51 protein-coding genes and 1 pseudogene (2 of these 52 cut by a window edge) are annotated in these 56,468 nt (G+C 70.7%); 32 read left to right on the top strand and 20 right to left on the bottom strand.

Annotated features, from left to right (window positions below):
- Positions 1 to 8 carry the final stretch of a hypothetical protein gene (locus ACZ60B_RS09410; protein ID WP_469385420.1) on the top strand. Its footprint begins 1,189 nt before the window's first position, so 8 of the gene's 1,197 nt are visible here — the last part of the coding sequence; its start codon lies beyond the left edge, outside the window; its stop codon occupies positions 6 to 8.
- 168 nt (positions 9 to 176) lie between these two features.
- Here the strand turns inward: ACZ60B_RS09410 and ACZ60B_RS09405 are convergent, their stop codons facing one another.
- The 5 genes from ACZ60B_RS09405 to ACZ60B_RS09385 form a co-directional block, all read right to left on the bottom strand.
- Positions 177 to 737, bottom strand: a complete 561-nt coding sequence (locus tag ACZ60B_RS09405) for a hypothetical protein (RefSeq protein WP_469385419.1) — start codon at positions 735 to 737, stop codon at positions 177 to 179.
- 445 nt (positions 738 to 1,182) lie between these two features.
- Positions 1,183 to 2,016, bottom strand: a complete 834-nt coding sequence (locus tag ACZ60B_RS09400) for a PIG-L family deacetylase (protein ID WP_469385418.1) — start codon at positions 2,014 to 2,016, stop codon at positions 1,183 to 1,185.
- Between the two features lie 456 nt (positions 2,017 to 2,472).
- Positions 2,473 to 3,339, bottom strand: a complete 867-nt coding sequence (locus ACZ60B_RS09395; RefSeq protein WP_469385417.1) for a fumarylacetoacetate hydrolase family protein — start codon at positions 3,337 to 3,339, stop codon at positions 2,473 to 2,475.
- Positions 3,340 to 3,349: 10 nt separating this feature from the next.
- Positions 3,350 to 4,231 (bottom strand): fumarylacetoacetate hydrolase family protein, encoded by an 882-nt coding sequence (locus ACZ60B_RS09390; RefSeq protein ID WP_469385416.1) that lies wholly within the window; start codon positions 4,229 to 4,231, stop codon positions 3,350 to 3,352.
- Entirely contained in the window at positions 4,228 to 4,803 is a 576-nt protein-coding gene (locus ACZ60B_RS09385) for a carboxymuconolactone decarboxylase family protein (RefSeq protein WP_469385415.1), read from the bottom strand. Before ACZ60B_RS09385 ends, ACZ60B_RS09390 begins: the two co-directional genes overlap by 4 nt.
- 129 nt (positions 4,804 to 4,932) lie before the next feature.
- On the opposite strand from ACZ60B_RS09385, the gene ACZ60B_RS09380 reads away from it, so the two are divergent.
- Genes ACZ60B_RS09380 through ACZ60B_RS09350 form a run of 7 tightly spaced genes read left to right on the top strand, consistent with a single transcriptional unit; the run spans position 4,933 to position 13,660 of the window.
- Positions 4,933 to 5,691, top strand: a complete 759-nt coding sequence (locus ACZ60B_RS09380; protein WP_469385414.1) for an SDR family NAD(P)-dependent oxidoreductase — start codon at positions 4,933 to 4,935, stop codon at positions 5,689 to 5,691.
- Positions 5,692 to 5,706: 15 nt separating this feature from the next.
- Positions 5,707 to 6,486 carry an SDR family NAD(P)-dependent oxidoreductase gene (locus ACZ60B_RS09375; RefSeq protein WP_469385413.1) on the top strand — a complete coding sequence of 260 codons (780 nt, stop codon included), beginning with the start codon at positions 5,707 to 5,709 and terminating at the stop codon, positions 6,484 to 6,486.
- Between the two features lies 1 nt (position 6,487).
- Positions 6,488 to 7,771 carry an amidohydrolase family protein gene (locus ACZ60B_RS09370; protein WP_469385412.1) on the top strand — a complete coding sequence of 428 codons (1,284 nt, stop codon included), beginning with the start codon at positions 6,488 to 6,490 and terminating at the stop codon, positions 7,769 to 7,771.
- Complete coding sequence (locus tag ACZ60B_RS09365) at positions 7,768 to 8,559, top strand: alpha/beta hydrolase fold domain-containing protein (protein WP_469385411.1); 792 nt, start codon at positions 7,768 to 7,770, stop codon at positions 8,557 to 8,559. The genes ACZ60B_RS09370 and ACZ60B_RS09365 overlap by 4 nt, the downstream gene beginning before the upstream one ends.
- On the top strand, positions 8,556 to 10,025 hold the full coding sequence (locus ACZ60B_RS09360; protein WP_469385410.1) for a glycoside hydrolase family 43 protein: 1,470 nt from the start codon (positions 8,556 to 8,558) through the stop codon (positions 10,023 to 10,025). Before ACZ60B_RS09365 ends, ACZ60B_RS09360 begins: the two co-directional genes overlap by 4 nt.
- Positions 10,026 to 10,085: 60 nt before the next feature.
- On the top strand, positions 10,086 to 11,048 hold the full coding sequence (locus ACZ60B_RS09355) for an alpha/beta hydrolase (RefSeq protein WP_469385409.1): 963 nt from the start codon (positions 10,086 to 10,088) through the stop codon (positions 11,046 to 11,048).
- Positions 11,045 to 13,660 (top strand): family 78 glycoside hydrolase catalytic domain, encoded by a 2,616-nt coding sequence (locus tag ACZ60B_RS09350; protein WP_469385408.1) that lies wholly within the window; start codon positions 11,045 to 11,047, stop codon positions 13,658 to 13,660. The genes ACZ60B_RS09355 and ACZ60B_RS09350 overlap by 4 nt, the downstream gene beginning before the upstream one ends.
- Before the next feature lie 9 nt (positions 13,661 to 13,669).
- On the opposite strand, the gene ACZ60B_RS09345 is transcribed toward ACZ60B_RS09350, so the two are convergent.
- Positions 13,670 to 14,470, bottom strand: a complete 801-nt coding sequence (locus tag ACZ60B_RS09345; protein ID WP_338017453.1) for an IclR family transcriptional regulator — start codon at positions 14,468 to 14,470, stop codon at positions 13,670 to 13,672.
- 122 nt (positions 14,471 to 14,592) lie between these two features.
- On the opposite strand from ACZ60B_RS09345, the gene ACZ60B_RS09340 reads away from it, so the two are divergent.
- From ACZ60B_RS09340 to ACZ60B_RS09305, 8 genes are all read left to right on the top strand, one after another.
- Complete coding sequence (locus ACZ60B_RS09340; RefSeq protein ID WP_469385407.1) at positions 14,593 to 16,134, top strand: ABC transporter substrate-binding protein; 1,542 nt, start codon at positions 14,593 to 14,595, stop codon at positions 16,132 to 16,134.
- Positions 16,135 to 16,237: 103 nt separating this feature from the next.
- Positions 16,238 to 17,179, top strand: coding sequence for an ABC transporter permease (locus ACZ60B_RS09335; RefSeq protein ID WP_469385406.1), 942 nt, complete (start codon positions 16,238 to 16,240; stop codon positions 17,177 to 17,179).
- Positions 17,176 to 19,125 (top strand): dipeptide/oligopeptide/nickel ABC transporter permease/ATP-binding protein, encoded by a 1,950-nt coding sequence (locus ACZ60B_RS09330; protein ID WP_469385405.1) that lies wholly within the window; start codon positions 17,176 to 17,178, stop codon positions 19,123 to 19,125. Before ACZ60B_RS09335 ends, ACZ60B_RS09330 begins: the two co-directional genes overlap by 4 nt.
- Positions 19,122 to 20,105, top strand: a complete 984-nt coding sequence (locus tag ACZ60B_RS09325) for an oligopeptide/dipeptide ABC transporter ATP-binding protein (RefSeq protein ID WP_469385404.1) — start codon at positions 19,122 to 19,124, stop codon at positions 20,103 to 20,105. The genes ACZ60B_RS09330 and ACZ60B_RS09325 overlap by 4 nt, the downstream gene beginning before the upstream one ends.
- A 36-nt stretch (positions 20,106 to 20,141) precedes the next feature.
- Entirely contained in the window at positions 20,142 to 21,377 is a 1,236-nt protein-coding gene (locus tag ACZ60B_RS09320) for a family 1 glycosylhydrolase (protein ID WP_469385403.1), read from the top strand.
- Positions 21,370 to 23,931: a glycoside hydrolase family 78 protein gene (locus ACZ60B_RS09315; protein WP_469385402.1), complete on the top strand. Its 2,562-nt coding sequence runs from the start codon at positions 21,370 to 21,372 to the stop codon at positions 23,929 to 23,931. Before ACZ60B_RS09320 ends, ACZ60B_RS09315 begins: the two co-directional genes overlap by 8 nt.
- Positions 23,932 to 24,051: 120 nt before the next feature.
- On the top strand, positions 24,052 to 24,345 hold the full coding sequence (locus ACZ60B_RS09310; RefSeq protein WP_469385401.1) for an ArsR/SmtB family transcription factor: 294 nt from the start codon (positions 24,052 to 24,054) through the stop codon (positions 24,343 to 24,345).
- On the top strand, positions 24,342 to 24,728 hold the full coding sequence (locus tag ACZ60B_RS09305; RefSeq protein WP_469385400.1) for a VOC family protein: 387 nt from the start codon (positions 24,342 to 24,344) through the stop codon (positions 24,726 to 24,728). The genes ACZ60B_RS09310 and ACZ60B_RS09305 overlap by 4 nt, the downstream gene beginning before the upstream one ends.
- Before the next feature lie 82 nt (positions 24,729 to 24,810).
- On the opposite strand, the gene ACZ60B_RS09300 is transcribed toward ACZ60B_RS09305, so the two are convergent.
- On the bottom strand, positions 24,811 to 26,031 hold the full coding sequence (locus tag ACZ60B_RS09300; protein WP_469385399.1) for an acyl-CoA dehydrogenase family protein: 1,221 nt from the start codon (positions 26,029 to 26,031) through the stop codon (positions 24,811 to 24,813).
- Between the two features lie 90 nt (positions 26,032 to 26,121).
- Here ACZ60B_RS09300 and ACZ60B_RS09295 point away from each other — a divergent pair, with 90 nt between their 5' ends.
- Entirely contained in the window at positions 26,122 to 27,375 is a 1,254-nt protein-coding gene (locus tag ACZ60B_RS09295) for a CaiB/BaiF CoA transferase family protein (protein WP_469385398.1), read from the top strand.
- Positions 27,376 to 27,438: 63 nt separating this feature from the next.
- Complete coding sequence (locus tag ACZ60B_RS09290) at positions 27,439 to 28,104, top strand: GntR family transcriptional regulator (protein ID WP_469385397.1); 666 nt, start codon at positions 27,439 to 27,441, stop codon at positions 28,102 to 28,104.
- Positions 28,105 to 28,216: 112 nt separating this feature from the next.
- On the opposite strand, the gene ACZ60B_RS09285 is transcribed toward ACZ60B_RS09290, so the two are convergent.
- The gene (locus ACZ60B_RS09285; RefSeq protein ID WP_469385396.1) at positions 28,217 to 29,710 is read right to left on the bottom strand and encodes a PucR family transcriptional regulator; all 1,494 of its coding nucleotides are present in this window, start codon (positions 29,708 to 29,710) and stop codon (positions 28,217 to 28,219) included.
- Between the two features lie 184 nt (positions 29,711 to 29,894).
- On the opposite strand from ACZ60B_RS09285, the gene ACZ60B_RS09280 reads away from it, so the two are divergent.
- Positions 29,895 to 31,385 carry an APC family permease gene (locus ACZ60B_RS09280; protein WP_469385395.1) on the top strand — a complete coding sequence of 497 codons (1,491 nt, stop codon included), beginning with the start codon at positions 29,895 to 29,897 and terminating at the stop codon, positions 31,383 to 31,385.
- Between the two features lie 158 nt (positions 31,386 to 31,543).
- On the opposite strand, the gene ACZ60B_RS09275 is transcribed toward ACZ60B_RS09280, so the two are convergent.
- Together ACZ60B_RS09275 and ACZ60B_RS09270 are read right to left on the bottom strand one after the other, a co-directional pair.
- Positions 31,544 to 32,107, bottom strand: a complete 564-nt coding sequence (locus ACZ60B_RS09275; protein WP_469385394.1) for a Dps family protein — start codon at positions 32,105 to 32,107, stop codon at positions 31,544 to 31,546.
- Positions 32,108 to 32,227: 120 nt separating this feature from the next.
- Positions 32,228 to 32,557 (bottom strand): helix-turn-helix transcriptional regulator, encoded by a 330-nt coding sequence (locus tag ACZ60B_RS09270; protein ID WP_469385393.1) that lies wholly within the window; start codon positions 32,555 to 32,557, stop codon positions 32,228 to 32,230.
- Between the two features lie 107 nt (positions 32,558 to 32,664).
- On the opposite strand from ACZ60B_RS09270, the gene ACZ60B_RS09265 reads away from it, so the two are divergent.
- Positions 32,665 to 33,072: an STAS domain-containing protein gene (locus ACZ60B_RS09265; protein ID WP_469385392.1), complete on the top strand. Its 408-nt coding sequence runs from the start codon at positions 32,665 to 32,667 to the stop codon at positions 33,070 to 33,072.
- Positions 33,073 to 33,127: 55 nt separating this feature from the next.
- Here ACZ60B_RS09265 and ACZ60B_RS09260 read toward each other — a convergent pair whose 3' ends face one another.
- The gene (locus ACZ60B_RS09260) at positions 33,128 to 34,057 is read right to left on the bottom strand and encodes an LLM class F420-dependent oxidoreductase (RefSeq protein WP_469385391.1); all 930 of its coding nucleotides are present in this window, start codon (positions 34,055 to 34,057) and stop codon (positions 33,128 to 33,130) included.
- A gap of 834 nt (positions 34,058 to 34,891) precedes the next feature.
- On the opposite strand from ACZ60B_RS09260, the gene ACZ60B_RS09255 reads away from it, so the two are divergent.
- Positions 34,892 to 36,322: a selenium-binding protein SBP56-related protein gene (locus ACZ60B_RS09255; RefSeq protein ID WP_469385390.1), complete on the top strand. Its 1,431-nt coding sequence runs from the start codon at positions 34,892 to 34,894 to the stop codon at positions 36,320 to 36,322.
- Positions 36,323 to 36,510: 188 nt separating this feature from the next.
- Positions 36,511 to 37,278, top strand: a complete 768-nt coding sequence (locus ACZ60B_RS09250; RefSeq protein ID WP_469385389.1) for a ZIP family metal transporter — start codon at positions 36,511 to 36,513, stop codon at positions 37,276 to 37,278.
- Positions 37,279 to 37,438: 160 nt separating this feature from the next.
- Here the strand turns inward: ACZ60B_RS09250 and ACZ60B_RS09245 are convergent, their stop codons facing one another.
- Positions 37,439 to 38,224 (bottom strand): hypothetical protein, encoded by a 786-nt coding sequence (locus ACZ60B_RS09245; RefSeq protein WP_469385388.1) that lies wholly within the window; start codon positions 38,222 to 38,224, stop codon positions 37,439 to 37,441.
- 784 nt (positions 38,225 to 39,008) lie between these two features.
- On the opposite strand from ACZ60B_RS09245, the gene ACZ60B_RS09240 reads away from it, so the two are divergent.
- From ACZ60B_RS09240 to ACZ60B_RS09220, 5 genes are all read left to right on the top strand, one after another.
- On the top strand, positions 39,009 to 39,500 hold the full coding sequence (locus ACZ60B_RS09240) for an RICIN domain-containing protein (protein ID WP_469385387.1): 492 nt from the start codon (positions 39,009 to 39,011) through the stop codon (positions 39,498 to 39,500).
- 49 nt (positions 39,501 to 39,549) lie between these two features.
- Positions 39,550 to 40,047, top strand: a complete 498-nt coding sequence (locus ACZ60B_RS09235; RefSeq protein WP_469385386.1) for an RICIN domain-containing protein — start codon at positions 39,550 to 39,552, stop codon at positions 40,045 to 40,047.
- Between the two features lie 293 nt (positions 40,048 to 40,340).
- Positions 40,341 to 41,375, top strand: coding sequence for a S1 family peptidase (locus tag ACZ60B_RS09230; RefSeq protein ID WP_469385385.1), 1,035 nt, complete (start codon positions 40,341 to 40,343; stop codon positions 41,373 to 41,375).
- Positions 41,376 to 41,557: 182 nt separating this feature from the next.
- Complete coding sequence (locus ACZ60B_RS09225) at positions 41,558 to 41,977, top strand: hypothetical protein (protein ID WP_469385384.1); 420 nt, start codon at positions 41,558 to 41,560, stop codon at positions 41,975 to 41,977.
- Between the two features lie 110 nt (positions 41,978 to 42,087).
- Positions 42,088 to 42,576, top strand: a complete 489-nt coding sequence (locus tag ACZ60B_RS09220; protein ID WP_469385383.1) for an RICIN domain-containing protein — start codon at positions 42,088 to 42,090, stop codon at positions 42,574 to 42,576.
- Positions 42,577 to 43,285: 709 nt separating this feature from the next.
- Here ACZ60B_RS09220 and ACZ60B_RS09215 read toward each other — a convergent pair.
- The gene (locus tag ACZ60B_RS09215) at positions 43,286 to 44,026 is read right to left on the bottom strand and encodes an anti-sigma factor antagonist (RefSeq protein WP_469385382.1); all 741 of its coding nucleotides are present in this window, start codon (positions 44,024 to 44,026) and stop codon (positions 43,286 to 43,288) included.
- A 120-nt stretch (positions 44,027 to 44,146) separates the two neighbouring features.
- Between ACZ60B_RS09215 and ACZ60B_RS09210 the strand changes: the two genes are divergently transcribed.
- The gene (locus tag ACZ60B_RS09210) at positions 44,147 to 44,494 is read left to right on the top strand and encodes a helix-turn-helix transcriptional regulator (protein ID WP_469385381.1); all 348 of its coding nucleotides are present in this window, start codon (positions 44,147 to 44,149) and stop codon (positions 44,492 to 44,494) included.
- A gap of 685 nt (positions 44,495 to 45,179) precedes the next feature.
- Positions 45,180 to 46,376, top strand: coding sequence for a PP2C family protein-serine/threonine phosphatase (locus ACZ60B_RS09205; protein WP_469385380.1), 1,197 nt, complete (start codon positions 45,180 to 45,182; stop codon positions 46,374 to 46,376).
- Positions 46,377 to 47,037: 661 nt separating this feature from the next.
- Here ACZ60B_RS09205 and ACZ60B_RS09200 read toward each other — a convergent pair.
- From ACZ60B_RS09200 to ACZ60B_RS09190, 3 genes are all read right to left on the bottom strand, one after another.
- Positions 47,038 to 47,937 (bottom strand): SDR family oxidoreductase, encoded by a 900-nt coding sequence (locus ACZ60B_RS09200; RefSeq protein WP_469385379.1) that lies wholly within the window; start codon positions 47,935 to 47,937, stop codon positions 47,038 to 47,040.
- A gap of 290 nt (positions 47,938 to 48,227) precedes the next feature.
- On the bottom strand, positions 48,228 to 49,847 hold the full coding sequence (locus ACZ60B_RS09195) for a phytoene desaturase family protein (protein WP_469385378.1): 1,620 nt from the start codon (positions 49,845 to 49,847) through the stop codon (positions 48,228 to 48,230).
- The gene (locus tag ACZ60B_RS09190) at positions 49,840 to 50,328 is read right to left on the bottom strand and encodes an SRPBCC family protein (RefSeq protein ID WP_469385377.1); all 489 of its coding nucleotides are present in this window, start codon (positions 50,326 to 50,328) and stop codon (positions 49,840 to 49,842) included. The genes ACZ60B_RS09195 and ACZ60B_RS09190 overlap by 8 nt, the downstream gene beginning before the upstream one ends.
- 874 nt (positions 50,329 to 51,202) lie before the next feature.
- Here ACZ60B_RS09190 and ACZ60B_RS09185 point away from each other — a divergent pair.
- The gene (locus tag ACZ60B_RS09185) at positions 51,203 to 51,853 is read left to right on the top strand and encodes an NAD(P)-dependent oxidoreductase (protein WP_469385376.1); all 651 of its coding nucleotides are present in this window, start codon (positions 51,203 to 51,205) and stop codon (positions 51,851 to 51,853) included.
- A gap of 679 nt (positions 51,854 to 52,532) precedes the next feature.
- Here ACZ60B_RS09185 and ACZ60B_RS09180 read toward each other — a convergent pair.
- Entirely contained in the window at positions 52,533 to 53,180 is a 648-nt protein-coding gene (locus tag ACZ60B_RS09180; protein ID WP_469385375.1) for a TetR/AcrR family transcriptional regulator, read from the bottom strand.
- 74 nt (positions 53,181 to 53,254) lie between these two features.
- On the opposite strand from ACZ60B_RS09180, the gene ACZ60B_RS09175 reads away from it, so the two are divergent.
- On the top strand, positions 53,255 to 53,641 hold the full coding sequence (locus tag ACZ60B_RS09175) for a nuclear transport factor 2 family protein (RefSeq protein ID WP_469385374.1): 387 nt from the start codon (positions 53,255 to 53,257) through the stop codon (positions 53,639 to 53,641).
- A gap of 43 nt (positions 53,642 to 53,684) precedes the next feature.
- Entirely contained in the window at positions 53,685 to 54,998 is a 1,314-nt protein-coding gene (locus ACZ60B_RS09170) for an aminotransferase class I/II-fold pyridoxal phosphate-dependent enzyme (RefSeq protein ID WP_469385373.1), read from the top strand.
- Between the two features lie 85 nt (positions 54,999 to 55,083).
- Here ACZ60B_RS09170 and ACZ60B_RS09165 read toward each other — a convergent pair.
- The 3 genes and pseudogenes from ACZ60B_RS09165 to ACZ60B_RS09155 form a co-directional block, all read right to left on the bottom strand.
- A pseudogene (locus ACZ60B_RS09165) lies at positions 55,084 to 55,271 on the bottom strand (IS256 family transposase); the annotation flags it as partial.
- A 291-nt stretch (positions 55,272 to 55,562) separates the two neighbouring features.
- Positions 55,563 to 55,928, bottom strand: a complete 366-nt coding sequence (locus ACZ60B_RS09160) for a hypothetical protein (RefSeq protein ID WP_469385372.1) — start codon at positions 55,926 to 55,928, stop codon at positions 55,563 to 55,565.
- 119 nt (positions 55,929 to 56,047) lie between these two features.
- Positions 56,048 to 56,468, bottom strand: partial view of a hypothetical protein gene (locus tag ACZ60B_RS09155; RefSeq protein ID WP_469385371.1) — the 3' portion only. It continues 293 nt past the right edge of the window; only the last 421 of its 714 coding nucleotides appear in the window; its start codon lies off the right edge, out of view; its stop codon occupies positions 56,048 to 56,050.

Genomic DNA, 56,468 nt, shown 5'->3' with positions numbered 1-56,468 from the left:
GGGCCTGACCCCGGACGCAGCCCGGGCACCTCCCGCCCAGCAGGACGGGAGGTGCCTCTGCTCGGCGGGAAGCGGATTCATCCCACGCCTGCCCCCGGCACCGGCGTCCCCTCCCGTGCTCCGAGGTCACACAGGAACTGCCCGTTCGAGGCCGGCACCCGAGTGGAGCAGGACCGTCAACCGCTCCTCCAGGGGACATCCGGCGTGAGCATCTCGTGGGTGCAGCGGCGCAGTCCGTCGATGTGGTCGACCGGGGGAATCCAGGGCACCCGCTGGAACAGCTCGCCGAGCTGGTCGGCACCGGGGTCGGTGAGGAGGACGCGAAGTTCGTCGGGGACGGGGTCGTCGACCAGGCACAGCCAGGCGAGGGCGGCGCCGACGCGCGTCCCGAGCAGCTGGGCGGCGTCCGACCACAGGGCCCGGGCCCACTCGGGAGCGTCCTCGTCCCGGTCCTCGCGCGCGAGTTGGGCGATCGCAAAGATCGGACTCACCCGGACCGCGGGATCTTCTTCCGCGGCCAGCCTGCTGTGCAGGGCGCTGGAGATGCGCGGTGTCCCGCCGGTCGCCGTCGCCACGACGAAGGCGGTGGCGGAGCGGACCTCGGGATCAGGATCGGGGAGGAGAGGGGGGATCTCCTCGCCCGGGCCGTGGAAGTGCGGGAACCGCCGCCAAGGGATCTCGTCGTACCTGAACCCGTCCTTGACCTCCCGCGGGATCGCACCCACGACCGTCCGCATGTCGTTATCCGTGCCCACCCACGCTTCCGGACACCTGGCCCAGCGGTCATCCTCCACGGCCTGGCCTTCCGGCGGACGGGACCTGGCGAATGCTGCTGTCGAAGGTGCAGGCCGCCGAGGACGCCGCCGGCCGGGACGGACGCGACGGCGGCGATCGCCCGTGCCGGCTCGCCCGCGTCGATCGCCGCCCTCGCCGGTCACGACGACGGTCCGGCCCGCGGGGGAGAGAGCCGCCGGGCCGGGTTCCCGGCGGCGAAGGTCCCGGCGTACCAGGCGCCGAGTACGACGATGCGGTGCTTCATGGCGTTGCTCCTGTCTCGTTCGGGTGTTCCTCGGACGAGACGGCGCCCCGATTGCCGACAGAAGCCGAATGCGACGCCGGTCGCCGGACGCGGAGCAGCGGCTGAGCCTCCCGCAGGCGCTCGGGCCCCGGCGGGCGGACGGGTCAGCGCAGCCCGGCGAAGAGGTCGTTCTCGGGCACGGCCGCGCCGGTGGTGTCCTGGACGCGTACGAAGGTCTCGACACCCATCAGCTCGGTGAACCTCTCCCGGCCCATCTTGAGGAAGAAGATGTTCTCGCCCTGGCTGGCGTGCGCGGCCAGCGCGTCGAACTTCTGAGCGCCGAAAGCGGAGGTGTCCACCCAGGTGGTGATCTCCTCGTCGGGGAGCCCGATCTCGGCCATCGCGGCGGCCTCGGCGGGATCCGGCTCCTGCCGGTCCGCACCGAACTCGCGCATGGTCTCCCCGAACCGCTGCATCATCGAGCGGGGCGCGGTCGTCCAGTACACCTTCGGTGTCGGCGCGGTCATCGCGAGCGCCGCCATCGTGACACGGTTGGCCTGGATGTGGTCGGGGTGGCCGTAGAAGCCGTTCTCGTCGTAGGTGACGACCACATCGGGCCGATAGCGCCGCAGCAGTTCCGCGAGTCGGGCGGCGCCCTCCTCGACGGGCGTACGCCAGAAGGATCCTGGGGCGTCGTTGTTCGGCCAGCCCATCATCCCGGAGTCGGCGTAGTCCAGTGTCTCCAGGTGAGTGACCTTCAGGACTTCGCAGCTCGCCTCGAGTTCGCGACGCCGCATCGAGGCGACGGCCGCCGGATCGTGCCCGGGCTCGCCCGGCTTGACGCCCCCCGGTCCGTCGCCGCAACCGCCGTCGGTACAGGTCACGAGGACCGTGCGGATGCCCTCCGCCGCGTAGCGGGCGAGGACGCCTCCCGTCCCCGTGGCCTCGTCGTCGGGATGAGCGTGTACCGCCATGAGCGTCAAGGGCCGGTCGTTCATGAAAAAGTCCTCCGGTGTGAAAAGGCTGCTGTCCGAACTCGGGGCGGACAGACGGGTGGCCGCCCCGGTATCGGGTGGCCGGACGTACCCGGCCCGAGGAACCGGGACCGCCTGCGGCGCACGACCTTCCGGTATCCCTGTGCTCCGCCCGCGCGGCCCCGTCCCTCGACCGGTGCAACAGCGCCGGACGGACCGGCTGTTCCCGCCGTGCCCGAGAAGATCTCTGGACGGTCGAGTCCGACGATGCCGGAGATCCGGCTGACACGCTCGGGGACGGCGGCCGGGGCGATGCCGGCGTGGGCCTGGCCGGCGACGGTGCGGCAGGCGATCAGGACGGTGAGAGCGCCGGAGTCGCAGCAGGTGATGCCGCCGAGGTCGACGACGGCACGCCGGGCCCGCCGTCGGCCGGCCGGGCGCACGCCGGTGGTTGTCACCCTCGTGCGCCCGGCGGTGACTTCATGCCGGAGCAGGCCGCAAAGCCTCCGGATCCGAGCGGAAGGTCTGGCGCAGCTCGCCCAGACCTCGGATTCGGCTGACCAGGACGTCGTCGGGGCCGAGGAAGCGCTGCGGCACCCGACGGTTGCCGACGCCCGAAGGCGTTCCCGTGAAGATGAGGTCGCCCGGGTGGAGCGGGCAGACCGCGCTGATGAACTCGATCAGCCGGGGAACCGAGAAGATCATCTCGCTGGTCCGGGCGGCCTGGACGCTCTCGCCGTTGAGCAGGCACTCGATGGCCAGATCGTCACGGTCGGCGAGCTCGTCCGGGGTGACCAGGGCAGGTCCGGTCGGGCCGAAGCCGGGATAGGACTTGCCCAAGGAGAACTGGGCAGGCTTGCCGGTCAGTTGCAGCCGCCGTTCGGACAGGTCCTGGCCCACGGTCAGGCCGGCGACGACCTCCCATGCCTCGGCGGCCGGGACACGGTGGCAGGCTCGGCCGATCACGGCCACCATCTCCAGCTCCCAGTCGACGTTGCCGTCGGGCAGTTCGACCTCGGCGTGGGGGCCCGTTATGCACGAGGGGAACTTGGTGAAGAGCAGCGGGATCTCGGGAGCGACGTAGCCCGCCTCGGCCGCGTGCGGCCGGTAGTTCAACGCGACGGCGAACACCTGCCGGGGACGGGGAACGGGCGCGTCGAGGTCGGTTTCGCGGTAGGGCGTCGCGGCGGGCAGTTCTGCCTGCCCGGCCCAGGCGACGAACTCGTCCCACTCGGTGAGGAGTCGCATCGGGTCGGAGCCGAAGCGGCCGTGGGAGGCGGTGGCGATGTCGACCGCCCCGTCCCCGACGAGGAGGACGGCGCGGTCGGCCAGCGTGGCGAGTCGCATCTGGCTCTCCTCAGTTCGTCGGACCGTAGAGGTCGGTCGAGTACGGCTCGCTGTCGTGCGCGTCCTTCCAGGCGATCACCGGATTGCGCAGGGTGCCGACCCCTTCGATCTCGGCTTCGATCCGGTCACCCGGTCGGAGGTAGAAGTCGAAGGGGTCGGGCTGCACCGCCGCGACCCCCGAGATCGTTCCCGTGGTGACGATGTCGCCGGCGCTGTAGCCCTGCGCCGAGTGGTAGGCCACCAGGTGCGGGATGGAGATCACCATCTGCCGTGTGTTGCCGGCCTGCCGCCGCTCGCCGTTGACGCGCAGCTCCATGGCGAGTGCCTGCGGGTCGGGCACCTCGTCCTTGGTGACGATCCACGGGCCGACGGGGCAGAAGGTGTCGATCGCCTTGGAGAAGGAGAAGACGCCGGACTGCATCTCACGGCGTTGGATGTCGCGGGCGGTGATGTCGTTGAAAACGGTGTAGCCGGCGATGTAGTCCTCGGCTTCCTCCGGCCCGAAGAACTTGCCGCTCCTGCCGATCACGATCGCCAGCTCGAGCTCGTAGTCGAGCTCATCGGTGAGTCCCTCGGGGTAGACGATCGCCTCGTCGGGGCCGATGATCGCGTCGACGTTCTGGAAGAAGACGATGCCCTTGTGCACCGGGTGCGACCAGTCGACGGCGGTCAGTTCGTCGTGGTGGTCGGTGAAGTTGCCGGCCGTGTGGAAGAACTTCTTCGGCACGATCGGCGCCCGCAGACGTACGTCCGCGAGGGCGAAGCGCCGGCCGGTCTCGCCGACCTCGCCACCGCGCTCGAAGTAGTCGCGCATCGACGGAACGTCGAGTTCCACCACGTCATCGCCGTCGAGGCGGCCGACCTGGCCGTTGTCGAAGGTCACGAGTTTCATGCGGGGTCTCCTGGTTGTCCGACGCGGAAGACGCGCAGCTGGAGCGCGAGCGTCGCGTAGTAGCCCACCAGGGTGGTGAGCTCCACCACCGCCTCCGTGCCGTTCAATGAAACGGCGCGGCCGAAGAGCGCGTCGTCGACGTCGCCGCTCGCCACCAGCGCCGTCACGAGATCGGCCGCGGCCGCTTCCGCCGGGTCGCTCAGCTCCGGTGCCGTGCCGGAGCGGATGGCGACGAGCTGGGCATCGCTGAGGCCGACCGCTCGGCCGATCGGCTCGTGGGCGTACCGCTCGAAGGCGCAGTCCCAGTGCGCCGCGACGATCAGGACGGCCGTCTCGCGAACGCGGTCGCTCAGCGTGGAGCGGTACCTGAGGGCCGATCCGAGTTCCTGCAACGAGGATCCGACGGCAGGGGCGTACAGCATCGCGTTGAACGGTCCGTTCAGACGTCCTTCGCCGTCCGTGAGGGAGAAGAGCTGCGGACCGTTCGCTCGGGGGCCGCCGGCAATGGCGTCGTAGAGGACACGTTGTGCGGCGTCCAGTTCCTGGGGTGTGAGGCGGGGGAGGCGGGTCATGCCCCCACCCTGCGGCGGACGCCGGGCCGTGGCGACGGGCATGCCGGGCAATGGCATGCCGGTCCCGACGTGTGCCGGTGAATGAAACACCTGTAGTGCGCGTCACCCGGGCCGCCTTGGATGCTCGGCATGACGGATTGGCTCGGACTTCATGATCGCGCTGCTCTCGTCGCCGGTGCCGGTGGCATCGGCGCGGCGGCCGCGCTGGCCCTCGCCCGACAGGGCGCGCGCGTGGTGGTGGCGGATGTCGACGAGGAACGGCTGGCCGGACTGACGGAGCGGGCCGCCGAACTCGGCGTGAGCCTCGACACGCGGGTCGCCGACCTCACCGACGCCGAGGACGCCCGCAAGGCCGTCGCCGGTGCCGCCGCCGCGCTGGGAGGCCTCGACGTCTTCCTCCACGCCGTCGGGACGAACGACCGGCGGCCCGCTCTGGAGACGCCCGACGAGGTCTGGCAGCGGATCATCGACGTGAACCTCAAGAGCGCGGTCTGGACGGCGCAGGCGGCGGGCGCGCTGATGGTCGACACAGGGTACGGCCGGATCGTGTTCGTCTCGTCCGTCTCCGGTCTGCTCGCCCACGCCCATCACGCGCCGTACGCCGCGACCAAGGGCGGCGTCAACCAGCTCTGCCGGGTCATGGCCCGTGAGTGGGCGCCCCACGGGGTCACGGTCAACGCGATCGCACCCGGCTACACCGAGACCGATCTGACGCGCGCCTACCTGGACAGGCCCGGCATGCGGGAATCCATGGTCGGCCTGGTGCCGGCCGGCCGTCTCGGCACGGCCGACGACCTGGTCGGACCGCTCCTCTTCCTCAGCTCCGCCCGGTCCGCGTTCGTGACGGGCCACGTCATGTACGTCGACGGCGGCCGAACCCTTGTCTGAAAGGCAGCACTTCTCATGACTTCCCCCCAGCGATTCGCCGACCGGGTCGTTCTGGTCACGGGCGCCGGCACGGGCCTCGGTGCCGAGATCGCCGTCCGTGCCGCGCAAGAGGGCGCAGACGTCGCGATCCACTACCGCAGCTCCGAGGCCGGGGCCCGCCGCACCGCGGAACGGGTCGAGGCGGAAGGACGCAAGGCCTTCCTGGTCAGGGCCGACATCGTCGAGTGGGCCCAGATCAAGCGCATGGCCGACGAGGTGTGGAACCACTTCGGCCGCCTCGATGTCGCCGTCAACAACGTGGGCGACATGGCCAGCGAGCAGATGTCCTGGCGGGAGATCACCGAAGAGGCCGTCGACCACACTCTGGCCGTCGACCTCAAGGGCACCCTGATGTGCACCCACGAATTCGGCTCACGCATGCTTGAGCAGCCCGAAGGGGGCGCGATCGTCAACGTGGGCTCGACCGTCGTGGTGCGCGGCAGCGCCCGCGCACCTCAGTACGCCGCCGCCAAGTACGGCGTCCTGGGCATCACCAAGTCCTACGCACAGGCGTTTGCGCCCAAGGTCCGGGTGAACACCTTCGCGCCGGGCTTCATGGAGACGGAGCGGATGCTCGGCAGGGAGGACTACAGGACCGGCCGGGGAGACAAGCTGCGGGAGATGACACCGATGCGCCACATCCCCAGGCCCGAGGAGGTCGCCGGCGCGGCGCTCTTCCTCGCGACACCCGACGCCACCCACATCACCGGCAGCTACTTCGTGGCCGACGGCGGCTACAACATGATCGGAGCCTGACATGACTGCCCAGCGCGTCCTCTTCGTCAACGGTGCCGTCTTCGACGGATCGGGAGAGCCGGCGTTCACCGCCGACGTGGTGGTCGAAGGCGACACGATCGAGGCCGTGGTCGCCGGAGGCGGCGTGGCGGCGCGGCCGGGAGACCGGGTCGTCGACTGCGCGGGCAGGACGGTCATGCCCGGCATGGTCGAGTCCCACTGCCACCTGACCTTCCCTTCGGCGGTCGGGCACATCGATCCGACCTTCAACCCGCCGCTGGACGTCAGCTTCTTCCATCACATGCCGACGCCGGACGAGCACCTCGAGATCGCCGAGCGCAACGCTCGCATCCTGCTCGACCAGGGCTTCACCAGCGCCTATTCGGCGGGCTCGCTCACTCCGGTACCGACCGAGGTCATCCTGCGGGATCGGATCGAGGCCGGTGCGGCGGTCGGACCGCGGATGCGCGCGGCGTCCTTCGAGCGGGACAACAACCCGGTGCGGATGGGTCCCGACGGCCCGCAGGAGCAGAAGACCGGTCCGGACGCCGTACGCGAGTTCATCCGCGAACAGGCGGCTCTCGGCTTCGACAGCGTGAAGCTGCTGATGAGCAACGACGACGTCTTCTTCGCCGGCGGCTCGATGGTCACGCAGTACAGCGCCGAGGAGGCGCGTGCCGCCGGTGAGCAGGCCCGCGAGTCCGGAGTGTGGCTCAACTGCCACGCCCAGAACCCCGAGTCCATCAAATTGGCCGTCACCAGCGGCTTCCGCTCGATCTACCACTGCTCCTACGCGGACGAGGAGGCCGTCGACCTGCTCGACGAGGCGAAGGACTCGATCTTCCTGTCGCCGGCGGTCGGCATCATGTGGGCCAATGTCCACGAGGGCGAGGAGTTCGGTATCGACCCGGCGACGGCCGAGAAGATGGGCTCGGCGAAGTCGCTCGAGGCGATGGCGCGACTCTATCCCGAGCTGCGCAGGCGCGGTCTGCGCGTGCTGCCCGGTGGCGACTACGGCTTCCCGAACAATCCGATCGGCCGCAACGCCCGCGACCTCGAGCTGTTCGTGAAGCTCTTCGGCTACACCCCGCTCGAGGCGCTCAAGGCCGCCACCCTCTACGGCGGTCAGGTGCTCGACATGCCGGTGGGTCACCTCGTCCCGGGCCACCTGGCGGACGTCCTCGTCGTGGACGGCGACCCGACCCGGGACGTCACGGTGCTCCAGGACGCCGACAACCTTCTCGCCATCATGCAGGGCGGCCGCTTCCACAAGCGGGCCGGCCAGCTCGCGCTGTCCGTCGCATGAGGAGCTTTTCCGGCGTCGAGTACGGCGCGGTCCCGGGCTTTCGTCCGCTGGAGCTCGATCTGCACGTGCCCGAGCTCTCCGCCGACGAGGCGGAGTCCGGGGTGGCGGAGTCCGGGGTGGCGGTCATCGTCCACGTGCACGGTGGCGGGTGGCGACGCGGCTCGCGCCGCCACCCGCTGCCCCGCCTTCGGGAGGAGTTCTACCCGGCGATGGTGCGCGCGGGCTTCGCCGTCGCCGCGGTCGACTACCGCCTCAGCGGCGAGGCGACCTATCCGGCGGCCGTCGAGGACGTCCGGGCCGCGGTGGCGGCGGTCGCCGGACTGCTGGCCGAACACGGGGTGGGCGCGGGCCCGGTCTTCCTGTGGGGTGATTCGGCGGGCGGCCACCTCGCGTTGCTGGCGGCGCTCACCGGCGCGGAGGTGGCCGGTGTGGTGGCCTGGTTCCCGGTGACCGACCTGGCGGCCATGCCCGGATCGTCCGACCCGCAGACGCGCGAGGCCCTGTTCCTCGGTGCTCCCACCGGCGCGGTGCCCGAGCTGGCACGCGAGGCGAGCCCGATCACCCACGTCCGCGCCGACGCGCCGCCGATGCTGGTCGTGCACGGCGACAGCGACACGATGGTGCCGTACGGTCAGAGCACGACCTTCGTGTCCGCGCTCATCGCGTCGGGCGGCACCGCCGAACTCGTCCTCGTGCCCGGCGTCGGCCATTTCTGGGACGGTGCCGAGGACCCGTCGGCCATCCACCGACAGGCGATCCGGTTCCTGAGCGACCTGGCGGAGGCATGAGCCATCCGTTGCTGCCGGGCTTCAACCCGGATCCCAGCGTGGTGCGGGTGGGAGACGACTACTTCCTCGTCACCTCGTCGTTCGAATACCTTCCGGGGCTTCCGGTCCATCACAGCACCGACCTGCGCAACTGGCGTCGGATCGGGCACGTGGCGACCCGTCCCGAACAGGTCCGGCTCGACCACGTGCCGACTCCGGGCGGTGTCTGGGCTCCGACACTGCGGTACCGGGACGGCGTCTTCCACCTGATCGTCACCGTCTTCCTCGGCGGCCGCGGCTGCGTCGTGTTCACCGCGACGGACCCGGCGGGCCCGTGGAGCGACGGCGTGCCGATTCCGGCGGTCGACGGCATCGACCCCGATCTCGCCTGGGACGAGGACGGCACGGCGATCGTCACCTTCGCGCGTCACCCCGACCCGATCCAGCAGGTCCGGGTCGACCTCTCCACGGGGGAGGCCCTGGAGGCGCCGCGGGCGGTCTGGCGGGGCAGCGGGCTGTACTCCCCGGAGGGGCCGCACCTCTACCAGCGGGGCGAGTGGTGGTACCTCGTGGTGGCCGAGGGCGGCACCGACCGGGGCCACGCCGTGACGGTCGCCCGCGCACGGCGTCCCGAGGGCCCGTTCGAGGGCTGCCCGGCCAACCCCGTCCTGACGGCTTCAGGCACCGGTTCGCCGGTGCAGAACCTCGGTCACGCGGACCTGGTCGAGACCGATCGGGGCACGGCGCTGGTCTGCCTGGGCGTCCGGCCCGTGGGACTGGCCAAGTCGTTCTCCCCGCTCGGCAGGGAGACCTTCCTGGGGACCGTCGACTGGGTGGACGGCTGGCCGAAGGCCCGACTGGCCGACCTGCCGCCGTCGCCACCGGAAGAGGTCGACTACGACTTCACGACGCCGTCGGCGCTCCGCGACCCCGAGTGGATCGCGGTGCGCCGGCCGGCGGCCGAGTTCGCCCGGACCGTCCCCGGCGGGCTGCTGATCTCCAGTGCCGCAAGCACCGGGCTGGACGGACCGCGCCCGGCGTTCCTCGGCCGCAGGCAGCGGCACCTGGCGGCCACCGTCAGCGCGACGTTCGACGTCCGGGCGGGGACCGGCGGCCTGGCCCTGCGCAATGCGGAGGACAACGCCGTCGCGCTGGAGGCGCGTGCGAGCGCCGCGGGAGTCGAGGTCACCGCGCGCGTCGTCGTGGCCGGCTTCGACCGGAGCTGGCACGCGACCCTGCCGACCGGCGAGGTCGAGCTCACCTTCGCGATGACGCCGCCGCCCGCCGACTTCTCCGCGGGCGCGGTCGGCGGCGACCGGATCCGCCTGACCGCCCGGTCGGCCGGCACCGAGGTCACCCTGGCCGAGCTCGACGGCCGGCACTGGTGCTTCGAGACGGCCAAGGCGTTCACCGGCCGTGTGGTCGGCCCCTTCGCGAGCGAGGGCGACGTGATCGTCCGCCGGCTGCGCTACACCGCACGCGCCTGACGTTTCATTGAACGGCACGGCGCAGTGACCGGGAGCACGGCTTCCGGAACCCTGCGATCCATGCCGATTCATCCCGAAGTTCTCAGGCGATTGAAACTGATCGAAGGCGCGCCCGACATGCGGGCCTTCTTCGAGGATCCGCAGTACGCCGAGCGGCGTGCGGCCTACCGGTCCTGGGCCGACTACGAGGCGCCCGACATCCCCGTACGCGACACCACGGCGCCGGGTCCGCACGGCCCGGTGCCGGTAAGGGTCTACGGGGAACGTCCCGGTGCGGGCCCGCGGCCGTGCCTGGTCTGGATGCACGGCGGGGCCTTCATGATGGGCGACCTCGACATGCCCGAGGCCGACTGGACCGCGCGCGAAGTGGCCGTCCGCGGCGACGTGGTCGTCGTCTCGGTGGACTACCGGCTCTGCCGGGACGGGGTCCACCACCCGGTGCCGCACGACGACGTGGTCGCGGCGGTGCGCTGGGTCCGGGAGAGCGCCGCCGAACTCGGTGTCGACCCCGACCGGGTCTCGGCCGGAGGCGCGAGCGCCGGAGCCAATCTGGCGGCCGGCGCGGCGCTGAGGCTCCGCGACGAGGACCGGCGTCCCCTCGCCTGTCTGGTCTTCGCCTACGGAGTGGCCCACGCGGTCCTGCCGGCTCTGCCGCCGGAGTATCTCGTGCTGATGGACGAACTGCCGCAGGAGATGCGGATGCCGCCCGCGACGCATCGGTTCTTCAACCACAACTACCTCGGCGGCCCGCTCAGCGGGGCCGACGGCTACGCGTTCCCGATCCTCGGCGACCTCCGCGGCTCGTGTCCGACGCTGGTGCTCAACGGTGAGTACGACGACCTGCGGGTCTCCGGCGAGGGGTTCGCGGCGGCACTCGCCCGGGCGGGTGCCGACGTCCGCCAGGTGCTGGTGCGCACGATGCCGCACGGCTTCTTGAACTGGGCGGCCACCCTGGAGCCCACGGCGAGGGCTCTGGATCTCATCGCCTCCACCGTGCGCCAGGCGGAACGGATCACGGCATGAGCATCCCGAACTTCCTTGCCGTCGAGCATCTCGGAGCCTGCCCGCTCGGCCTCGGCGAACGCTCGCCGCGGCTGTCATGGCGCCTTCCGGAGGGTACGGCGGCGCAGGAGGCGTACCGGATCCGTGCCGAGATCGACGGGACCGAGCACGACACGGGCTGGATCGAGGGCGGCGACGGCGTACTGGTCGCCTGGCCGTTCGCGCCGCTGGGCTCGGCGGCCGAGGTCGCCTGGCGGGTGCGGCTGCGGACCGATCTCGGCGAGTCCGCCTGGTCGGAACGGGCCGTCTTCGAGACCGGGCTGCTGGACGAGGGGGACTGGTCCGCCGACTGGATCCGCCCCCGGGAGCCCGAGGTCGCCCCGGCCGGTCGGCGCCCGGCCTACGCGTTGCGCCGCCGGTTCGTCGTCGACCGGCCGGTGCGCCGGGCCCGTCTCCACGCGACCGCGCACGGCGTCTACGAGACGTTCCTCGACGGCACGCGCGTCGGCGACGTCGAGCTCGCACCCGGATACACCCACTACACCCGTCGCCTGCCTGTTCAGGCCTACGACGTCACGGCCCTCCTCGTGCCCGGAGAGGTCACGCTCGGCGCACTGCTCAGCGACGGCTGGTTCCGTGGCCAGCTCGGCATCTTCCGGGCCGCGGACCAGTGGGGCGAACGCACGGCGTTCCTGGCGCAGCTGGAGGTCGAGTACGTCGACGGCGGTGTGACCGTGTTCGGCACGGACGCCGGGTGGGAGTGGCGGGTCTCGCCCCTGATCCGTGCCGACCTCATCGCCGGCGTGACCGAGGACCGGCGTGGAGGGGGTGGGGAGAACGATCCGGACGCCGGATGGGCCCCGGTGGAGGTCGTCCCGCTCGGCTACGGGACGCTCGTCTGGTCCCCGGCTCCACCGGTCCGCCGGATCGAGGAGCTGCGCCCGAGGTCCGTCACCCGGGTCGGGGACCGCCAGGTCGTCGACCTGGGGCAGAACATCAACGGCTGGGTCCGACTCGAACGGCTCGGCCCCGAAGGCACCGAACTGACCCTGACACACGGCGAGGCGCTCGGCCCGGACGGCGACGTCACCACCGAGCACCTGAAGCCGGCCGTGCCCTTCCTGCCCGAGCCGCTTCCGGCAGGACAGATCGACACGGTGCTCTCCGCGGGCCGGGCCGGTGACGCCTTCGAGCCGCGGCACACCACCCACGGCTTCCGGTACGTCCGGATCGAGGGACATCCCGAGGAACTGAGCCCGGCGGATCTGACCGGTGTGGTGGTGCACACCGACCTGCGCCGCACCGGCTGGTTCTCCTGCAGCGACGAGCGGATCAACCGGCTGCACGAGGCGGCGGTATGGAGCTTCCGCGGCAACGCCTGTGAGATCCCGACCGACTGCCCCCACCGGGAGCGCGCGGGCTGGACCGGCGACTGGCAGCTGTACGTGCCCACCGCCGCCTTCCTCTACGACGTCGCGGGCTTCTCGGCGAAGTGGCTCGCCGACGTCGCCGTCGAGCAGTGGGAGGACGGCACCGTCGCCAACATCTCCCCCCACGGTCCGATGGAGGGCCGGCAGGGTCCGACGGCGCGGCTGCAGGGATCGGCCGGCTGGGGTGACGCCGTCGTGATCGTGCCGTGGGAGCTCTACGGCGCCTACGGCGACGAGCGGATCCTGGCCGACATGTGGCCCACCATGGTCCGCTGGCTCGAACGCAGCGAGCGGATGGCGGCCTCGGGCAGGCATCCGGCCCGCACGGGGCCGCGGGCCCCGCACGAGCGGTACCTGTGGGACACCGGATTCCACTGGGGCGAATGGCTGGAGCCGGGCAACGACGTCGACGACTTCGGTGTCTTCCTGGCTGCTGACAAGAGCGATGTCGCGACGGCGTACTTCGCGCACTCGGCGCGGCTGATGGCGCGGATCGCGCAGGTGCTGGGCCGACCCGCCGACATGGTTCGCTACCGCGAACTCGCGGAGCGGGTCACCGCCGCCTGGCGGGCCGAGTTCGTCATGCCGGACGGCACGCTGCGCCCGGCCACCCAGGCCAACCTCGTGCGCGCACTCGCCTTCGGCCTGGTGCCCGAGGAGCATCGGGCCACGGTCGTCGCCCAGCTCGTGGAACGGATCCGGGCGGCCGGGACGCATCTCGCCACCGGCTTCCTCGCGACGCCCCTCCTGCTGCCCACCCTGGTCGAACACGGCCGGGCCGACCTGGCGTACGAGTTGCTGCTCCAGGACAGCCCGCCCTCCTGGCTGCACATGATCGACCGCGGCGCGTCCACGATCTGGGAGCGGTGGAACGGCATCGACGACGACGGCGCTCCGCACGAGTCGCTGAACCACTACTCGAAGGGCGCGGTGATCAGCTTCCTGCATCGCTGCACGGCGGGTCTGCGGCCGCTGGAACCCGGGTACCGGCGCTTCCGTGTGGCGCCGGTGCCGGGCGGCGGCCTGACGTCCGCCTCGGTGACGCTGGAATCGCCGTACGGGCGCATCGAGGCGGCGTGGCGGATCGCGGCGGAGGGATTCCGGCTCGAGGTCACCGTGCCCCCCGGGACCTCGGCGGAGGTCGCCGTGCCGGCCGGGGCGGTCCGGCTCCTCGGTCCAGGCAGGCACCTCGTCACCCCTTGAGGGGGCAGTTCAGACCATGGCCGCGCTCGGGGCGCCCAGGGCACGTGAGATGCCCTGGGCGGCGGTGCGCACCGCGTAGCTGAGCCGACGCGGCTGCGCTTCGCGTTCGGGAAGCAGCACGCCGATCGCGGCCACCGCCTCGTCGCTCTCGTCGAAGATCGGAGCGGCCACCGCCACCAGCGTCTCCAGTTCGGTGCGGCGGAAGATGGCGACGCGTTCCCTGCGCAGTTCCGCCAGGGTCCGGCGCATCGCCGCGGCCGGGATCAGCCGCTTGTCGGGCTCACTGTGCAGCGGACGGGAGAGGATCTCCTCCTGTACGTCGACCGGCGCGAACGCGAGGAGCGCCAGGCCCATGCCGGTCGCGTGCAACGGCATCTTGCCGCCGACCCGGTAGTGCACCTGGACCGCGCTGTGCGCCGACAGACGCTCGACCAGGGTCGCCTGGAGTCCCTCGCGCACCGCGAGCTGCACATGCTGACGTGTCACCGCGCCGAGGTCGCTCATGAAGGGCAGCGCGGTCTGGCGCAGGCCGTGCCCCCGTGGTGCCAGCGAGGCGATCTCGAGCAGACGCAGCCCGATCGTGTAGTAGCCGGCCTCGTCCCGTTCGAGGGCACCCCACTCCAGCAGGCGGCCGGCCAAGCGCAGCGTGGTGCTGGTCGGTATGCCGCTGATCCGGCTCAGCTCGCGAAGACTGAGCCGGCGCCGGGTCGCGTCGAAGGCCGCCAGCAGGGCCAGGGCCCGGTCGACGACGGGCTCGCCATGGGGCGGGCGCTTGCCCCTGGGCCGGGCGGGGGCGGCTGCGTCACTCACACGACACCTTTCGGAAACACGTTTCATTCAATGGCAATCATTGCTGACGGGTGTGAGGTGCGCCACCCATTCTTCTCGGCAAGTTGGGCGAAGGCCCCGACCTGGACACCCAAGAGGCTCCGATGACCGGCTTCAACTTCAAGCGCCTGGGGGTCAGCGCGCTGGCTCTGGCTTCGATCACCGTCTCCGTGACGGCCTGCGGCGGCTCGACCGACGCTGCGGGTGGTTCCCCCGGCACCGCACTCACCCTGGGGTACGACTCGGATCCCGCTCCCCAGGGCTACGACCCGCTGCTCTACGGTGGCGGCCAGCGCCTCTTCTACGAATCGGTGTACCAGTCGCTCTTCGCCGAGGGCGCCGACGGACAGGCCGTCCCGGAGCTGGTCTCGAGCTTCAGCTACAACAAGACCAACACGCAGATGACGCTGAAGCTCAAGTCGGGTGTCACCTTCACCGACGGCTCCAAGCTCACCGCGCAGCTCGTCAAGGACAACCTCGACCGCCGCAGCAACTCCAAGCTCCAGTCGTACGCGGGCTTCGCGAAGGGCGGCGCCACGGAGATCAAGGACGTGCAGGCCGCGAGCGCCGACACGGTCGTCCTCACCTTCGCGGCACCGCAGGCCACGTTCCAGACCAACCTGGCAGGCATCCCCGGCATGATCGTCGGGCAGCGGGCGATCGGCGACCCGAGCACGCTGAACCAGGGGCCCGACGGCTCCGGGCCGTACAGGATGACGGCCTCGGTCAAGGGCAGCAGCTACACCATGACCCGGCAGCCGGGGGCCGGCCCGACCACCCATCCGTTCAAGACGGTCGTGTACAAGGCCTACCTGGACAAGAACGCACGCCTGAACGCCCAGATCTCGGGCCAGACGGACGCGTCGATCATCGACACGTCGACGGAGCGGACAGCGGCGTCCAACCATGTCGCGCTCGCCAGGAACGGCGGCACGATGCTGGACATCCTGGTCTTCGACAAGAGCGGTGCGACATCCAGGCCGTTCGCAGACCCGGACGTCCGTCTCGCACTGAGCCACGCCATCGACCGCCAGGCTTTCGTCGACACCGTGGCCAAGGGGGCGGAGCCGACGGCCAACGCCTTCCCGAAGTCGTCGCCGGGCTACGTTCCCGGCCTCAACACGCGGTACGCCCACAGCACCACCAAGGCGAGGCAACTCCTCGCGAAGGCCGGATACCCGAAGGGCTTCTCGTTCACCGTCACGGCCAGCCCCACCGACAAGGCCGACCTGGAATTCCTGCAGAACCAGTTCAAGGCCGTCGGGGTCGAGATGAAGATCGACGTCACCAGCTCGACCGACCAGATCTTCGCCGCGGTCAACACCCAGCCGCTGGGGTTCATACCTCTGACGATGAGCAATGAGATCGGCATCACGGCCGGTGTCCTGGTGGGCGGGTTCGCCAACCCGCACAAGACGCAGTCCCCGGCCATCGGCGCCGCCCTGGGCGCCGCGACGAACGCCGCCGCGTCGGACCGCCCCGCCGCCCTGCAGAAGCTGAACGAGGCGCTGATCGACGAGGGCTGGCTGATCCCGATCGCCGAGCAGTACGCGTACGTCGGCTACGACTCCAAGACGCTCAAGGCGCCGGCCTTCCCCGGCACCGACGGCTACCCGCTGCTCAGCGCCTTCCGGCCCGTCGCCTGACGGCCCCTGCCACAGCCGCTCGTTCGGCGGCCCCGGTGCGGACCGGCGTCCTTCGCCCGTCCGCCCGGGCCGGCCACCGAGACAGATTCGTAGAGGACCTCTCATGCTCACCTACCTCGCCCGACGCTTCGGGCTCGGCGTCGTCACCGTGCTGGTGGCGTCGGTCTTGAGTTTTCTTCTGGTCCACGCCTCCGGAGGAAGTCCTGGCGTCATCACCGCGGGGGAAGGAGCGACCGAGGCCCAGATCGCCGCCGAGAACGACCGCCTCGGATGGAACCGGTCGCTGACGGCGCAGTACGCGACCTGGCTGACGCGCGCGGTCCGTGGTGACCTCGGCGTCTCGCTGATCGACGGCCACACCATCTGGCCGGACCTGACGCAGCGGCTGCCCGTCACCGCCTCGACGGCCGTCTTCGCGACGCTCGTCAGCGGCGTCCTCGGGATCCTGCCGGGAGTGCTCGCGGCGGTCCGCGGCGGCCGTCTCGACCGCGTGATCACCACGCTGAGCGGGATCACGCTCTCGCTGCCGCAGTTCTGGGTGGGGATCGTGCTCGTCTACGTGATCGCGGTGAAGGGCCGCCTCCTGCCGGCCACCGGCTACGTCGAGTTCACCACCTCGCCGTCGCAGTACGTCCGGAGTCTGACGCTTCCGGTGCTGGCGCTCGGTCTGACGGGCGCGGCGATCATCGCGCGCACCACACGTGCCGGGATGGTCGACGCCCTGCAGCAGGAGCACATCCGCACCCTGCGTGCCCTCGGCACACCGGCCTGGCGGATCCGCTACCTCCACGCCCTGCGGTTCGCGGGCGCCCCGGTGGTGGCCGTGCTCGGCGTCCAGTTCATCGCCCTCTTCGGCGGCTCGGTGATCATCGAGCAGCTCTTCGCGCTGCCGGGCCTGGGACAGGCCGCGCAGAACGCGATCAACACCCATGACTTCCCGGCGGTCCAGGGCGTCGTCGTCATCGCGACCGTGGTGGTGGTCGCCACCAACCTGGTCCTCGACCTCGTCCTCGCCACCCTCGACCCGAAGGTGCGTGCCGCATGAGCGTCTCGACCGAGCCGATCCAATTGCCGTCCCCCGCCGAGCCGTCGACGCGCCGACGCCTTCCGCGCGGGCTGCGCCGACCGGGCACGATCGTCGCCGGCGCATGGCTGGCACTGGTCGTTCTCGCCTCGGCCACCGCCCGCTGGTGGACTCCCTTCCCCGCCGAACACCAGGACCTCGGCCAGGTGCTCGGCGGACCGTCCGCCAGGCATCTGCTGGGCACCGACGAACTGGGCCGCGACATCTTCTCGCGCCTGGTCGCCGGCGGCTGGATCTCGATCGGTCCGGCGTTGCTCGCCGTGGCCGTCGCCTTCGGCGTCGGGGTGCCGATGGCCCTCCTGGCGGCGGAGCACGGCCGACGGGCCGAGTGGAGCTGCAGCCGGGTGGCCGAGTTGCTCCTGGCGCTGCCCACCACGGTCATCCTGCTCGCGTTCGTCGGCTCCGTCGGCGTCCATGTCTGGGCGATCATGGCAGTGCTCGGTCTGCTGCTCGCCGCGCCCGTCTACCGGATACTCCTCGCGCTGGCCCAGTCGCTGCGCACCCGGCTGTACGTCGACGCGGCGAAGGTCAACGGGGTCGGATCGCTCCAGGTGAACCTGCGCCATGTCCTGCCGGGTCTGGCCACCACCATCGCCGTCCAGGCGGCCCAGCTCTTCGCCCTGGGCATCCTGATCGAGGCCGGACTCGCCTTCATGGGCTACGGGCCCGCGGTACCGACGCCCAGCTGGGGCGGGCTGATAGGCGACGCGCAGCAGCACATCTACGACGACCCCTGGATGATGGTGCCGACCGGAGTCGTCCTCGCGCTCACAGTGATCGCGGCCAATCAGATCGCCGACTCGCTGGCCGGGGAGCGCGAGCGGACCGCGCCGGTGCGAAAGCCCGCCCGCCGGTCGGGCCGGATCGCCCCGACCGCCGTACAGCCGAGTGCGGTCAGGACGAGCGACGCGCTGCTCGAGGTGCGCGACCTGTGTGTCGGTGTCGACGGCGGACCCGAGCTGGTGAGCGGCGTCTCGGTGCGCATCCGGCCCGGCACCGTGCTGGGCCTGGTGGGTGAGTCGGGCTGCGGCAAGACGATGACGGCCCGCTCTCTGCTGGGGCTGCTGCCGGAAGGCGTCGCCGTGACCGACGGCTCCATCCGCTTCGGCGGCCGGGACCTGGTCGGTCTGACCGAGCAGGAACTGCGTGCCGTTCGCGGCCGCGGGATCGCCATGATCTCGCAGGAGCCGATGGTCGCCCTGGACCCGATGTTCTCCGTCGGATACCAACTGACCCGGCCGATCCGCCGCTTTCGCGGCGTCGGTCGCCGGGAGGCGCGCCGCACGGCCCTCGACCTGCTCGCCCGGGTGGGCATCGTCGACCCCCAGCGGGTCCTGCGCAGTCATCCCCACGAACTCTCCGGCGGCATGGCACAGCGCGTCTGCATCGCGCTGGCCCTCACCGGCTCACCGAGACTGCTGATCGCCGACGAGCCCACCACCGCGCTCGACGTCACCGTGCAGGCCGAGATCCTCAGCCTGCTGCGTTCACTGGTGCGGACCTCGGACCTGTCCGTGGTGCTGGTCAGCCACGACCTCGGTGTGGTGGCCGACCTGTGCGACGACATCGCGGTGATGTACGCGGGCCAGGTCGTCGAGTCGGGCACCGTCACCGCGGTCCTCGACGACGCCGCGCACCCCTACACCGGCGCGTTGCTGAGCGCGAACCCCCACATTCCGCAGGGCGAAGCGGTGCCCGACCGACTGCCGTCCATCCGGGGCACGGTGCCGGCCCCCGAGGACTGGCCCGACGGCTGCCGGTTCGCACAGCGCTGCGCCCTGGCCACCTCCCGGTGTCACGAACCGATCGAGGCGGCACCGGCACACCGCGACGGAACCGTGCGGTGCGTCCACCCGCTGTCCACGGCGACGACCGTCGCCCCGAGCGAACCCGGAGCCGCCCGATGAACCGGCCCGCCCTCTCCGTCCGCGACCTCGTCGTCCACTACGGACGGCGCCGCAGGACACCTCCGGCGATCGACCACGTCAGCTTCGACATCGCCCCGGGCGAGACACTGGGCCTGGTCGGAGAGTCCGGCTCGGGCAAGTCCACCATCGGCAAAGCAGTCCTGGGCCTCCAGCCGCCGACCTCCGGCTCCGTCCTCCTCGACGGCGTGGACATCACCAGGGCGTCGTCGCGGCAGCGCCGGGTCAGCGCGATCGACCTGCGGGTCGTCTTCCAGGACCCGTACTCGTCGCTCAACCCGGCCCGGACCATGGGCCAGACGCTGGTCGAACCCCTGCGTGTGCTGCGGGTGCCGCAGCCGGAACAGCGGCAGCGGGCCCGTGCGGCGCTCGAGGCCGTCGGGCTGCCGGGCGACGCGATCGACCGCTACCCGTCGCAGTTCTCCGGCGGCCAGCGTCAGCGGGTGGCGATCGCCCGGGCGCTGGTCTGCGACCCGAAGGTGATCGTGCTCGACGAGCCGGTCAGCGCCCTCGACCTGTCGACCCAGGCCCAGGTGCTGAACCTGCTCGCCGATCTGCGCGACCAGCGCCGGCTCGCGCTGCTGTTCATCGCGCACGACCTCGGCGTGGTGCGGTTCCTCTCCCAGCGCGTCGTGGTGCTCTACCGCGGCCGGGCGATGGAGGCGGGCGACGTCGAGGCGGTCACCCAGCGGCCGCGGCACCCGTACACGGTGGCTCTGACCGCGGCGGCGCCCGTGCCGCACCCGGCCGAGCAGCAAGCGCGCCGCGCCGCTCGGGAGGCGCTCGGCATCGGCGCGGCGGGCACGGCCGTCGCGGCCGCGGCCGGATGCCCGTTCGCGAGCCGTTGTCCGCTCGCGGTGGACCAGTGCCGACGGTCGCGTCCGCCACTGGTCCCGGCGGGCGACTCGCAAGCCGCCTGCCATCGCGTCGGCGAGGTGCCCGCCCTGCTCGCCACCCGCTGACGACCGCTCATCACCACGACGACGATGGAGAGACCCATGCACCGATTCCCCGCCGACTTCCTCTGGGGCGTGGCAGGCGCCGGACACCAGAACGAAGGTGACAACGTCACCAGCGACTGCTGGTTCGCCGAGAACGTGACGCCGACCGTCTTCCGGGAGAGGTCAGGCAAGGCCTGCAACGGGTGGGAGCGGTGGCGCGAGGACGTCGACCTCGCGGCCGCGATGCATCTCACCGCCTACCGGTTCTCGGTCGAGTGGGCACGGATCGAGCCTGCCGAGGGGGAGTTCTCCACCGAGGCGCTCGCCCACTACGAGGCGATCGTCGACCACTGCCTCGAGCGCGGTCTGGCACCGGTGGTCACGTTCCAGCACTTCGTCGCCCCCCACTGGTTCGCGATGCGGGGCGGATGGCTCGGCGAACGGGCTCCGGAGCGCTTCGCCCGGTTCTGCGACCGGGTGATGTCCGCGTTCGGCGACCGGATCGCCGCGGCCGTGACGATGAACGAGCCCAATCTGCCGCCCATGCTGGCCTGGGCGGGACTCCCCGACGTCGTGCGTGACCTCGAGCGCGCCACGCTCGAAGCGTGCACCCGGGCCACGGGCGTCGAACGCTACCGACTCACCAACATCACCGTCGCCGAGGAGGCCGACGCCCTCTTCGCCGGACAGGCGGCGGGCCATCGGGCCGCCCGAGCCGCGATCAAGGCCCGCCGGCCGGATCTGCCGACCGGCCTGTCGATCGCGATCGTCGACGACCTGGTCCACGGCACCGACGCCACGCTGCGGGACCGCAAACGAGCAGAGGTCTACCAGCCGTGGCTGGAGATCGCTCGCGAGGACGACTTCGTGGGGATCCAGAACTACGAGCGGCACTACTACGACGCCGAGGGCGCCGTGAACGCCGACGGCACTGCGGCGCGGGGCGGCGTGATGAACCGCACCGACCCGGCCTCGCTGGGCAGTTGCGCCCGCTACGCCCACGCGGTGAGCGGCGTGCCCGTCATGGTGACCGAGCACGGCATCCAGGCCGACGACGACACCGAGCGGGCGGCCTTCATCGAGCCGTCGCTGGAAGGCCTCCAGGAAGCCATGACCGACGGCGTCCCCGTGCTCGGCTACTTCCACTGGACCCTGATGGACAACTTCGAGTGGATCTTCGGCTTCGGCCCCCGATTCGGCCTGCACAGCGTCGACCCGGTGACCTTCGCCCGCACGCCGAAACCCAGCGCGGGCGTCTACGGCGCGCTCGTCGCGGGCCTGCGCCATGGATGAGATCTCGGTGGTGCGCTTCGAGCACCGGGACGACCCCCTCGGCATCGGCGAAGAGCGCCCCCGCCTCTCCTGGCAGGTCGCCGGCCGGCCCGGTTGGCGGCAGACCGCCTACGAGCTCACGATCGGCGAGGAGTTCTTCCACGTCGCGTCGGCGGACTCGGTGCTGGTGCCCTGGCCGGCCACGCCGCTGGAACCCCGGGAGGCGCGCGAGGTCCGGGTGCGCGTGATCGGCGCGGACGGGCAGGTCTCCGACTGGAGCGACCCCGTGACCGTCGAACGCGGGCTGACCGCGAGCGAATGGCAGGCCGCCCTGATCGAGCCCGCACACGACGAACGCGGCCCCGCGGCCTTGCTGCGCCGCTCGTTCACAGCACGAGGGGACGTCGTCCGCGCGAGGCTCCACATCACCGCGCACGGCGTCTACCAGGCCGAACTCAACGGTGAGCGAGTCGGAGACCACACGCTGACACCGGGCTGGACCAGCTACCGGCACCGGCTGCGCCACCAGACGTACGACGTCACAGCGATGCTCCGGGCCGGCGAGAACGCCATCGGCGTACAGGTCGCCGACGGCTGGTGGCGCGGCCGTGTCGGATTCGTACCCGAGTGGCGTGACACGTACGGCAGTTCGCTCGGTCTGCTGGCGCAGCTGGAGATCGAGTACACCGACGGCCGCCGCCAGGTGGTCGCGACCGACGACAGCTGGCGGTCGGCCACCGGGCCGATCCGCAAGGCCGACCTCTACGAGGGCGAGACGTACGACGCGACGAAGGAGATGCCCGGATGGTCGTCCCCCGGGTACGACGAACGCGAGTGGGCCGGGGTCCGACGTGGGGAGAGGGACCTCGCCACCCTCGTGGCGCCGACCGGGCCACCCGTCCGCGCGGTCGAGGAGCGCACCGCGATGGAGACGATCACCACTCCCTCGGGCCGCACCGTGCTGGACTTCGGGCAGAACATGGTCGGGCGCCTGCGCATCTCGGTACGGGGGCGCCGCGGCTCGACGATCACGATGCGTCACGCCGAGGTGCTGGAGAACGGCGAGCTCGGGGTGCGGCCGCTGCGCACCGCCGAGGCGACCGACCGCTACATCCTGCGCGGTGACCTCGAGGGCGAATGCTGGGAACCGTCCTTCACCCTCCACGGCTTTCGCTACGCCGAGGTCGGCGGCGACTACGACGACCTCGACGCCGTCGCCGTCGTCTACCACTCCGACATGCGCCGCACCGGATGGTTCGAGTGCTCCGAGCCCATGCTGAACCAGCTCCACGAGAACGTCGTCTGGGGCATGCGCGGGAACTTCGTCGACATCCCGACGGACTGCCCGCAACGTGACGAACGGCTGGGCTGGACCGGCGACGTCCAGGTCTTCGCTCCGACATCCTCCTACCTCTACGACAGTGCCGGACTTCTCACGTCGTGGCTGGCGGATCTCTCGGCGGACCAGACAGAAGCCGGCGTCGTACCGTTGTTCGTGCCACGGGTCGACTTTCCCGGCCCCTTCGCGGATCCCGCGCCGACGGCCGGCTGGAGCGACGCCGCGGTGATCGTGCCCTGGGTCCTCTTCCAGCGCTTCGGGGAAACGGGGCTGCTGCGCCGCCAGTACGCGAGCATGCGGGCATGGGTCGACGGGCTCACCGACCTGCTCGGGCCCGCCGGCCTCTTCGACAAGCCGGCCCTGCAGCTCGGGGACTGGCTGGACCCGGCCGCGCCGCCGGACGCGCCGTGGCGTGCCGAGACGGACGCGCATCTGGTGGCCACCGCCTACCGGGCCCACGTGGCCGACACGATGGCCCGCATCGCCGGGGTGATCGGGCAGGAGGCGGACGCGGCGAAGTACGCCGAACTCGCCGACGGCGTGCGGCAGGCGTTCCACGACGAGTTCGTCACCCAGAACGGCAGGATCGCCGGTTCGGGACAGACCGGCTACGCGCTCGCCCTCGAGTTCGGCCTCCTGACCGACGCCGATCAGCGTGCCCGTGCCGCCGGACAACTGGTCCGGCTGGTACACGAGAAGGAGCACAGAGTGGCCACCGGTTTCCTCGGAACGCCGGTGATCTGTGACGCGCTCACCTCCGCCGGAGCGGTCGACGACGCCTATCGGATGCTGCTCCAGACCGAATGCCCGTCCTGGCTGTACCCGGTGACGATGGGCGCCACCACGATCTGGGAACGATGGGACTCGATGCTCCCGGACGGCTCGATCAACCCCGGTGAGATGACGTCGTTCAACCACTACGCACTGGGCGCGGTGGCCGACTGGATGCACCGCGTGGTGGCGGGGCTCGCGCCGGGATCGCCGGGCTACCGGACCCTGCTCGTCGAGCCGCGTCCTGGCGGCGGGCTCACCTGGGCCCGCACCGCGCACCGCACGCCGTACGGGCTCGCCGAGGTCGCCTGGGAACGCGCGGCCGGTGAGCTGCGGGTGCGGGTGACCGTGCCGACCGGCTCGACCGCCGTCGTCGCGCTGCCGGGGGCCGAGCGGCAGGAGGTCGGCTGCGGGCAGCATCGCTTCGCCGTGCCCTACCGGGACCCGGCGGACGACCCCCGGTGACACCGAGCGGGGCCGGAACATCACGGTGCTCAGCGGCCGGAGGCTGCCTCGGCTCCGCCACGGAGGTCGTCGACGGCTGCATCCTTGATAGGCAAGTCGATACTTGCCTATAGTGGAGTCGTGCCGGACGATGTGTTCAAGGCCCTGGCCGACCCCACCCGCAGGAAGATCCTCGACGAGCTGACGGAGCGGAACGGTCAGACCCTGTTCGAGATATGCGCGCGCCTCACGACCAGGCACGGGCTGGGATCGTCCCGCCAGGCGATCAGCCAGCACCTTGCCGTGCTGGAATCCGCGGGCCTGGTCCGGACCCGGCGCCAGGGCCGCTACAAGTTCCACGACCTCACCACCGAACCGCTTGAGCAGATCGTCGCCCGATGGCTCAAGCCCGACGCACCGGAGACCGGAAAATGAAGATCCACCTGTCGAGCGTCTGCGTCGACGACCAGGACAAGGCCCTGCGCTTCTACACGCAGGTGCTGGGGTTCGTGAAGAAGCACGAGGTCCCGCTCGGCGAGCACCGGTGGCTGACCGTGGTCTCGCCCGAGGACCCGGAGGGCACCGAACTGGTGCTGGAGCCCGACAGCCACCCCGCGGTCAAGCCGTACAAGGAGGCCCTGGCCAAGGACGGCATCCCCTTCACCTCCTTCGCCGTCGACGACGTGCACGCGGAGTACGCCCGCCTGCGCGAACTGGGGGTGCAGTTCACGCAGGAGCCGACCGAGATGGGGCCGGTCACCACCGCGGTGCTGGACGACACCTGTGGCAATCTCATCCAGATCGCCCACACCAACTGAGGCCTCTTTCACCTTTTCGACGAGGAGGACCTGAACGGATGCCCGAGACCGGCCTTCCGGGGCCGGCGGCGGGCCGGGAGGCTCAGCGGAAGGCGGCGACACCGGTCACCGCGCCGCCGATGACCAGCGAGTGGACCTCGCTGGTGCCTTCGTAGGTGAGGACCGACTCGAGGTTGTTGGCGTGACGGAGTACCGGGTATTCGAGGGTGATGCCGTTCGCGCCGAGGAGGGTGCGGCACTCGCGGGCGATCGCGATCGCCTCCCGGACGTTGTTGAGCTTGCCGACGCTGATCCGCTCCGGGGTGATCAGGTCCGCGTCCTTCAGACGGCCCAGGTGTACGGCGAGCAGCATGCCCTTGCCGAGTTCGAGGGACATGTCGGCCAGCTTCTGCTGGGTGAGCTGGAAGCCGGCCAGCGGGCGGTCGAAGACGGTGCGGTCGGCGGCGTACGAGATCGCCGTCTCCAGGCAGTCCCGGGCGGCGCCCAGCGCGCCGAAGACGATGCCGAACCTGGCCTCGTTGAGGCAGCCGAGCGGGCCGGACAGGCCCCGGGCCCGGGGCAGCATCGCGTCCGCGGGGAGGCGGACGTCCTCCAGGACCAGCTCGCTGGTGACGGAGGCCCGCAGGGACAGCTTCTGCTTGATGTCGTTGCGGGTGAAGCCGGCAGCGCCCGCGGGGACGAGGAAGCCGCGCACGCCGTCGTCGGTGCGGGCCCAGACCACCGCCACGTCCGACACCGAGCCGTTGGTGATCCACATCTTGGTGCCGTTGAGGATCCAGTCGGATCCGTCGCGCCTGGCGCGGGTGCGCATGGAGCCGGGGTCGGAACCCGCGTCCGGTTCGGTCAGCCCGAAGCATCCGATGAAGCGGCCGGCGGCCATGCCGGGCAGCCACTGCTGCTTCTGCTCCTCGGAGCCGTACTTCCAGATCGCGTACATCGCCAGCGAGCCCTGGACGGAGACCAGGCTGCGCAGGCCGGAGTCGACGGCTTCCAGCTCCATGCAGGCGAGGCCGTAGGCGACCGCGCTGGTGCCGGCGCAGCCGTAGCCCTGCAGATGCATTCCGAGGACGCCCAACTCGCCGAGCGAGAGGGCGAGTTCGCGGGCCGGAACGGCACCCGCCTCGAACCATTCGGCGACGTGCGGCCGTAGCTCGCGGTCGCCCATGGCGCGGACGGTGTCGCGGATGTCGCGCTCCTCGTCGCTGAGCAGGGTGTCGATCCCGAACAGATCGAGGGGGTGCACGGGCTGGGCGGACACGGGCTCTCCTGACGTGCTGACAACGGTGAGGGGCGGCGCTAACATGCCGGTCACAGATATCGGATCTCAGATGTTGGATCCAATTCGGATCGTAGCCGCACGCCCAGTGCTTGCCAAGACATGAAGGGAGCCCGCATGTCACCCGACCGACCGGCCCCGCCCGGGGCCCTGTCCGGGATCGTCGTCGCGGACTTCGGCCGCGTGCTGGCGGCACCGTACCTGACGATGCTCCTGGCGGACCTCGGCGCCGAGGTCGTCAAGATCGAACGCCCGGTCAGCGGCGACGAGACCCGGGCCTGGGGCCCGCCCTACGCCGACGGCGAGGCGACCTACTTCCTGGGCGTCAACCGCAACAAGCGGTCCGTCGTCCTGGACCTGACCGACGACCACGACCGGGCCGCCGCACGGGACATCGCCGCCGGCGCCGACGTGCTCGTGGAGAACTTCCGGCCGGGCACCATGGAGCGCCTCGGCCTCGGCTACGAGGAGCTGAGCGCCCTCAACCCCGGCCTGGTCTACTGCTCGGTCACCGGCTTCGGGACGGACGGCGGCGCCGCGCTGCCCGGATACGACCTCCTGGTCCAGGCGATGGGCGGCCTGATGAGCGTCACCGGCGAGCCGGACGGATCCGGCACCAAGGCCGGTGTCGCCCTCGTCGACATCATCACCGGGCTGCACGCGGGCATGGGCGTGCTCGCCGCGCTGCGCCACCGCGAACGCACGGGGGAGGGGCAGCGAGTGGAGGTCTCCCTGCTCGCTTCGTTGCTTTCCGCGCTCAGCAACCAGTCCTCGGCGTACGTCGCCGGCGGGATCGTCCCGCGGGCCATGGGCAACCGGCACCCGTCCATCGCGCCGTACGAAGTGGTGGAGGCGGCCGACCGGCCCCTCGCCCTCGCCGTCGGCAACGACCGGCAGTTCGCGGCGCTCTGCCGCGAGCTGGGGCTCCCCGAACTGTCCGGCGACCCGCGCTTCGCGACCAACCCGGCCCGGGTCGCCCACCGTGAGGACCTGCTCGCCGCACTCGACGCACCGCTGCGCACCCGTCCGGCGCAGACATGGTTCGAGGTCCTCACCGCCGCCGGCGTGCCGTGCGGACCGATCAACGACCTGGCGGCGGCCTTCGAGCTCGCCGACGGGCTCGGTCTGCAGGCCCGGGTCGCGATCCACGATCCGCGGCGCGACCGGCCGGTGGAGCAGGTCGCCAACCCCATCCGGATGGATGCCACGCCCGCCGCCTACCGCAGCGCGCCGCCGAGGCTCGGCGAGCACACCGGCGAGGTCCTCGCCCGGTTCGGGCGGCGTCCCGGCCCGGGGGACACGACCGAGCAGACAGTCCGGCCGAACGCTCCGTTCCACAGCGGTGCCGCCATCGGGCGGCCGGACCACTGACCCGCCAATCTGTTCCACCGGCCCGAACTCCCGGCCACGACGGCATCATTGGAGAGCCCCGCCATGACCAGCCCGACCCCGAGGCGGCGACCGCCCACCACCCAGCAGTTCGTGCTGGGGGAGCTCAGACGGGCCATCACCAGCGGACAGTTGAAGCCGGGCGCACCGGTCCGGCAGGACGCGCTGGCCGAACGGCTCGGCGTCAGCAGGCTCCCTCTGCGGGAGGCCCTGAAGACCCTGGAGGCGGAGGGCCTGGTGCACCACGAGGCGCACCGCGGCTACTTCGTCGCCGTCCTGTCCCTGGTCGACCTCCGCGAGGTCTACCGCCTGCGGGAGATCCTGGAGGCCGAGGCCGTACGGCAGGCGGGCGCGCGGTGGGACGCGGCGACGGCGGAGGCGCTGGAGGCGGCCCAGGGCGAGGTGGAGTCCGCGGCGCGAGCAGCCGACGTCACCGCGATGACGCTGGCGAACCGTGACTTCCACTTCATCCTCTACGAGGCGGCGGGCATGCCCCGCCTGGTCCGGCTGATCGCCACCCTGTGGGACACCACCGACGCCTACCGCGCCCTCTACTACGCCGAGGAGGGCCACCGCGACCATGTGCTGCGCGAGCACCGCATGGTGCTGGACGCGCTGCGGGCCGGGCAGGTGGAGGAAGCGGTACGCCTGCTCGACGAGCACCGGGGGCAGGCGGTGGCCGCGTTGGAAGGGATCCTGCGGGACGGCTGACGCAGGCCGTCGCCCCGTCGGCCCGTCTACCTCGGCGTCGCGTGCCGCAGGCCCAGGGACGGGAGACTCCCCGCTCTCACCTGCGGGGCCGCGAGGACCGCGCCGTACCGCACTACAGCCGACGCGAGAGGACCGCCAGCAGCAGGGCCGCCCGGTCCTGGGCCGATTCCAGGTCGAGGCCGGTGAGTTCCGACACGCGTGCCATGCGGTGGCGCAAGGTGTGCCGGTGCACCCCCAGGGCCCGAGACGCGGGCTCCCACCCGCCGTTGTGCTGCAGGAAGGCCTCCAACGACCGGTAGAGCACCGGATGTTCCTCGAGCGGCGTCAGCAGGTCGTCGGCCAGGTGGCCGACGGCCGTGCGCACGCCGTCGTCCGCGAGCAGCGCGGGAAGCCGCAACTGCCCGTAACGCGCCACCCGTCGGCGATCCGCATTCGCCCGGGCGGCCGCGTAACGTGCGGCGCGCAGCGCGGCGGACAGCTCGTCCGGTGCCGTGCCGCCGCTGACCCCGATGGTCACGTCGGCCGCTTCGAGGGTTTCCAGCACCGTGTCCAGATCCGCGACGCGGGTCACGACCACCACGCCGTCCTCTTCCTCCCGCAGGAGATAGGGACATGAGGCAAGGCCGTCGAGGCTGCGCGCGGCCTGCTGCACGAGGGCCGGCCGCTGGTATCTGGCCTGCAGCAACAGCAGGACCACCAGCCGGTCGGCCGGCCCGAAGCCGAGGTGCCGCAGAGACCGGTGCGCGGCCTGCGCGGTGAGGCCGCCGTCGAGCAGCGTGCCCAGGACGGCCGCGCGCAGCGCCCGGTGCGCTTCCACGACCTCCTGCGGCCGCTCGAGTTCCAGCGACAGCAGTGAGGCCGCGTGGGTGAGCAGCAACTGGTCGAGGGGCGTGAACTCCGCGTCGGCCGCCACCGCCAGCAGCCCGCGCCGGGTTCCGGCGACCCCGAGCGACTGGACCATGAGGTGCCTGCTCCCGTCGCGGACGCTCAGCCCCAGCGGTCCCGCCGCCCGACCGCCGTCCGAACCGACTTCGACCCGCACCCGGTCGACAAGAGCGGCACCGTCCCCGGGCGCCGCTCCGAGAACCCGTTGATGGGCGTCGGTCACCGCCACCTCGGCGTCCAGCGCCTTGGCCAGGTGCCGCAGGATGCCGGGGATGCCCTTGCCGAGTGCGGCCCTGGTCATCTGGTGCTGGTGGGCCAGCACCCGTCTGAAGGCCGCGTTCTGCTCCTGCGCCAGCGCCGCGGCGACAGCCTGGACGACGGCCAGGAACGTTGTGGCCAACGGGACTTCCACCAATACCAGCCCGCGGGCCGCGCATTGCTTGACGAGCGCCGTCGGCGCGCGGTCGTAGCTCAGGCCGGTGCCGAAGCCGATCCCGGTGACCTTCCCGTCGGCCAGCCGGTCGGCGTACTCGCGCTGCGCCTGTGCGGAGCGGCCGAGCCGCAGACCGGTGGTCAGCACGAGTTCGCTGCCCTGCAGCCAGGGGGCCGGATCGGGCAACTCCACGACGTGCGCCCACCGTACGACCCGCCGCGGCTCCCCGGTGAGCAGGCGAAGGCCCAGCCCGGGAAGGCTGAGGAGATCGGCGACGGTCACCGGCATGTCAACGCTCCGGACAGCACTGGTCCAAGACATCGCGTCACTGGACAGGTTGGAGCGGCGGCGAGCCTGAATCTCAACGATTCGGCGCGGCTGCCGCCGAGTGGCGGAAACCTAGCATGAGCCCACTCGAACGGGGCTGCGAAGCGTTCCCGTCGAGCCTCCGAGAACAGACCTGGGAGCTTCGATGGCCGAAACCAATGCACTGAGAACGGGCGACGAATCCTCTCCGCCGGGGGACGACGCCGCCGCGCTGGCCGCCCTCGGCTATACCTCCGAGTACAAGCGGGAGATGAGCCCGTGGGGCAACTTCGCCCTCGGTTTCACGTACCTCTCGCCCGTCGTCGGCGTCTACACCCTGTTCGGCTTCGCCCTGGCCACCGGCGGCCCGCCGATGATCTGGAGCCTGGTCATCGCGGGCGTCGGCCAGCTGCTCGTCTCCCTGGTGTACGGCGAGATCGTCTCCCAGTTCCCGGTCTCCGGGGGCATCTACCCGTGGGCACGCAGACTGTGGGGACGCCGCTGGGCCTGGATGGCGGGCTGGGTCTACGCGCTGGCACTGCTGGCGACCATCGCCTCGGTCAGCTACGGCGCCGGCCCGTTCGTCGCGCTGATCCTGGGCTTCGCGCCCGGGACCACCAGCACCGTCCTGTGCGCCCTCGCCGTCATCCTCATCGCCACCCTGCTCAACCTCGGCGGCACCCGGGTCATGACCTCGGCCGCCATCTTCGGCTTCGCCGCCGAGCTGGCGGGTGCCGTCGTGGTGGGGATCTGGCTGCTGACCACCCACCGCGAGCACGGTCTGGGTGTCGTGCTGCACACCTTCGGCGCCGGGTCTCCGGGCTCGTACACCTCCGCCTTCCTCGCCTCCGGGCTGGTCGGCCTCTACCTCTACTACGGCTTCGAAGCCTGCGGTGACGTCGCGGAGGAGGTCAGCGACCCCAGCCGGCGCATCCCCAGGTCGATGCGCATGACGATCTACGTCGGCGGTGCCGCCGCGACCTTCGTGGCCGTCGCCCTGCTGCTCGCGGTGCCCGACTTCGGGGCGGTGATCAGCGGCCAGGACGCCGACCCCGTGTACACGGTCCTGCGCGGCGCCTTCGGCGACATCGGCACCCGGATCGTGCTCTGCGTCGTACTGATCTCGTTCCTGTCCTGTGCCCTGAGCCTGCAGGCCGCCGGCAGCCGGCTGCTCCAGTCCTACGCCCGCGACCGCATGATCTTCGGCAGCACCTACCTGGCCCGGTTCTCCCCGGCCCGGCACGTGCCCCCGTACGCGCTGGCCGTGACCGCGATCCTGCCCGCGCTGGTGATCCTCGGCTCGACGATCTCCGCCGACGCGCTGACCCGCATCGTCTCCTTCGCCGCACTGGGGATCTACGTCGGCTTCCAGATGGTCGTCCTGGCCGCGCTGCGGGCACGGCTGAGGGGCTGGCGGCCCAGCGGTACGTTCCGCCTCGGCGCCTGGGGCCTGCCGGTGAACATCGCCGCCCTGGTCTACGGAGTGGCGGCCGCGGTCAACATGGCGTGGCCGCGCACCCCGGAGGCGGCCTGGTACGACAACTACCTGGTGATCATCTCGGCCGCCCTGGTCATCGGCCTGGGCCTGGTGTACCTGTTCGTCGCCAAGCCCGAACGGCGCAGCCAGGCCCCCGCGGGCGACGCCATCCCGAGCTGACGGACCACACTCGTTCGGCAGTGCCGCGCCCGCCGGGGCACCCGCCTGGCCCTCCGGGGGGCACGACCGGACGCCCGGCCGGCGCGGGTCGGGCGGCGGTTCGCAGCCGACCGGGCTGGACGTGGCCCCCGCATGGCGTGCTGTCGCCCCTCGCGGCGTCAGTCCAGCTCGGCTGCCTGTGCCGCGGCCTGTTCCTCGGTGCGGGCCTGCGCGGTGGGGAGTGCGCCACCGGAGGTCTCGAGGTGTGCGCGCACGAACCACTGGAACTGTTCCAGGTCGCGCAGCTGCCCGATCAGCAGATCCTCGGTGGCCGGGTCGAGCTCGCCCGCCTCCTTGATCGCCGCACGGACCCCTTCGACGACCCCCGAGTAGACGAGGTCGAGCGCGCCGAGGTGCGCGATGGCGTCGGCGCGCCCGATGGAGTAGTCCTCCCAGGTGCGCTCGGCGACCAGCGCACCCGGGGTGCCCTGGGCGACGCCGCCGAGTGCGGCGATGCGTTCCGCCACGTCGTCGGCCATTTCCCGGACCTGCTCCACCTGGGGGTCGATCATCTCGTGGACGGCGATGAAGTGGGGTCCGACCACGTTCCAGTGGACGTGCTTGAGAGTCAGGTGCAGATCGTTGAGCGCGTGCAGGCGAGTGCGGAGCGTACCGATGAGCCGGCCGGCGTCCTGGGGTTCGATGCCGGGCACCGTGTACTGGGGGGTCAGGTCTCGAGTCATGGCTCACCTCGGTTGCCGATGGGATGGGTGTCAACAGCACGCATGCCCTGCTTCGGCCGTCCCAGACCTGGGTGATCGGGCAGCCGGTCTTTCCGGCACCTCCCGGGTGCCGGGACATCGTCAGCGCGGGGTGGGCTCGCTGACGCGTGCGGTTTCGTCCTGTACGAGCAGGGAGAGCAGGGATGCCACGGGCAGGCCGGCCTCTGCCGGGTGACGAAGCACCTTGTCCTGCTTGATGACGTAGGTGTTGGTGCGCCCGTCCCGGGTGTGGGAGAGGTAACCGTCCTGCTCGAGGTCCGAGATGATCCGCTGGACGGCGCGCTCGGTGAGACGGCAGTGGGCGGCGATGTCGCGGATCCGGACGTTCGGGTCGTCAGCGATGGCTGCCAGCACGCGCGCGTGGTTGGTGATGAACGTCCATCCGGAGTGAGGTGGGGGTACTTCAGCCATAGTCGGCATTTTAGGGCGCTCGGTTGCCGGAACAAAATTACATGACATACTTTTCCTGCAATTGATGACCTGCTCCCGCAGGGGAGTGCCACCGAAGGAGTGCGAAGGTGCCCTGGGACGATGTCGTGACGACGACGCTCGTGAGCAACAGCACCGGGAAGCCACTGCCTCGAGAAGCGGCCACCGAGCAGGCCCCGGCACAGGCCGCAGCGCCTCAGCGCGACCGGCGCGATGCCCGCGTCGTCGTTGCGCGCGGCCCCTACGACCTGCACTCGACCCCGCCCCTGGCAGCGGCACTGACGGCCGCGGTCAGGAAGTACCCGAAGGTGATCCTGGACGCCTCCGGCGTGACCTTCGCCGACTCGACGTTCTTGAATCTGCTGATCCTCACCCACCGGGCGGGCACCTTGCGCGTGGTCGCGCCTTCATGGGAGGTCCGGCGGCTCCTCCAGGTCACCGGCGTCGACACCCTGTTGGAGATACGAGAGACAGTGGACGACGCTGTCGCGGCCTGAGCCACCCCGCACCGACGGGTCGGAAGCCGATGAGGCGGAGCTCCGCCGGCCGCGGTCACGCCGTGCGGCGAATCCACGTCCGGGCGAGCTCCGCGATCCAGGCGGCTGCCTCGTCGGGAGCGGGCGGGGGCGCGCCGACGACCACGACTTCCGTGACGCCCGCTGCGGCGAGGGCGGGCAGGTCCTCCGGTGTGCCGTCGCTCAACGCGAGGGCGACCGCGAACTCGTCGAAGGTACGACCGCGGCGCGCGCATTCGTCGGCGAGGACGGCGACGTGCGAGCGGACCTCGGCCACCGCGAGGTTGAAGCCGTACCAGCCGTCGGCGAGCGTGACGGCGCGGCGCAGGGCCGCGTCGCTGTTGCCGCCGAGGACGACCGGCAGCCGGCCGCCGCGCAGCGGCTTCGGGTTGACCCGGATCGCGTCGAAACGGGTGAACTCCCCCGCGAAGGAGGCCGGGTCGTCGGTCCAGACCGTACGCATCGCGGCGAGGTACTCCTCGGTCCGCCGCCCGCGCCCGACGAAGGGGACCCCGAGCGCCGCGAACTCCTCGGCGGACCAGCCGATCCCGACCCCGAGAGTGAACCTCCCGGCTGAGAGCACGTCGAGCGTGGCGGCCTGCTTGGCGACCACGAGCGGGTTGTGTTCGGGCAGCAGGAGGACACCGGTGGCGAGTTCGATCCGGCCGGTGACCGCCGCCGCGAAGCTCAGGGCGAGCAGCGGGTCCAGCCAGTCGGCGTCGGAGGGCACGGCGATCCGACCGTCGGCGGAGTAGGGGTAGGGGGAGACGGGCGCATCCACGAGCACCACGTGCTCGCCGCACCAGAGCCTGGCGAAGCCGTGTGCCTCCGCGGCCGTGGCCACAGCCCGGACGACCTCCGGGCGGGCACCGTCACCGATGCCGAGCGCGTGCAGGCCCACCCGCATCCGCCACCTCCTGGCGTCACCATAGAAGCCGAGCGCGGTCGTCTTCAGGCGACTTGGCATGCCGAGCCTGGGGCCGGCGCTGCGTGTCACCCGGACGGGCGAGGCCATCGAAGAGACCGGCGCACCCGGAACCTGCGCACGGAGAGATCCGTGCCAGCCCGTCGGTCCGTCCACCGGCCACCGGCCACCGCGTGACGCTCGATCAGCGGCGGGTGCCGCTGCTGTCGACCGGACCGCAGGGTCGTACCGCCGGCTGTCGGCGCTGATCCGCACGGGGGAACGCGCGGTCCCGGCTGCCGCGTTCCTCGTGTGACCTGTGAACCGATTCCATGCGGGGGTCGTGCCCGAGCTCACCCCGACCCGTATCTTCTTCGGCTGTCAGCCGGACAGGCCGCTGAGGTCCCGCGACGGCCGGCCGCGCTGTGTGGTCTGCGCCGATGACGACGTCATCTGCCTGATCGGCACGGGCACCGGCCGGCTGACGGTCACGACTTCCTGCCCCGGCCTGCGCCGGTACGCCACCCTCACCCTCGACGGCCGTCCCTCCGAGGGCGTTGCCGCCCGGACGGCCGGCTCGCCCATGCGCCGCTCGGTGACCACCTGTCTGGTCGATCAAGCCGGAGCAGCGGGGATCGGTCTCCGGAACGGTCAACCGGCAAGGCGGCCGGAAGGCCCGTCTCCGCTCGGCGCCGTCTCTCCCGGGTGTGCCGGAAGCGAGCCGCGTCGAGGCGGTCCGCGCCCCCGCGCTGTCGGCTTGGCAGGGCTCCGGGACTGTGAAACGCTCGTTTCATGGCACATCTGTCCCGCGTCGGGACATCGATCCCGAACGGTTGAGTCCGGCTGCCTGTCGGAAGTCCCCCGGATCCAGGCTCCGTTCGGGAGTAGGGAACAGCCATGAGCACCACTGAGCACGCTCACGACCGCGACGACCACGGTGACCCCACCTTGTACCGCACTCCGGCGGACGCCGTCGCCGCGCCCCCGGAGAGGCTCGCCTATGTCGTCGGTTTCGATCCGAGCGCACAGCGCGCGGACGCGTTGTTCACCGTCGGCTGCGACCCCGAATCCGCCGAATACGGCCGAGTGATCTCCCACGCCGAGCTGCCCGGCCGGGGCAACGAACTGCACCACTTCGGCTGGAACGCCTGCTCGAGCGCACTGGCCCATGCCGGTCATCATCACGCCGCGCGGCGCTACCTCATCATCCCGGGACTGCGTTCCTCCCGGCTGCACATCTTCGACACGGGCCCCGATCCCGCCCGCCCGCGCCTGGTCAAGGTGGTCGAGCCCGAGGAGTTGGCCGCCAAGGCCGGATACTCGCGTCCGCACACACTCCACTGCGGCCCCGACGGGGTGTTCCTGTCCTGCCTGGGGGGCGCGGACGGTGCGGACGGGCCCGGCGGCGTCGCGCTGCTGGACCACGAAAGCTTCGACGTGCTGCGCGCCTGGGAGAGTGACCGCGGACCGCAGTGGCTCGCCTACGACCTGTGGTGGCATCTGCGCCAGAACGTCGCCGTGACCAGCGAGTGGGGCACCCCCTCGATGTACGAGGACGGCCTCGTCCCCGAACTGCTGATGGATCGCCGGTACGGCCACTCGCTGCACTTCTGGGAGCTGGACTCCGGCCGACACCGGCAGCGCGTCGATCTGGGGGACGAGAACCAGATGGTGCTGGAGCTGCGTCCCGCGCACGACCCCGAGGCGACGTGGGGGTTCGCACACGCCGTGGTCGACGTCGAGGACCTGTCGGCCTCGGTGTGGCTGTGGAACCGGGAGGGCGAGGACTTCGTGGTCCGCAAGGTGATCACCATCCCCGCCGAGCCCGCGCGGACGGAGGACCTGCCTCCGGCGCTGCAGCCGTTCGGCGCCGTTCCGCCACTCATCACCGACATCGACCTGTCGGTGGACGACCAGTGGCTGTACGTATCCACATGGGGAACCGGCGATCTGCATCAGTACGACGTGAGCGACCCGTTCCGTCCGAGGCAGACCGCGTCCGTACGTCTGGGCGGCATCGTCAGCCGACAGCCGCATCCCGCCGAGCCGGACAGTCCGCTGACCGGCGGAGCGCAGATGGTCGAGCTCAGCCGTGACGGGCGGCGCGTGTACCTGACGAACTCCTTGTACGGCACCTGGGACGCGCAGTTCTATCCCGCGGGCATCGACCCGTGGATGGTCAAACTCGACGCCGACACCTCGAACGGCGGGCTCTCCGTCGACAGCCGCTTCCACCCGCACGGGTCGGACTTCCTGGGCTTGCGCGTGCACCAGACGCGCCTGCAGGGCGGCGACGCCTCCTCGGATTCGTACTGTTACCGCAGCTGACCGCCTGCGCCCCGCGACGGCCTGCTGAAGGTCACAGCGTTCCGGCCCGGGGCCGCCGCGTGTGGAGCGCGCCGAGGATTCGGCTTCCCATATCGGCGCAGCGGCGGGTCGCATCCGAGCACATCCGACGGAGCCGGTTCCACGCGGGCACCGCGTACGTGAGCCCGCCACCCCCGGAGGGAGGGGACATGTCCTCCGTGCTCCACGCAGCAGGCGCGCACACGGACGACGCAACCGGATGGCAGCTGCCCTCCACCGAAACGCTGGTGGCCGTGGTGCTGGTGGCCGTGGCCACTGTGGTGGGCGCCTGGCTGGCACGGCGCGGATCCGGCCGGTCGGTGCTGCTGCCGGCCGCCGCATCGGGGATATTGCTGAGCATTGCGGTTCTCCATCTTCTGCCCGACGCGTGGGACGAGGCCCACGAGGCCGGCGTGCCGCTGTGGGCGGTGCCGGTCACCGCACTCGCCTCGTACGGGGTGATGGGTGCCGTCGTCCGTATCGGCTGCCCGTGCAAGCCAGGTCGTGCGGGAGGCGTCGGCGCGGCATCAGGGCTCGCTCTGCACCGCTTCCTGGAGGGGGCGACCTTGGCACTGACCGCCTCGGTCGCCGTGGTGGCGGCGCTCCTCGTGCACGCGGCCGGCGAGGGCCTGGCGTTGGCCGCTCTGCTGGGGGCGCAACCCAGGCGGCGGGTGGCTTCGTGGATCGGGCTGGCCTGCCTGAGCCCGATCGCGGGAGCCTTCGTGGCGAGCGCGTTGCCCGTTCCGGACGGCGTCACGCCGTTGCTGCTCGCCTTCGTCGGCGGCGTACTCGCCCAGGCGGCGTGGGTGGCTCTCGCACTCGCCCGTCAGCAGCGGCCCGCGGACCGGCGAGTCCTCGGGGTCCCGGCCGCGACGGCGATGACTCTCGCGGCCGTCCTCACCGCGCTCTCCATTCTTGTCAGGACGGTCAACCGCTGAACGCGACCTGTCACAGGAGGGCCATGAAGGTCGCGGGAACCGGAGGGAGCGGCCGTGCGACTCCGGCAACGCATCGGACAGCAGAACACCAGCCGGTGTGAGCGAGGGTTGCGTCGGTCCTGCCGGCCACGCTGCTGGGGGTCGAAGACATCGATACGAGTCAGATCCGTCGGTGGCCGGGGTCGCCCGCTGCTGGGCCGCCCTCGAGAACCGGGCGCCGGCGCAGCCGTACGGCGTTGAGTATGTGCTCGCCCATGGGATCGGAGTCGAGATGGGGATGGGCGTCGATCCGCAGGCGACGTCCGCCGTGGGAGATCACGTGGTAGGCGAGCACCTTGCCGGCGAAGAGCTTGCTGCCGTGGATCTGCCGTGAGAGGACGAGACGGTCGATGTCGTCCCAGGTCACGACGAGCGGGCGGCCGTAGGAGGTGTAGACGAGACCGCTGGCGTACAGATGCGTGCGGACGAACCCCTTGGGCATTCTCCACAGCATGATCGGAAGCGCGATGATCACCAGGAAGAGCGCCGCGAGCAGGTAGAGCACCAAGGCGGTCACCACCTTCTGGAGGCCCGGGATGTCGGTCCCGGTCTTGCTCAGGACCCAGTTCACGCCCCACAGCGCTCCTACGATCAAAGCGCCGATGGCCACCACGGCGACCACGATCTCCAGCGGGCTGGTGTTCTTGCGGGTGAAGACGTGATCGCCCAGGGAGCGCTCGGCCGCGAGGCGGGTGACGCGGGCGGACGGGGCGTACCCCTTCATCTGCGAGGCTTGAGGGAACCGCTTGATGACGGCGACACCCAGGGCCGTGACGGTCAGACCCGCGAGGAGGACAGTGGCGGCGGACAGCGCCGGGGTGTCGCCGAAGATCAGCACTCCCAGGCCGTACAGCGTCGTCGCCAGCCCGCCGAACACCACCAGCAGCATCAGGCAGCCCAAGTTCAACAGGGGCCCCTCGGAGTGTTGTTGCGCGTCTTCCGCCATGGTGTCCCCCGGAGAGATCGTGGATGTCGACGCTGAATGTAGCCGCTCCGGCGGTCCGCCGGGCTTCCTGCCCCTCGGCACCAGGGACCGCAACACCGCCCACTGCTCAGGCGAAGGCGGAGAGGGACACTGCGCGCTCAAGCTGCTGGCTCCGCCTCGGGAAGGCAGCAGAACCGGCCGCACACGCGCCGCTGACGTCCCGTTCTCACCATCGGCTCCCGGCGTACTCCACTGCCTGCGTCGGCAGCGCCCGTCAGCAGCGGGACTGGGTCGGCGACGGCCACAGCGGCTACCACATGCTCAAGAACCGGGAGACCGGCGAGTGCCTGAGGACCGACGGCGTCTCCAACTGAGCGACCTGGACCTCTTCAAGCGGATCGGCACCCACGACTGATTCGGGGGTAGCGGTCGCGGCGGCCCCCGGAAGGACCGCCCCCGACAGCCGACCTGCGCCACCCGCGACAGCGGCGGTCGGTGGGACCACGACGGGCTCCCCGGGGACACGTGTCCCCGGGGAGCCCGTCGTCGTGTCGGTTCCGCCGCCGACGCCTCGAACGCACCCGCCAGGATCTCGTCGGCGCTCCCGCGCCCTCAGTCGACGGATTGCCACACAAGTGTGCTCTGACCGCTAAAGCCTCGACTGCCGCAGCCCCAGCATGCTGACGACCGGGGCGACAGCGGGGCGCGGCGACACGCGTCGCCGGCATCCCGCTCTCCACCATCAGCTCGCGAGAAAGAGGTTGCAGTGAAGAAATTCCGCTTCGCCGCCCTGGTCGTCAGCGCGCTGGCCGTCGGTACGGTCCTTATGGCCCCCGCCTCCGCACAGGCCGCGACGACCTACTGGAGATTCCGGAACGTGGGGTTCGACACCTGTTTGACCAGTGGAAACAGCCCCTCGGTATACGCCACCGTCTGCCACGACTCCTCGACGTATCAGAACTGGGACTGGGTCGGCAGCGGTCACGGCAGCTACCACCAGCTCAAGAACCGGGCAACGGGTCTCTGCCTGATGACCGACGACAAGACGGGCACCAACGCCGTCTGGGGGAGCGACTGCTCCACCGGTGCCGACGGCCAGTGGTGGTACTACGACGACAGCGCGCGGCTCTTCTTCAACCAGCAGCCCGATGCACCGTACCTGAGGACCAGCACCGTCAAGGACGCCGTCTACTCCACCGACCCGAATCAAGCCGGCATCCCCTCCACCTACTACGAGTGGATCGGCACCCACAACTGAGTCGAGCGTGGCCACGAGTCCGCTTCCCCGCCCCCGGAATGAGGTCGCAGTGAAGAAAGTCCGTCTTGCCGTCGTCGGCGCCGTCGGTGCTCTCGTCGCCGGCGCCGGTCTCGTGTTCCCGGCCTCCGCCCAAGCGGCGCCCACTTACTGGACGTTCAAGAACGCCGGCTTCGGCACCTGCCTGACGGCCGGGGACACCGGGACCGCGTTCGCCACGTCGTGCGTCGGCAGCACCCGCCAGCAGTGGGACTGGAGCACCGAAAACGCCGGCAACGAGTACCACATGCTCGTCAACCGCAACACCGGTCAGTGCCTGAGGACCGACAACCTGACGGGTACCAACGCGGTTTGGACCAGTTCCTGCGACGGTTCGTCCGGTGAGTGGTGGTACTACAACGGCGAGAATCGCAGCATCATCAATCTGCTGGGCAACAACTCCGGCTGTTTGCTCAGGACGAGTACGACCAAGGACGCCGTCTACGCGACCGGCCCCGATCAGACCGGCATCCCGCACAGCTACTACCAGTGGACCGGCACCCACGACTGATCCGGGGGTGGCGGTCACGGGATCGTGGCCCGGCTGACGAGACCGGGCCCACGGCTGTCGCACTCGACGGCACGACCCTCACCGGCCCGTGCCGCCCGGACACCGCCGCACCCTCCCTGCACTGCTTGCTGCCCCGCCGAGCCCCGAATCGGCCGGCTGAACTCGCCTGAAGGGAACTCCCTTTCGGCGGCACCTGATTCGACAGCAACCGAAGGGAACCAAAAAGCATGACCGGGAAAACTCCTCTTTCCACCGCCAAGGCGTTAGCGCTCACCTCACTCGTTGCCGGCCTCATGACCATCACACCGAGCGTGAACGCCCGGACCCAGGCAGATCGGCCGTCCCATGACGTTCCGGTGGCGGCGGGGCCGAGCGGTGAGGCGACCCAGCGGATCGCCGACCGTCTGGGCGACTCCCGCACGGCCGGGGTCTATCTGGATCGCGGGAAGCAGAGATTCGTCGTCACCGTCATCGACGGCGAGGCGGCGGCAGCGGTCGAGGAATCCGGCGCCATACCCAGGCGGGTGACTTACGACAGCGCCCACCTGGAGTCCATCAAGCAGGGCCTCGACGCCGGCTTCAAGATCCCAGGGACGATGTGGGGCGTCGACGTCCCGGCCAACCAGGTGGTGGTCCGCGCCGACAGCACGGTCGGCGAGGCGGATCTCGCGGCGCTGCAGAAATTCGTCGCGCCTTATGGTGAGGCCGCTCGCGTCGTACGTACGGCGGGTGAGACCCAGCGGACGGCGGGCCCCATCAACGGCGGTGACTACATCGAGAACGCCTCCGTCTCGTGTTCGTACGGCTTCACCGTGCGGAAGAAGTCGGATCCGGACTACAAGGCGATCCTCACCGCGGGACACTGCACCAACACGTCGGGAAACGACTGGTCCAAGTCGGACGGCACGTACATCGGTTACACCACCGGCCACAACGTCGCCGACGGAAACGACTTCGGCCTGATCCGGGCCTACAACGCGAACGTGACGTACTACGGGAACGTCGAGGCCGCGAACGGCAACTCCCAGGACATCAGCTACTCGCGCGACAGCAAGGTCTGGGAGACCGCCTGCGCCTCCGGTTATCGCAGCAAGTACGCATGTGGCACGGTCATCTACAAGAACCAGACCATCAACTACTCCGACGGCATGACGGTCACCGGCATGGACGTCGCGCAGATCTGCCGCGATCACGGTGACAGCGGTGGGCCGCTCTTCGCCGATGACGCCGCGCTGGGCCTCCTGTCCGGGGGCAACGACAGCACCTGCCAGAGCTTCTACCAGCCGGTCAACGAGGCCCTGTCCTGGTACGGGATGGAAGTCTTCTGAGACCCGGCCCGGCGGTCGTGACTCCCCGGCTCCCGTAGCGGGACCCGATCCCCGCGCTCACCGAATCCAGTCTTCTTCGAGGTGCCGGTCGCGGCCTTCGAGGATCTCCGCGCCCGTCGCCGGCAGAGCGAAGCCGGCCATCGGACAGGCGCGTTCGTCGACACGAGTGAAGGAGTAAACACATGCGTTTCCGTTCCCGCCTCACCAAGCTCGCCGCCTGCGCCACCACCGCCGTGGGTCTCACCGTGGCCGTGGCCACCTCCGCCTCGGCCTCGACGTTCACCGTCCCGGTCTACGGCACCTCCGGCTCCTACCTGGGCGCCGGTTACTTCATCTCGGGCGGCTCCGGCACGATCAAGGTCTACGACGCCTACTGCGACGGCGACAACGGCATCATCGCCGCGGCGTACGTCGTCCGCGGCACCTCGTGGGTCACGAGCGGTCTGGTCGGCACGCGGGGCTGCGGCACGACCAACACCAACGACCTCTCCGACAACGACCCGCGCCCCGGGTACGGCGAGGAGGTGAAGCTCAGCGTGTGCAAGCTGCTGCCGGACGGCACCTGGAAGGACTGCCAGGACTACTTCGTCACCAACAACTGACCAGCGCCGCTCACGACGACCGCGGGCCGTCGGGTCCGGCGGCCCGGCGACCTGTGGGACGCGCCGCCCACATCCCGTTCTCCACCATCAGCTCTCAGAAAAGGGGCGCAGTGAGAAAACTCCGACTTGCCGCCGTCAGTGCCCTCGGGGCGCTCGTCGCCGGTGTCGGCCTCGTGTTCCCGGCTTCCGCCCAAGCGGCGCCCACCTACTGGACGTTCCAGAACGCGCGCTTCGGCACATGTCTGACCGCGGGGGACACCGGGACCGCGTTCGCCACGTCGTGCGTCGGCAGCACCCGCCAGCAGTGGGACTGGGTCGGCGACGGTCACGGCATCTTCAAGCAGCTCAAGAACCGGAACACCGGTCAGTGCCTGATGACCGACAACGTGACGGACGTCAACGCCGTCTGGACGAGCTCGTGCAGCGGTTCCGCCGGCCAATGGTGGTTCTACAACGCCGACACACTGAGGCTCTACGACGACCTCGGCGCGTTCAACGAAGGCTGGCTGCGGTCGAGCAACACCACGAACGCGGTCTACGCCACCCGCACCTACCAGGAGGGCGACGCCTACTACACCTGGATCGGCACCCACGACTGACCGCCGGGCTCACCCGAGCCCGAACCGGGCGTCGATGCCCGCCACGATGTCGGCCAGTCCTTCCTCGAAGTGCCGGTCGTAGTCGGTGTACAGATGCACGGTGGACAGGGCGCGCGCGGCCTGGGCGGGGTGAAGCCCGCCGCCGTGAACAGCCGCAGGTCCTTGGTCGTCACCGGCAGGAACTTCCGGGCTGTGGCTACGAGGTACGACAAGCGGGCCTATGTCTTCCACGGCACCGTCACTGTCGCAGCGATCCGGCTCTGGCTCCGCACATGAGCTTTCGGGCGGTCGGATCGAGGGGCAGATGAGCGAGGAACTGCATGGGCCCGCCACATTCGCGGCAGTTCGGCCAGACGAATCCATCGGGGACGAGCGGCACTCCCCCCGTGCGCAGTACGGGAGCGTCAGCTACGGCTTCTCCGCCGTTGACCAGCAGCATGGCCAAAGCCTAGGTGCAACCTTCCCCGGTCCGACCGGAGGGGGCGACCGGGCGCTGCCGAGCCAAGATCCGCCGGACAGGCCCCAGTGGAGACGGAGCCCGGAAGACGCACCCTGCAGGCAGGGCAGGAGCCTGATGGGGATGTGGACCGGGTGCGGAGGGAGCGGGTCCCGGAGGGCTGGTGCTGGGACAGGCGGAGGAGCGGCATCGCTCCGGTCCGGCAACCGCGCGGGAGGTTCGTGTGTTCTTCCTTGGTGGCCCTTTTTGCTGTCAGAGGGGCTGGCTGCCGTGTTCTCGCAGGGCTTTGGCCAGGTGATCGGCGAGTGGTTTGGGCAGGTTGTGGCCGTGCACGGTGCCAAGGAGGGTTTCGGCGAGCAGGTGGAGTTTGGTGTTGCTGTTCTGTGAGGTGGTGACCAGGACCTGCCATGCCTGCTCGGCGCTGATGGTGTAGGAGGCCATGAGGATGCCGCGGGCGATGTCGATGGCCGGGCGGGTCTGCATGGCGCGTCGCAGTTGGTCGTTTTCCGTCTTGACGTCGTCCGCGGTCGGGTCCGCGTCCTGCTCCGGGCCGGACGGGGTCTTGTCGCCTCCCGTGCCGGGGGCTTGGGCCGTGTCCGTGGTGGTGAGCACGTCGACGGTGCCCGTCAGCTCGAGCAGGCGCTGCACGGCCGGGCTGGAGACCCGGAGGGTGAGGGTTTTGGCGGCCTCGCGGGCATGCCGGCGTACGCGCAGCAGAACGTTGAGCCCGGAGCAGTCGCAGAACGCGATTCCGGCGAGGTCGACGTCCACCCCGTCCGTCGACTGGTTCAGAGCGTCCTGCAGTACCTGTCCCAGCACGGGGCTGCTGTCGAAGTCGATCTCGCCGGACGCCGTGACCAGAGTGTGGCGGTCGTGCGTGCCGGGGTGGACGGTCAACGACAACGGAGGAAGGCAGGAGGCGAGGCGCCGTTGGGTGCCGCAGTCGATGCACTGCTCCTGATCGCCCGGCAGGGCGGTGACGTGATCGGACATGGTGACTCCCGAGCATCCGTCCTTCTTCCAGCATTCCCACTCTCGCCTTCCACGTCAACAGATACATGAAACGTAAGTCGTGCTTTTGAAAGCGTGAAACGTCCGCCCTACTCTGTGGGTATGGACGGAGTGGCGGAGCCGTATGCGAGCTGGACGTTTCTGACCAATCACGCGCGGGTGCTGGCTGCCGTCGCCGAGGACGACACCACCCGCATCCGTGACATCGCCGCGCGCTGCCGGCTGACCGAGCGGGCGGTCCAGCGGATCATCGTCGACCTCGAAGAGGGCGGCTACCTGACCCACATCCGCCAGGGCCGTTCCAACCTCTACCGGGTCTCTCCCGACACCGTGCTGCGCCATCCCGCCGACGGTGAGGCGACCGTCGCGGGCCTGTTGGCCCTGCTGGTCCGTCATGACCGCGTCGACGCCGCCACCGGTGCCGACGCGGATCCGGACGGTCAACGGTGAGGATCATCCGCCCGGTGACAGCAGGTAGCCGCGGCCGGGGTCGTGCAGCCCCGGCGCTGTGACCTGCACGGGCCGAACAACGTGACCGCCGCGGTGGCGGCGACAGCGCCCGGTTCTGAGCGGATACGGCTGGGAACCGCGCCGGCACCAGCGGGCCGTCGTTCGGTGATGGATTCGTGAGAGCCGTCGCTCCAGCAGAGATCGGCCCCCCGGGGGGTGCCCGGCGTGGGAGGTCGGGTGGCAGCGCTGTTTCCGGCGCGCGCTCGCCCATGTGAAGGCGGCACCCTGAGAGGACGGACCGGAAGGCAACGATCAGCGGCCGCAGTGCGGACACCGACGGCTGCGCCCCCCGGGTCGCCCCCTCGGTGCCCACGGCTCGCATCTGGCGGCGTGGGCGTTCGGCGCATTCACCGTTGCTCCGCATGCGATCGACGGGAGGCGGGGGAGGCCGGACCTGAACCGGTGACGGCACACGGGTGCCCGCAGGCGGCAGAGGCAACGACGGTCCCGGTCGGCACAGGGGTTCTCGGGGCTGAGCACGTTCGGCGTGCGCGGCGCCGAGCTCGTACGCTCAGGCGTCGTGTCGGGCTGCCGGGCACAGCGATGTTGACCAAGATGGGGGTCTGGAACGCGGGCGGCCCGCGATGGGGCGCGCCACGCACCGCACGGACGCACGGGAGGTGCTGTGACTCTTGGTGAAGCCGTCCTGGCGGACCTTTTGGCACGGTCTCACCGTGCCTCCGCCAGGGAGGTCGGGCTGCTGGTCGACGAGGCGGGCCGACGCCTCGGGCTGTCGAGTGCACGGCTGTACGTGCCCGACCTGCAGCAGATCAAGCTGATCGCCCTTCCGCACCCCGCCACCGCCCCGGGCGAGGAAGCCCTGGACATCGACAGCTCCCTGGGCGGCCTCGCTTACCGTACGCAGCAGCTCCAGCGGTCGCGCGACGGTGGCACGGCATGGTTGACGATGATCGACGGAGTCGAGCGGGTGGGCGTCATGAAGGTCACCGCGCCCGCCCTCACCCCCCAGCTCCTGGAGGACGGCCAGGCGCTGGCGGGGCTGGCCACCCTGCTGGTCGTGTCCAAGTCGGCCTTCAGCGACCTGGTGATCACGCGGGAGCGCTCAAGGGCCATGACCATCCAGGCGGAACTTCTGTGGGCGTTCCTGCCGCCGCGCACCATCGGTACCGGTCAGGTCACCTCCAGCGCCGTCCTGGAGCCCGCCTACGACATCGGCGGGGACGCCTTCGACCACAACCTCGTCGACGGCATCCTGTACCTGACGCTGCTGGATGCCATGGGTCACGATCTGGCCTCCGGAGGGGCCAGCGCAGCCGCTCTCGCAGCCTGCCGTTCCACCCGCCGCACCGGTGGCACCCTGCTGGACGCCGCCGTCACCATCGACCGCACTCTCGGCCAGTGGATCCCCGGCCGCCTCATGACCGCCGTCCTGGCCCGCCTCGACACCGTCAGCGGCTGGTTCACCTGGATCAACTGTGGCCATCCACCGCCCCTGCTCATCCGCGACGGCCGTGTCCTGCCCCACGTTCTGGAGAGCGCCCCGCAGCTCCCCCTGGGGCTCGGGTTCCACACCGACACCCCTCCCGCGCAGTATCGCGCCCGTCTCCAGCCGAGGGACCGGATCCTCCTCTACACCGACGGCGTCACCGAAGCCCGCGCACCTGACGGCGACCTCTTCGGCGAACAGCGCCTCACGGACACCGTCATCCGCTCCATGACCGAGGGCGACAGCGCCCCCGAGGCCCTGCGCCGCCTCATCCAGAATCTCCTCAACAACGAAGAACACCGGCTCCGCGACGACGCCACCATCCTGCTCGCCGAATGGCACCCCACGCCTGATGCGGAAGCCGTCTCCGGCTGATGTGAAGCCGGCCCGGGCGGCGGTACGGCGGTGGCCCATCACTCCGAGGAAGGGAGCGGCGGGCCACTGGCGGCACACCGGCCGTATCGCTACGACACCGTCGGCGGCTGCCGGCCGAAGCCCGCGGTTGTCGTGGGCTGTCTGCGCGCTTCTGGCGGTTCCGGCATGCCGCCCTGCACCGGCCACAGCTCATGGAACTGCTCAGCGCCGACGAGGCCGGATTGTCGTGACAGGGTTCTGATTACGACGCTGGGCAGCGCCGGGGCCGCGCATGGCACAGACCACACGGGAGCCCGGGGCACCGTCCGCTCGCCCCCACGGCGCGAGTCCGCGAGCGCCAGGGTGCGGGTGGTACGGGTGGTACGGGCACGGGACCGAAGGGCCTGTTCGGCCGGCAGGCGAACGGCTCTGCCGACCGGCTGACCGAGCCGCTGGTACGCCTCGAAGGCGAACTGCCCACCAGCTGGGACACCCGCCCCGGCGGCGGTCGTCGAGCGCTCCCGGCGGGTCCTGGACGAGCGCGGGCCGCCGGATATGGCTTCTGCACCAGCGGGCAGCTGGTCGCCGAGGAGTACCACGTGCAGGCGCTGATCGCCCGGGGCGGTATCGGGACCCCTCATCTGGCTCGACGAGCGGTTCCTCGCCGAGCACACCGTCGGTTTCAAGGAGTCCGCCGTGTCTGCGCTTTCGTCTCGGACGCTGCCTGATCGGCGAGGCCGCCGGCGCCGAGGGGGCCGGTGTGTGCCACAGGCTCCTCGGCCTCCAGACGCGGCAGCGCTCGGCGCGAGACACGCAGGACCAGGGAGGGCAGGACCGCGCGTACCGGCTGGGTCAGGCGCAGCCAGGGTGGTGCGTACACGGCCGTGCGCCGCCTCTCCATACCTCTTACCAGGTGGGCGGCGACCGTGGCTGCGGGGTATACGCGGCGGGCCGGCGGGGGCATGTGGGAGCGCAGTTCGCGCAGGACGGCGTGCCGGTCGGCGTCGCGGATCATGTCCGTATCGGTCCAGTTGAGGTAGGCGATGCCTACCGCGACCCCCTGGTGGGCCACCTCCGCGCGCAGCGAGTGGGCGAAGGATTCGACGCCGGCCTTGGAGGCGCAGTACGCGCTCATCATGGGGGCGGCTCCGATCGACGCCAGCGAGGCGACCTGGAGGAAGTAGCCCCCGGTGTCGAGCAGGTCAGGCAGATAGGTGCGGGCGGTGTGAGCGCTGCCGATGAGGTTGACGTCGATCACGCGGCGCCAACTGTCCGGGTCCGAGCCTAGGAACGGGCCGCCCTCGGCGATGCCCGCGTTCGCCACCACGGCTGAAGGCCGTCCCAGTCCGGCCCGTACGGCCTGGGCCGCCGCGTCCATCGCGGCAGAGTCGGTGACGTCGACCTCGACGGCCAGCGCGGGTCCCGGCAGAGACTCCGCAACCGCTTCCAGGACGGTCTTCTCAAGGCCGAGCAGGGCCACCCGGGCGCCGCGCCGGGCGACTTCGTGAGCGAGAGCCGCGCCCACGCCGCGGGCGGCTCCGGTGATGACGACCGTACGGTCGACGAGCGGACTGCTGCGCATGGGATGCCTTTCTTTCTCGCCCGGGCCGGCCTCTCGTCGAGACCTTCTCGCCAAGGCGGTCCTCGGATGCACTTCAGGGCTGCGAAGCCGGCGATGGTGTGGCCGGGGTGCCAGGGCGTCCGGGCCTCCTCCTTCATCCGCCTCGTACCGACGGTCATGGCCCTGCGCGAACTCCTGGACTGCGCCGGCTTCCTGCGCTGGGAGGGCCGCTGGCAATGGATTGCTCGTACGCGTTCACGCCGTTCTTCGTGCGCCGTGTCGAGGTGGTGGGGGCGGGGTCAGGGTCAGCGTCAGCGTCTGGTTCCGATGCGGTCGCGTCGGGCGAGCAGGCGCTGGGCGCCGGCGAGGCCGGGCGGCCGGTGGCGGTGCAGCGCGGCGCGGGCGGCGTTGGCGCCCGGAGCGCCGTGTACGCCTCCGCCGGGGTGTGCTCCGGCGGAGGCGAGGAAGAGACCTGGTATCGGGGTCTCCGGACGTCCGGTGCCTGGAACGGGACGGAAGACGAGCTGCTGGTGTATTGCGGTCGTGCCGCCGTTGATGGCGCCCCCGACGAGATTGCCGTCGAGCGTCTCAAGAGTCGGCGGTGCCAGGATGCGGCGGGCGCGGATCAGGGCGCGGAAGCCGGGCGCGAAGCGTTCTACCTGCTGTTCGACGCGGTCGGCCATGCGTTCCTGGTCTTGGGAGTTCCAGGTGCCGGTGATGCCCTCGCCGGCGGCGTCCGCGGTGATCTCGTGGGGGACGTGGGTGTATGCCCAGGCCGATTCCGTGCCCTGCGGCGAGCGGGTGGCGTCGGCGGTGGTCATCTGGCCGAACAGGAGGAACGGGCGGTCAGGGACCTGCCGCATTGCGATCTGTGCGGCGAAGCGGGTGAGTTCGTCCAGGCCGTCGGCGAGATGCACGGTGCCGGCCCGGCCCGCCTGCTCGGCCTGCCAGGGCACGGGTCCGTCGAGGGCCCAGTCCACCTTGAAGGTGGCGAAGTCCCACTGGAAGCGCCGCAGGTCCTCCAGGAGCTGCGTGGGCAGGAGCTCGGGTGCGAGGAGCTCGCCATACAGGATGGGGACCGCGACGTCCGCCAAAACCGCCCGCCGCGCCCGCACCGTTTCCCCTGTGGCCGTACGTACCCCCACAGCCCGACCGCTGCGGACGATGACCTCGTCCACGCGCTGCCCGCAGCGCACCCGGCCGCCCCGTGACGTGAGGCGGTGGTTCAGGGCTTGGGTCAGGGAGCCGGAGCCGCCGACGGGAACGGGGAAGCCGTACGTCTGCCCGAGCATGGCCATCAGCCAGCCGAACCCGCCGCTGCCGGCCGACTCCGGGGCGAGGTCGGCGTGCAGGGCGTTGCCGGCCAGCAGCAGAGGGCCGCCCTGGCCCTGGAACTCCTCCTCGCCCAGACGGCGCACCGGCAGGATCAGCGAGCGGGCTATGCGCAGTCCGCCCGAGGCCCGTAGTCGCAGCGCCAGCCGCGTCGTCGCGCGGACGGGCGGGAAGGGGGTGAACAGGAAGTCCAAGAGACCGGGGGACAGGTGCTGCCACATCTCGTGCAGTCGCCGCCAGGCTGCCCCGTCGCCCTTTGCGAAGGAGTCGAGGGAGGCGGCGGTGATCTCGATGTTCCGGTCCAGGACGGCACAGGTGCCGTCGGTGAGCGGGTGCGCCAGCACACTTGGGGCGTGGCCCCACCGCAGCCCGTGGTCCTCCAGGTGCAGGCCGGTCAGGATGGGGGATGCGGCGGCGAGAGGGTAGAAGGAGCTGAAGACGTCGTTGACGAAGCCGGGGTCGACGGCGCGGTCGTGGCGAACGGCCCCGCCCGGTTCTGGCTGTGCTTCCAGCACCTCGACGCTCCAGTCAGCGTCTGCCAGGACATTGGCGGCGACCAGGCCGTTGGGTCCCGCGCCGATGACGACGGCGTCAGGCATGACCTGCTCCGCTCACCTCGGCCACGGTCGCGGTCGCCTCGTGGGCGGGCTCCTGGCTCTCGCACAGCCTGGCCAGCCGGGCGAGCATGGCGCGGTGGCGAAGCTGGATCAGCGCTTCGAAGGCCACGTTGTGCAGTCGCCCTCCTGCTCCCCGCAAGGGGTGCTCGTCCACGATGACCAGGCAGTCCTTTCCCCACGGCCGCAGCTCGACGGCGATGCGCGCGGTGCCCAGGGCGCCGGCGTGGGCCTCCAGCTCCAGGACGGCGTTCTCCTCGCTGCGGCGGACGACGGTCTCGTTGCCCACGCGCACGGGGCCGAACCGGATCTCGTAGCGGATGGCCGCGTCCAGTTGCGGCCATTGACCGCGGACCGCGTGCGACCGGGAGGTGCCCACCACCCAGTCCGCGTAGCGGCTGCCGTCGGCCAGAACAGCCCAGACGTCGCTCGGGTCGACTCGGATCAGACGATGGCGTACAGCCACGCAGACCTCCTCCACCCCCCTGGCCGGTGGTCCGTCAGTCCGGTCCGAGTGCCCGCCCAGACCTCGGCGAACCATTGCCACGCGTCAGGTTCTCCCAGGCACCGCGGGCCGTCATGGCTGGGCGCAGCCACCGCACCGTGGCTCGTTCGAAGGCGCAGCTGGTCCTGCCGGAGTCCGGCGGGACGAGACCTGCCGGCGGAGCACGCCGACAACTTCTCTTCCGCCCCCTCGATCGGCAGGTGCGTGGAGGCCTGCAAGCGGGTGGGAAGGCATCACAGGCAGCCGCTCATGAGTGCGCGGCACGGGGCACGACCGTTTCCGCCGGCCACATCCGGCCCTCCTGCTGCGCGACGGCACGGTCCAGGAGATCGATCTGGACGTGGGCCTGCCCGCATCCCGGCGCAGGGGCCGTATCGGGTGCAGGATCTCGACCTGTGCCCCGGTGACCGGCTGGTGCTCTGCACCGACGGCATGCAGGAACGCCGGGCGGACACCGTCGATCTGCCCGACACCATCCACTACGTCACAATCGAATGCCTATGCGAGATTGTGTGCATCCTGCGGCCGCGGTCACCGGCGCCACCGAGAACCACCTCCAGGACGCCGCCACGATCCGTGCCGCAGTCCTGTACCTGGACCGGCATGGGGGCCTGCCGACACAGACCGCAACGCGAATGCCGGAGCCGATACCCGACCCGGTCGCGCGACCCGGACCACGGCGCCCGCTGGGCGGCGTCCGGTTCGGTGACGGCGGCGGGTGCCTGTGCCGTGCGCGGCCTCCTGTTCGTCAGGCGCAGCTGATTTATTCTGTATAGCCCGAGATGTTCCGTTAGTCTGCGGACTCCCAAGATGATCACAGAAGCGGGAGAAGCGCGTGTCCAAGATCGCCCTGTTCGGCGCCACCGGAACCATCGGATCCCGCGTCCTGGACGAGGCCCTCAGCCGCGGGCACCGGGTCACAGCCGTCGTACGTGACGCGGCCAGGCTCACCAAGACCGACCCCAACCTGACCGTGGTCACCGGTGACGTCCTGGACCCGGCATCCGTTGCCGCGGTGGCCAAGGGCCAGGACACCGTGATCAGCGCGGTCGGCGGAGGCGATGGCCCAGGCCACGTCGCCACCATCAAGCCCGCCGCCGAATCCCTGGTGGCCGGTCTGCGCACGCTGGGCGCCGACGCACCCCGGCTCATCCTCGTCGGCGGCGCCGGTTCCCTGCGCACGCCTGACGGCAAGCAGGTCTGGGATGCCGAGGGCCTGCCGGAGTTCCTGCTCCAGATCATGCACGCCCACGGAGACGCCCTGGACTTCTGCCGCACCGTCACCGACGTGAAGTGGACCAATCTCAGTCCCGCCGGCACCATTGCGCCGGGCGAGCGCACCGGCAGCTACCGCACTGCCGTGGACGACCTGATCGTCGACGCCGACGGCACCAGCCGCATCTCCGTGGAGGACTACGCCGTCGCCCTGCTCGACGAGATCGAACAGCCGCAGCACATCGGAGAGCGATTCACCGTCGGCACCTGACCCGGATCCGGGTCGGCGACAGACAGGTCGTACCGGGGGAGGACGTCGGTGGCGGCGATGGTGTCCCGGGGGGTGAGGGCCCGGGCGCCCTGGCCGGCGAATCGATCGGCGTGCACCGGCCCCTTCAACGGCCGCCCCGGGCAGGGCGTGCTGGGCGATGAGGTCACCGGTGCCACCCCGGCCGTAGGGCGGGAGGGGCGGCCAGGCCCGGGCCAGGACGCAGAGGCGCACGCTCACGATGCTGTGCTCGGAGCCTGTCGCACCGAGTCGGCGTCCGGAAGCGGCTGTTCGGTCATCTGCGGCACTGCGCTCCGTGTCCCGCGTCCTGATCGCAGTCTCTCCACCGCGCAGTACAGCGGCCTCCGTGCGGCTCGGAGCCGCTGGTGCGCGTTCAGGGGCAGTCGGCACTGCGGACCGGTGCCTCGAGGCGGTCAGTTCGCCGGCGTGCCTTGTCGCGGTAGGCGCAGGGTGAGGAAGAGCCGTCGGACGGGCATTGCGATGGTGCGACGTCCTGCCGGTGGGGCGTCACGGGCACCGGAAGCCGTTGTCGTACCGATCACGGTGAGCACCGGTTCGAATGGGACGGCCCGTCAGGGGATCTCGGGTGGGCGTGAAGGCAGGGGATCCGGTTCGGTTCGGGGCTTTCGAACCTCGAGGCCCGCCGGCCCGGAGCGGCTGGCTACTCACCAGTGGTCGCCTGGGGGGCTGGGGTCGGTGACGTGCCCACGAGCTTGCGGAGGAAGCGATCGACCTGGTCCTCCAGCGGGGGCCAGTGCTGGTCGGGTTGGTTGACCCGCATGGAGACCGCGCCGTGCACGGCGGCGCGCAGGTCGAGCGCCACCATGGAGGCGTCGTCCGTTGGAGCCAGGCCGGCGTCCATGCATCTTTGGACCGAGGCAGTGGTCGTACGCCCGAGCTCTTCCTTGAAGCGCATGTCCACACGCTGGTTGAGGGTGCTTTCGTGCAGCACCTTGTAGAGCCCCGGGTGGTCGTGTGCCCAGGCCCCGAGTACGAGGCTTCGGGCGCGCAGTTGGGCGACCGGGCAGTCTTCGGTGAGCTCGGCCTGCCGGACGGCGAGCATCAGGTCCTGGTGGCAGCGCTCCAGAGCCGCCAGGACGAGCGCATCGCGGTCGGGAAAGTGCAGGTACACCGACGTTGCGGCGACGTTGATCTCCCGGGCGACGGCCCGCAGGGACAGAGCCTGGTCGTCACCGAGCTCGTCGAGCATGCGGAGAGTGGCGGCGAGGACGTCCTCTCGGAGGCGTTCGCCCTGGCCCCGGGGATTGCGCCCGCGCGGCTGTCGCTTGCTCGGTGACTTGGGATCCACGGTGATCGATTGTATCTGTACATTCATTGCCCTACAGTCGTAGCGCTACAGCTGTTCACTTACGAGGGGGAGCCTTGCGCAGCGCACGACTCGAAGAGAACAAGCAGACCGTCCTGGCCTTCTACCGGGCCGCGATCAATGACAAGGACCACGACGCGGCCTCGAAGCTGCTGAGTCACGGCTACATCCAGCACAATCCCCGGATCGCGGATGGGCTGGAGGGCTTCCGGGAGTTCGTCGGAACCCTCGAGGCGGACTTCCCCCACCTCCGCGCCGAGGTGAAGCGGATCTTCGCCGAGGGCGACCACGTGATCGCCCACGTCCACGGCGTCCGGGTGCCGGGCGGCCCCGAAACGGCGATCGTCGACATCTTCCGCCTGGAGGACGGTCTGATCGCCGAACACTGGGACGTCATGCAACAGATCCCCGACGAGGCGCGCAATCAGAACGGCATGTTCTGACCGGGCGATGGCCTCGGTCGGGTGATCTCGCGGCCGTCCGGGCATGAGAACAGGGCCTCCTGCACAGCTCGCGGGTGTCGAAATCCGCGCGCAACAGGAGGCCCTGGCGTCGCAGCCTTCCGTGTCGCTCTCGAATGCGTCCGACTCGGTTGCCCGACCGTGTGATTGCGTCGCGCACGTGTACGGGGACGCGGCCGACCACGGGGAACGCGTGCGGCGCCGCCCGCCTGACGTAACTGCTGCTGAATGGGCCGCTGTCCGGCGCCTGTTGTCGGTGCCGGCCTGGACGAACATGCGTTCTTCCGCCGCCGGCGCGACCACGGTCTGGCCAAGGAGTCTCGCGACCGGCTCCGCCGCCCAGGCCCTGCTCGCCCAAGCCGCCGCCGCGCACCATCGGCTGGCCCTGGTTCGGGCCGACCTCGGAAACCCAGGATTCCCGACAGGGCCAAGCTCGGCGGTGATGGGTCAGGACCGCTATGTCCGCGCCGAAGCCGACCACCAGACGTCCGTCGGGCGCCCCTGCCAGTCCCCTGATACGGGAAGGAAAGGCGTACGCACCGATCTGCTGCCCTGTGCTTGCGTCGCACGTCCACACGGTTCGGTCGCCGCCGGCGACGACGACAGGGCGACCGTCCAGCGTGCCGGTCGCCCCCGCACGCACCTCACCGGTGTGTCCCGTGAGCGGCGGTGCCAGCAGTTCGCCCGTGGCCAGGTCCCAGAGATGGACTGCTTCTGCCCTGTGACTGGTGAGAATGACGCTGCGGCCCTCGAGCGTCTCCAGGGCCAAGGCGCCTCGTTGCCGCGGCTGCACTCCGATCCATCGGCTCGTGGTCAGGTCCCAGACGCGGCCTTCCCCGGTCACACCGACGAAGCGGCCGTCGACTGCCGCGAAGAACTCGATGGAGGGGCTGGTGTACTCGCTTGGCGGGTCGGCTGGGTCGTCGGTCCGCCGCGCATCATGGCCGACATCGCCCTGGTCGGCATGGCCAACGTGGTGACTCCCGTCGGCATCGCCCAGCAGGCGGTGGCTGCCGCTCTCGACGCCCCGGATGCGGACGCCGACGTGGCCGTGGCCACCCGCACCTGGCGGCAACGCTGCGACCTGGTCCTGTCGGAGCTGGCCGACTATCCGTGCATACGGCCGCACGGCGGCTGGTCGCTGCTCATCGACACCACCGCGCTGGACCTCACTCCGGCCCAGGCGTCCCAACGGCTCTTCCGGCACGGGAAGGTGGCAGCGACCCCCATGACCGGCTGGGGCCCACACGGCGGCCACCACCTACGGCTGGTCTTCGCCAACGAGCCCGTCGAACGCCTCGACGGACTGCGGGACCGCTTCGCAGCCGCCTTCGGCTAGACGTGGCCCACCCGGGCAGGCGCCCAGCTCGGCCCCTTCCCTCCAGAGGGAGCGCGTCAGAGATCTCGTGTAAGTCGGGTTGGTGTCATTGGATGCCGAGCCGGTCCTCGAAGAACAGGGAGAACTGGTTCAGTGCCTCTTTCCAGTGTGCGGCGACGTGGTTCGCGTCGGCGCTTCTGGGTTGATCTGCTCGCGGACTGCGAGGTGGAGCACCTTTGACGCGGCCTGCTCCGAGGGGAGACGGCCGCGGTTTCGGGTGGCCTTGCGGAGCCGCGGGTCGGCCGCGGGTGTAGGCCTGGACTGCGGCCTGGCCCAGGAGGCCGGCCTGCTGGTTGCGCTGTTCGGCGACGATGCCGAGGGCGTCTTCGGTACCACGGAGCCGCTCGCGTAGACGCGCCGCCGCCTGCTCGATTTCACGCAGGGCCTGCTCGCGGCGGGCTGGACGGCTTGGACGCTGTCGAACTGCCCCTGGAGGTCTGCGAGAGCGGTGTGGACATCGGCGACGGTGGAGCCGGGCCGGGCCGTGCCGTGCGCGCATGGCCGACCGGTCCGGCCCGAACAGGATCAGACGGTGGGCCGGTCCGTGGAGAGGAGCCACTGCCAGCGTCTGCGCTCCGTGACGAGGGTGGTGGCGACGAGGAACGAGACGAGCACTGCCGCGTAGGCGGGCCACACCACCCACGCGGCGATCGCGGCCGCCGCGAGCTGGATCAGCACGAGCAGGATCGTGACCGTACCCGAGACAGGGACGACCACCTGCGCCTTGTCCCCCGGAGTGGCGAAGACGGTCGGCAGGCCGATCAGCGCCACCAACGCCAGGACGGCGAGGAACCAGGAGTACTCGGACAGCGCCCACGGCGCGGCCACCCAGGCGACGAGTTCCGTGGTGAAGCGCAAGACGGATGCGATCCGATCGTCCGGTCTCTCCACGTTCTTCCCCCCGAGAAGTGTTGACCACCGGCGCGAGATCATACGACGACTCACGCGAGAACGCGGTCTGATGAGCCGTGCCAAACCGCCTTCACCACCCTGCTGTTCTGTGCCGTCGCTCAGGGCGTCGACAGCTGGTCGTACATCCGGAACGTGTAGGTCGCGTCGTAGGTCATCAGATTTCCGCTCGACGCCGGCAGCCCGAGCCGCGTGTTGAGGGGCACCGTGAGCGGCCCGCAGTGTTCGGCGGCGGGAGCGGCGAAGGTGTCGTCGTATGCCGAGAACTTGATCAGTGGCGGATCCTGCGAGACCCACTGCGACGGCCCCGACCGCTTCAGCTGGAAGTCGACCGGCCGGTTCGCCCCGATGGTGCATCCCTGCGGCAGCAGCGGGCTCAGCAGCCGGAAGCGCAGGCTGAACTGCCCGGTGTAGAAGTCGGACCGGCCACCGTACTCCGGCTTGATCGCCAGTCGAAGCCGCCGCGGTTCCTTGCCCGCCGAGGTGCCGGTCAGCCCGTCCGGAACGGCGGTCGGTGCACTG

The organism is Streptomyces sp. NPDC104096 (assembly GCF_055584385.1).
This window is presented reverse-complemented; position numbering and strand designations above follow the sequence as displayed.

Excerpts from the sequence above, each read along its gene's own strand:
- ACZ60B_RS09260 (WP_469385391.1), bottom strand. The coding sequence starts at position 34,057 with ATGCCAAGTCGCCTGAAGACGACCGCGCTCGGCTTCTATGGTGACGCC.
- ACZ60B_RS09210 (WP_469385381.1), top strand. The coding sequence starts at position 44,147 with ATGGACGGAGTGGCGGAGCCGTATGCGAGCTGGACGTTTCTGACCAAT.
- ACZ60B_RS09400 (WP_469385418.1), bottom strand. The coding sequence starts at position 2,016 with ATGAACGACCGGCCCTTGACGCTCATGGCGGTACACGCTCATCCCGAC.
- ACZ60B_RS09315 (WP_469385402.1), top strand. The coding sequence starts at position 21,370 with ATGGATGAGATCTCGGTGGTGCGCTTCGAGCACCGGGACGACCCCCTC.
- ACZ60B_RS09335 (WP_469385406.1), top strand. The coding sequence starts at position 16,238 with ATGCTCACCTACCTCGCCCGACGCTTCGGGCTCGGCGTCGTCACCGTG.
- ACZ60B_RS09295 (WP_469385398.1), top strand. The coding sequence starts at position 26,122 with ATGTCACCCGACCGACCGGCCCCGCCCGGGGCCCTGTCCGGGATCGTC.
- ACZ60B_RS09275 (WP_469385394.1), bottom strand. The coding sequence starts at position 32,107 with ATGACTCGAGACCTGACCCCCCAGTACACGGTGCCCGGCATCGAACCC.
- ACZ60B_RS09320 (WP_469385403.1), top strand. The coding sequence starts at position 20,142 with ATGCACCGATTCCCCGCCGACTTCCTCTGGGGCGTGGCAGGCGCCGGA.
- ACZ60B_RS09380 (WP_469385414.1), top strand. The coding sequence starts at position 4,933 with ATGACGGATTGGCTCGGACTTCATGATCGCGCTGCTCTCGTCGCCGGT.
- ACZ60B_RS09270 (WP_469385393.1), bottom strand. The coding sequence starts at position 32,557 with ATGGCTGAAGTACCCCCACCTCACTCCGGATGGACGTTCATCACCAAC.
- ACZ60B_RS09350 (WP_469385408.1), top strand. The coding sequence starts at position 11,045 with ATGAGCATCCCGAACTTCCTTGCCGTCGAGCATCTCGGAGCCTGCCCG.
- ACZ60B_RS09290 (WP_469385397.1), top strand. The coding sequence starts at position 27,439 with ATGACCAGCCCGACCCCGAGGCGGCGACCGCCCACCACCCAGCAGTTC.
- ACZ60B_RS09355 (WP_469385409.1), top strand. The coding sequence starts at position 10,086 with ATGCCGATTCATCCCGAAGTTCTCAGGCGATTGAAACTGATCGAAGGC.
- ACZ60B_RS09215 (WP_469385382.1), bottom strand. The coding sequence starts at position 44,026 with ATGTCCGATCACGTCACCGCCCTGCCGGGCGATCAGGAGCAGTGCATC.
- ACZ60B_RS09370 (WP_469385412.1), top strand. The coding sequence starts at position 6,488 with ATGACTGCCCAGCGCGTCCTCTTCGTCAACGGTGCCGTCTTCGACGGA.
- ACZ60B_RS09390 (WP_469385416.1), bottom strand. The coding sequence starts at position 4,231 with ATGAAACTCGTGACCTTCGACAACGGCCAGGTCGGCCGCCTCGACGGC.
- ACZ60B_RS09170 (WP_469385373.1), top strand. The coding sequence starts at position 53,685 with ATGAGAACAGGGCCTCCTGCACAGCTCGCGGGTGTCGAAATCCGCGCG.
- ACZ60B_RS09385 (WP_469385415.1), bottom strand. The coding sequence starts at position 4,803 with ATGACCCGCCTCCCCCGCCTCACACCCCAGGAACTGGACGCCGCACAA.
- ACZ60B_RS09300 (WP_469385399.1), bottom strand. The coding sequence starts at position 26,031 with ATGTTAGCGCCGCCCCTCACCGTTGTCAGCACGTCAGGAGAGCCCGTG.
- ACZ60B_RS09375 (WP_469385413.1), top strand. The coding sequence starts at position 5,707 with ATGACTTCCCCCCAGCGATTCGCCGACCGGGTCGTTCTGGTCACGGGC.
- ACZ60B_RS09195 (WP_469385378.1), bottom strand. The coding sequence starts at position 49,847 with ATGCCTGACGCCGTCGTCATCGGCGCGGGACCCAACGGCCTGGTCGCC.
- ACZ60B_RS09200 (WP_469385379.1), bottom strand. The coding sequence starts at position 47,937 with ATGCGCAGCAGTCCGCTCGTCGACCGTACGGTCGTCATCACCGGAGCC.
- ACZ60B_RS09395 (WP_469385417.1), bottom strand. The coding sequence starts at position 3,339 with ATGCGACTCGCCACGCTGGCCGACCGCGCCGTCCTCCTCGTCGGGGAC.
- ACZ60B_RS09340 (WP_469385407.1), top strand. The coding sequence starts at position 14,593 with ATGACCGGCTTCAACTTCAAGCGCCTGGGGGTCAGCGCGCTGGCTCTG.
- ACZ60B_RS09330 (WP_469385405.1), top strand. The coding sequence starts at position 17,176 with ATGAGCGTCTCGACCGAGCCGATCCAATTGCCGTCCCCCGCCGAGCCG.
- ACZ60B_RS09230 (WP_469385385.1), top strand. The coding sequence starts at position 40,341 with ATGACCATCACACCGAGCGTGAACGCCCGGACCCAGGCAGATCGGCCG.
- ACZ60B_RS09360 (WP_469385410.1), top strand. The coding sequence starts at position 8,556 with ATGAGCCATCCGTTGCTGCCGGGCTTCAACCCGGATCCCAGCGTGGTG.
- ACZ60B_RS09405 (WP_469385419.1), bottom strand. The coding sequence starts at position 737 with ATGCGGACGGTCGTGGGTGCGATCCCGCGGGAGGTCAAGGACGGGTTC.
- ACZ60B_RS09225 (WP_469385384.1), top strand. The coding sequence starts at position 41,558 with ATGCGTTTCCGTTCCCGCCTCACCAAGCTCGCCGCCTGCGCCACCACC.
- ACZ60B_RS09250 (WP_469385389.1), top strand. The coding sequence starts at position 36,511 with ATGTCCTCCGTGCTCCACGCAGCAGGCGCGCACACGGACGACGCAACC.
- ACZ60B_RS09305 (WP_469385400.1), top strand. The coding sequence starts at position 24,342 with ATGAAGATCCACCTGTCGAGCGTCTGCGTCGACGACCAGGACAAGGCC.
- ACZ60B_RS09255 (WP_469385390.1), top strand. The coding sequence starts at position 34,892 with ATGAGCACCACTGAGCACGCTCACGACCGCGACGACCACGGTGACCCC.
- ACZ60B_RS09365 (WP_469385411.1), top strand. The coding sequence starts at position 7,768 with ATGAGGAGCTTTTCCGGCGTCGAGTACGGCGCGGTCCCGGGCTTTCGT.
- ACZ60B_RS09280 (WP_469385395.1), top strand. The coding sequence starts at position 29,895 with ATGGCCGAAACCAATGCACTGAGAACGGGCGACGAATCCTCTCCGCCG.
- ACZ60B_RS09285 (WP_469385396.1), bottom strand. The coding sequence starts at position 29,710 with ATGCCGGTGACCGTCGCCGATCTCCTCAGCCTTCCCGGGCTGGGCCTT.
- ACZ60B_RS09325 (WP_469385404.1), top strand. The coding sequence starts at position 19,122 with ATGAACCGGCCCGCCCTCTCCGTCCGCGACCTCGTCGTCCACTACGGA.